Genomic DNA, 56987 nt, shown 5'->3' with positions numbered 1-56987 from the left:
CGCGACGACGATCATCGCCGCGAGCGAGGTCCACAGCGTGACCCGGGCCGGCCGCGAGGTCAGCACCTTCCAGCTGCGCACCGGGTCTTCGACGAAACGCTTGGTGAGCCACGCCAACACGAAGCAGAGCGCGAGCAGTGCGAGGCGGTGGTAGATCGTGAGACCCCAGAACGGCACCGACGGGGCGATGATGATGAGCGGCCAGTGCCACAGGTACAGCGAGTACGAGATGTCGCCGACGAACTGGGCGGGCCGGATCGAGAGGATCCTCGTCGGGTACCACCACCGGTCGGCGTTGGAGGCCGCGATGATCGCCGCCGCGCCCAGCGTCGGCAGGATCGCGTTGTACCCGGGGAACGGCGTCTGGCCGTCGTAGGTGAAGGTCACAAAGACGAGCACCAGGATGCCGCCCCAGCCGAGCACGAAGCTGCCGACCGCGTTGCGCACCCGCAGCAGCGGGATGAGGGCGACCATGGCGCCGACGCCGAACTGCCACATGCGTCCGAAGGTGACGAAGTACGCCGGGGCGGGGTCGGTGATCGTGAACACGATGCAGAACGCCAGCGATGCCGCCGACACGACGGCGAGGGTGACGATGACCGCGCGGCGGCGGTTGCCACGCAGCCACTTCACCGCGACCCATGCCGCCAGCAGCATGATGAGCGGCCACATCACGTAGAACTGCTCTTCGAGCGACAGCGACCAGTAGTGCTGCACGGTCGTCGGATCGCCCGCGTGGTTCAGGTAGTCGGCCGAGTTCAAGGCCAGGTACCAGTTCTCGACGTAGAACGTCGACGCGAGGATCTCGCGGATCTCGTTGGGCAGAGCCGAGGTCGGCATGAGGTACGGCGACATCACCACGACCGCGCAGAACAGCAGTACGAGCAGGGATGCCGGCAGCAGACGCCGCGCGCGCCTCGCCCAGAACTGGCCGAGGCGTACCGTACCGGTGGCGGTCAGCTCGCGCATCAGGTGCGACGTGATCAGGAAGCCCGAGATGACGAAGAAGACGTCGACGCCGATGTAGCCTCCGGTCACCCGGCCGGGCCAGAAGTGGTACAGCACGACGCAGAGCACCGCGATGGCGCGCAGGCCTTGCACGTGCGGGAGGAACCGCGACGGCTCGGCGTGCTCGGGCGACTGATCGGTCGGCTCGCGGGTCACGGTCTGGGCGGGCGAACGCAGATTCTGCGGTCCGAGGTCGTGGTCGGCGGAAGGCACGAATCGACGTTAGCCGGTGTTGCCCGACTCCCCCGCACCCGCCACCGGAAAGCCCTGTTTAGCCCAGCCTTCACTTGCTTGCGGAATGGCCCGTGCTGAGTAGCGTTGCACGGTATGGAGGGCGAACGCCGATCGGAGCGAACCCTCCCATGATGGAGGCGAGAGACATGACGAAGACCAACACCACCCCCGCGACCGCAGCCAACCCCGACGTGGCCGCTGCCAGCGCGCAGTTCCTCACCCCCGTGGTCCTGGGTCTGCAGGCCCTGGCAGTCAACGGCAAGCAGGCGCACTGGAACGTGCGCGGCGCCAACTTCATCGCGATCCACGAGCTGCTCGACACGGTCGTGGCCAACGCGCAGGCCGGCGCCGACCAGGCCGCCGAGCGGATCGTCGCCCTGGGCCTGCCGATCGACGCCCGCGTGGGCACGGTGGCGGGCAAGACCCCGGCCACCGCGGTCCCCGCCGGCTTCACGCAGTGGGACGCCCTGATCCGCAACGTGATCACCGACATGGACGCGGTCATCGCCGACGTCCAGGCCGCGATCGACGGCCTCGACGAGTTCGACCTCACCAGCCAGGACATCGCGATCGGCATCAAGGAGTCGCTCGAGAAGGACCGCTGGTTCCTCTTCGCGCACCTCGCGGAGTGACGTCACCCGCTCGTTGAGCGAGCGAAGCGAGACGAAACGCCCCGGACTTCTCGTCAAGCCCGGGGCGTTTCGTCTCGCTCGCGTTCGTTGAGCCTGCCGAAACACGCTCGCTCAACGACCGAGGAGGCTCAGGGGTGCTGCAGGAACGCCAGCACGGCGAGCACGCGCCGGTGCTCGGTGCCGGACTCCTCCAGTCCCAGCTTCGAGAAGATCGCGCTGATGTTCTTCTCCACCGCACCGACGCCGATGAAGAGCCGCTCGGCGATGCTGGCGTTGCTGCGCCCCTCGGCCATCAACGTCAGCACGTCCTTCTCGCGGGGCGTCAGCGTCGAGAGCGGGTCCGGACGCGACGACAGCAGGCCCTGCACGACCAGCGGATCGAGCACAGTGCCCCGCTCGCGCACCCGGCGGACGGCATCCGTGAACTCGTCGAGCGACGTGACGCGGTCCTTCAGGAGGTACCCGACGCCACCTTCGCCGCCCGCCAGGAGCTCACGGGCGTAGACCCCCTCGACGTACTGGCTCAGCACGAGGATGCCGACGTCCGGGAGCGCGCCGCGCAGCGCGAGGGCCGCGCGGATGCCCTCGTCGCGGAACGCCGGCGGGAGGCGCACATCGAGGATGGCGACGTCGGCCTCGGCCGCGCGGACGCGCTCGACGACGTCGTCCGCATCGCCCCACGCCCCTGCGGTGACGTATCCGGCCTCATCGAACAACCGGATCAGTCCCTCGCGCAGCAGTACCGAGTCTTCGAAGAGGACGACGCGGAGGGGTTCGGAATCGCTTGCCGCAGCCACCCCTTCAGGATACGGAGCGCTCATGCCGCACCCGCCATCAACGGGATGTGCGCGCCGACCGAGGTGGGACCGCCGGCCGGGCTCGTGATGACGAGCGTGCCGCGCAGCCCGGCGACGCGCTCGCGCAGCCCTTCGAGCCCGTGCCCGACGGTGATCGCCGCGCCCCCGCGCCCGTTGTCGACCACCCACACGTCCAGATGGGTCGGCGCACCGTTCGGGGCGCGTCGCAACGATGCCTTGAGGGTGGCGCCGCTCGCGCCCGAGTGCTTGACCGCGTTGGTCACGAGTTCGGCGACGACGAAGTACACCGTTCGCGCGATCTCCTGGCTCACCGCCCGGTCGATCGAAGAGTCGACGTCGACCTCCACCGTCAGCGGCGAGGTCGCCGCCAGGGCGTCCAGCGCCGCGGCGAGGCCGCGGTCCTGCAGCAGCGGCGGCGCGACGCCGCTCGACAGCGCCCGCAGTTCGTCGAGCGCGGCCTTGGCATGCCCCCGAGCCTCGCGGGCGAGTTCGGCTGCGGCATCGGCGTCGCCCGACTCGGCCCGGCGTTCCAGCGCGGCCAGGTCCATCTGCAGCCGCACGAGGCGCTGCTGCGGGCCGTCGTGGATGTCTCGCTCGAGCCGTCGCAGCGCCACGTCCTCGGCGTGCACGGCGGCGCCGCGCGCGGCCGCCTCGGCCCGCACCTCGGCGGCCAGCCGGTCGGAGTCCCAGCGGCCGAGCATGCCCTGCGCGATCGCGTGGTGGGCGCGGGCGAGTCCGCCGAGCACCCACGGCATCGTGAAGGTGAACAAGATGCCGGCCACGAGGTAGAGCACGACCTCGACCGCCCAGCTCGACCACCCGCCGAACAGCCACGGCACCGCATCCGCGACGTAGTGTCCCCATTCGCCGCCGGAGCCGTCGACCTCCCGGTTGCGCGGGAGGAAGAGCCCCCAGAACCAGTAGGTGAGTCCGCCGAGGCCGACGCTCAGCCACACGGTGGTCAGCACGAACGAGATGGTGCTGACGATCGGCGTGACGATCATGCCGTGCACGAGGTATACCCAGTAGTGGGCGTTGCGCACGGGTCGCGTGAGAGACATCCAGAAGCCGTTGGCGTCGGGCTTGTCGCGGTTCCACTCCGGCTCGGAGATCTCGGGCAGGCCGGTAACGCGAAGGAGGAACCGGTCCGCGACCCCGAATCCGCGGGCGACGAACAGGGTCCCCACCAGCACCGGAAGCCCGATCACCAGGACGAGCAGTCCCAGGCTCGTCCAGAACAGCGATGCCAGGACGCTGACCGACACCATCGCGAGGACGAAGACGACGATCAGGTACAGCGCACTGCCGGGGGTGTGCAGCCACCACCGCCTGTACGAGGCCCAGAAGCCTTCTGTCGCCGGCCGCGGGGCGAGTGCCGCGCGCTGGGCGGTGTCAGTGGTCGTGGCGGTCATCGGAGTCTCCCTCGGGACGCTTCAGTTCGGGCCGCTGGCCCGGTTCGACGACCAGGAACTGTCCCATCATGCCCTGGTCTTCGTGCCACAGCAGGTGGCAGTGGTACATGTACGGCGTGGCCGGGTCTGCGTAGTCCTCGAATCGCACGAGGATGCGGTACTCGCGGTTCCACTCGAGCGCGAGCGTGTCTTTGAGCCCCGCCAGGCGCGCCGGCGGCGGCGATCCGTCGACCGAGAGCACGCGGAACTGCGTGTCGTGCACGTGGAACGAGTGCGGCAGCGGGTTCGCGTTGCGCACGGTCCACACCTCGCTGGTGTCGACGGTGGCGGTGAAGTCGGCGCGGCCGAGGTCCATCTGCCGGTCGTTGATGTTGTGCCCCGACATGACGAACGAACGCTCGACGACGGCGTCCGCGGCATCCGGAGCCGGCAGCGCCGCGAGCTGTCCCGGCACCTCCGGCGACGGGACCACGGATGCCGCGGCACGCAGTTCGAGCACGTCGAAGCTCGACGAGCCGGCGTGCAGCGCCGGGTCGGGTGCGTTCGAGCGCAGCGCGACCCGCTCACCGGGCTCGACCGTCACGACGATCTCGGCGCGCTCGCCGGGCGAAAGGGGGACGCTCGTCGAGGCGACCGGCGCCTCGAGCAGTCCGCCGTCGCTGGCGACGAGGTCGAACTCCCGGCCGTCGGCGAACGCGAAGTCGTACATGCGCGCGCTCGACCCGTTGAGCAACCGGAGGCGGACTCGTTCGGTGGTGACGTCGAGGTAGGGCGCCGCGGTCCCGTTCACGAGGATCGTGTCGCCGAGCACGCCGTCGAACTGCATGCCGATGCTCCCCGCGAACGAGCCGTCGGCGTTGAACGAGCGATCCTGGACGATCACCGGGATGTCGTCGACACCGTAATCCCGCGGCAGCGCCAGGGAGGCCTCCTCGTCGTCGCGCAGCAGGAACATGCCGGCGAGTCCCGCGTCGACCTGCTCGCGCGTGAGGCCGTGCAGGTGCGGGTGGTACCAGAGCGTCGCCGCGGGCTGGTCGATCTGCCACTCGGGGTGCCAGGTCGCTCCGGGAGCGATCGGCGTGTGCGGCCCGCCGTCCATCGCCGCCGGCAGGTGCATGCCATGCCAGTGGACCGTCGTCGACCGATCGAGGTGGTTCGCGACATCGACGCGCACGCGCTCACCTCGTGCGGCGACGAGGGTCGGACCGAGGTACGAGCCGTTGTAGCCGAGGGTCGGCGTGGAGCGTCCGTCCCGGAACGTCGTCGCCGACTCGTCGGCGGAGAGCTCGAACACGCGCACGCCGTCCTCGACCCGGGACGGAGCGAGCGCAGGGATCGCGAGGGGGGTGCGGAACTCGACCGCCCCCGGAGCCGGAGGCGTCGCACGAGCGGAGTTGCTCGCGAACCAGATTCCGCCGGCGGCCACGACGGCCACGACGAGCACCAGCGGGATCACGATCAAGGTCACGAGCAGACCGCGCCGTCGTCGACGCGGACGCGCGGCGCCGGCCGTCGGCGGGGCGGGCGGGAGGGGCACAGCGGAAGTCATGCCTCCAGCCTCGCGACGGACGCGTCACCGCGGCATCCGACGCCCTCCCGAACCGGTACGGGGGCAGACCCCCCCGGCGCGGGTACGGTCTACGCCAGGTGCGTCAGGCGGCCGCCGAGGAGCGTGGCCGAGACCCGCATCGCGCGCAGCTGCGCCGCATCGGCCGTCAGCGGGTCCCGTTCGCACACCGCCAGATCGGCCGGGTCGCCCGGCTCGACGCGCGCCGGCGTCGTCGATCCGCCGCGCGTGGAGGCGGCGAGCGCCGTGGCGGCCTCGACGCGCTCGTGCGGCTGCCACGCCTCACGACCGTCGCGGACGCGGAAGACTGCCGCGGCCATCGCCGCCCACGGGTCGAGCGCCGACACCGGCGCGTCGGAGCCGAAGAACAGCGTCGCGCCCGAGTCGGCCAGCGCCCGCAGCGGATAGGGCTGCGCGGTCTGGTCTCGCCACAGCGCGTCGGTGACGTCGCGGTCATCGATCGCGTGCTCCGGCTGCACGCTCGCCCCGACGCCCAGGCGTGCGAAGCGCGGGATGTCGGCGTGGGCGACCAGCTGCGCGTGCTCGATCGTGCCCCAGGCCCCCGTCGCGGCGAAGGCCTCCAGCGCGTGCGAGTTCGCGACGTCGCCGATCGCGTGGATCGCCGAGGCGATGCCGGCTCCGGTCGCGCGCGTCATGAGGTCCACGAGGTTCGCGAGGTCCACCGTGAGCAGCCCGTGGTTGTGCGGGTCGCCCGCGTACGGGTGGGAGCACGCGGCCGTGCGCGTGCCCAGCGAGCCGTCGGTGATCACCTTGAGGGGTCCGACCCTCACGAGGTCGGAATCGGCTCCTCGGGCCCGGTCACCGGTCTGCAGCCCCTCGGCGATCGCGCGGTCGAGGAACTCGGGGTAGATCCCGAACGACACCCGCAGCGCATCGAACCCTGCGGCCAGGCGTCGCGCCCACGCCTCCTCGTTCCAGGCCATGTCGAGGTCGACGAGGCCCACCACGCCGCGGGTCGCGGCATCCTCCGCCATACGGGCGACGAGCGGGTCGGCCGTGCCGGGTTCGACGGCGTTGAGGCGCCGCGACACCTCGAACGCGGGCTCCTCGCGAAGGACGCCGGCGCCGTCCGGCTGGAACCCCTCGCGTCGCAGCGCGGCGGAGTTCAGCCACACGCTGTGCACGTCGGCGTTGATGAGATACGTCGGGACGAGCCCGGTGGCCGCGTCGAGCAGCTCGAGCGAGGGTTCGTCCGGCCAGAGCGCGTCCCGGAAGCCCGTCCCGACGCTCCGTCCATCCGGAAGCACCGGCGCGTCCGCCATGATCGCCGCAGCGTGAGCCGCGGACGTCGCCTCGCCGAGCGGCACACGCTGAGCTGCGAGCGCCCACTGCACGACGTGGACGTGGTGATCCCAGAGCCCCGGGATCACCCACCCGCCGTCGGCATCGAGCACGGCGCCGTGCCGCGGGAGTGCGCCCGCCGGCGCGATGTCGACGACGAGGCCGTCGGCGAGGTGGACGTCCACGGGCTCGGAGCCGAAAGGATCCGTCCGTTCGGACCCGGTGAGCCGGGCGTTCGCGATGATCGCCGGCTCCTCGCCGCGGGCCGTCGTCATCGTGCCGCCCGGCGGGTGTCGAGGTCGCGCTGCATCTCGCCCGCCAGGCGAGGGTCGGCGTACGGGCCGGCGCCCGACTCGAGCTCGGCGATCACCGTCTCGACGACCTCGTCGGGACGGTTCTGGCTCAGCTTGCGCTTGGCGACGACACGCGTCGGCGTGAGACGGAACCCCGCGGTGCCGCGCTCGAGGCGCCGCACGTAGTCGGGATCGTTCGGCGGTTCCCACATCAGCCGCGGCTGCGGCATCCCGCTCTCGAACCGCGCCACGAGCCGCTCGAGAACTTCGAGGTTCTCTTCGGCGGTGAGGATCTCGGGGATGCCGGAGAGGTGCGCCGAGACGAAGTTCCAGGTCGGCACGCTCGCCGTGTCGCCGTACCAGCCGGGCGAAATGTACCCGTGCGGCCCTTGGATGACCACGAGGAGCTCCCGTTCACCGAGTCCGTGGATCAGGTCGTCGGGCTTGCCGACATGGCCGACGATCGTGAGGTCGTCGCGATCGGCGTCCAGCAGCACGGCATAGTGCGACGCGACGAGGCCCTGGTCGGTCGAGCTCACGATCGTGACCCACGGGTTCTGCTCGATGAGGCGGCGGATCTCGCCGACGTCGGTCATCGCGAAGCTCGGGTTCTGACGCATGCCTCCAGCCTAGGGATCCGACGCCGGGCGACGGTTCACGCCTGGCACGACGGGCACCAGTAGAGCTTGCGCGCCGCGACCTCCTCGACCACGATCGCGGTGCCGCACACCCGGCACGGCAGGCCGGCCCGGTGATACACCCAGTGCCGGTCGTCGCGGCTCGCCATCGCCTTGCGGTACGCCTCCGGGTCGAGGTCGTCCATCGTCATCATCTGGCCGGTCTCGACGCCGATCGAGAGCAGTCGCACCCAGTCGCGCCAGATGCCCCGCACGACCTCCTCGGGCACGTCCCGCCCCGGGGTGTGCGGGTTCTGCCGTGCCCGGTAGAGCAGCTCGGCGCGGTACACGTTGCCGATCCCGCTGACGACGCCCTGGTCCATCAGGAGCAGCCCGATCGGTGTGGGCTTGCGCCGGACCACCGCGGTGAACCGCTCCTCGCCCTCGGCGACGTCGTCGACGAGCGGGTCGGGGCCGAGCTTCGCAATCGTCGCGACGACCTCGTCCGGCGTCTGCAGCTCGCACGCGGTCGGACCCCGCAGATCCGCGCACGTCATCGGGCCCACGCGCCCCGAGGCTCCGCTCGACGCGCCAGCGGCGAGTGGAGAGGGCGTGGGGACCGTCATCAGGCGCAGGCGGACCTGCCCGACGACCGGTGGCGGCCACTCGTCGCCTTCGTCGGCGAGGCCTGTCGTCTGCTCCGACATCCGCACGTGCACGCGGGCACGGCGGGGAGCCCCGATCGATGTCAGTGAGTTCTCGCCCGCCGCGTCGAGGATCGGCTCTCCGAGATCCGTCCCCCGCTGGTTGGTCTGCCCCATGCGCCCGTTCGCCGACGCGATCGTGGGGTCGACGAGGATCTCGCCGGCGAAGTCCCACGCGCCGTACATCCCGAGGTGCACGCGCAGCCACAGGGCGTCGTCGAACTCGAGGAACATCTGCTTGCCGACAGCCCGCACCGACGTCACGGCGCGACCGTCCAGCAGTGCGGCGCCCTCGACGAAACGCCCCTGCGGGCTCGACGCCGCCACGGCGCGCCCGACGAAGTTGCGGTCGAACTGGCGCGCGATGCGGTGGACGGAGTGTCCCTCGGGCACCGCTCAGCCGGCTTCGGGGTCGAACGAGCTGCTATCGTCCGCGAGCACGTCGGGCGCGCCCGCGCCCGTCGCGCGGGGGTCCGGCTCGAGCGCGCCGTCCTGCTCGTACGCGGCGAGCTGCGCGATGCGCCGCGCGTGGCGCTCCTCGCCCGAGAACGGGGTCTCGATGAACCGGTCGATGAAGGCCGCAGCCTCATCGAAGGTGTGCTGGCGCGCTCCGATCGCGATCACGTTGGCGTCGTTGTGCTCCCGTGCGAGCTCGGCCGTCGCGATACTCCACACCAGGGCGGCGCGCACCCCGAGCACCTTGTTCGCGGCGATCTGCTCGCCGTTGCCCGACCCGCCGAACACGACGCCGAGCGTCTCGATGCCGGCTTCCTGGTCGCGCACGACCGCCTGGGCGGCGCGGATGCAGAAGGCTGGGTAATCGTCGAGCGGATCGTACTCGATCGGGCCGTGGTCGACGACCTCGTGACCGGCCGCGGTCAAGTGATGCTGCAGCTGCGTCGAGAACTCGAGGCCGGCGTGGTCGGTCGCGATGTGGATGCGCATGGCTCAATCCTAGGGAAGCGGGCACCGGCGATGACGACGCGGCCCGGTGGTCGGACTCCGCTCAGGGCGCGAGGCCGGCGGCGGCCGGCTTGAACCCCGCGCGCACGTTCTCGCAGCACGCGGGCCGGCACACGTCGAACCACGGTCCGAGGGCGGTCGCGTGCGGCCGCTCCCCCGCCGGAGTGCCGCGCAGGCGCTCTTCCACGAGGTCGACCAGACCGGCCACGAAGACGGAGTCCACGCCCGGGGTGGGCGTGCGCACGGCGCGCAGCCCCGCCTCGGCGGCGGCATCCAACGCCTCGGTGTCGAGGTCCCACAGCACCTCCATGTGGTCGCTCATGAACCCGAGCGGCACGATCGCCACCGCCTCCGCCCCGGCTGCCGGGAGCTGCGCGATGACGTCGTTGACGTCCGGCTCGAGCCACGGCTGGCTGGGCGGGCCCGACCGCGACTGGTACACGAGCTCCCACTCCACGCGCTCCGCGCCCGGCACCTCGGCCGCGACCGCCGCCATGACGACCTCCGCCACGGCGAGGTGCTGCGCGGCGTACGCGCCGCCGTCACCGAACTCGCGGTGCCGCTCGTCGCCCTCGCGCGGCCCGGAGCGCTGCGCGTCGGCCGTGGGGATGCTGTGGGTCGAGAAGAGCACACGGACCGCCTCGGGCGCGACGCCGTCGGCGAACAGGCCCGCCAGCGCATCGCGCACCCCGTCGACGAACGGCTGCACGAAGCCCGGGTGATCGAAGAACTGACGCACCTTGTCGATCGTGACGGTCCCGGAGAGCCCGGTGTCGGCGAGCACCCGTGCGAAGTCCTCGCGGTACTGCCGGCAGCTCGAGAACGACGAGTACGCGCTGGTGGCGAGGGCCAGCAGGTTCGTGTCGCCGGCGGCGGCGGCATCCGTCACCGCCTCTTCGAGGAACGGCGACCAGTTGCGGTTGCCCCAGTAGACCGGCAGGTCGATGCCGCGCCTGGCGAGCTCGGCCTCGAGCGCGGCCTTGAGCGCACGGTTCTGCGCGTTGATCGGGCTCACGCCGCCGAAGTGGCGATAGTGGTGAGCGACCTCCTCGAGGCGCTCGTCGGGGATGCCACGTCCTCGGGTGACGTTGCGCAGGAACGGGATGACGTCGTCCTGGCCTTCGGGCCCCCCGAAGCCCGCGAGGAGGATGGCGTCGTAGGCGACGGGCTCCTCGACGAACGCGGCGCCGGAGGCGGCTGCGGGCGAGGCGAACGGAACGGCGTGCTGCTCGGGAGAACTCACGCCTCCATCCTGACACCGCGCCGGAGGGCGTCCCGGCGATATGATGACTTCATCATGCCACTAACACGTGAGCAACAGCCGCTGTACGAAGTCAAGGCGGGCCTGTTCAAAGGCCTCTCGCACCCCTTCCGCATCCGCATCCTCGAGCTGCTCTCGGCCGCCGACGAAGTCAGCGTCGCCGCACTGCAGACCGAGACCGGGCTCGAGGCATCCCACCTCTCCCAGCACCTCGCCGTGCTGCGCCGGCATCGACTCGTCGAGTCCGAGCGCCGGGCGAGCCACGTCTACTACCGGCTGGCCGACGACAAGGTGGCCGAGCTGCTGGCCGTCGCCCGCGCGCTGCTGCTCGACGTCCTCACCTCGGACCGCGACCTCCTCGCGGACGCCCGCACCCTCCCCGCACTCCCCGAGCGATGAAGAGGAGGGATGCCGCGGCCCGCCCGCGTCGCGGGCACCGGGCAGCGGCGTACGCGCGCGGGCTGCTCCCCTCGCGCGAGGACTACCGGGCCGTGAAGCACACGTGGCGCCGGGATCTTCTCGCCGGCGTGACGGTCGGCATCGTGGCGCTGCCCCTCGCACTCGGATTCGGAGTGAGCTCCGGCCTCACCGCCGAAGCCGGCCTCGTGACCGCGATCGTGGCGGGGCTTCTCGCCGCGGTGTTCGGCGGATCGAACGTGCAGGTGTCGGGTCCGACGGGTGCGATGGTCGTGGTACTCGTGCCGATCGTCGCCTTGCACGGGGCAGGGACGGTCGCCGCCGTGAGCATCCTGGCGGGACTCGTCGTCCTCCTCGCCGGGCTGCTCCGGTTGGGGCGCGCGGTGTCGTTCATCCCCTGGCCGGTCATCGAAGGCTTCACCCTCGGCATCGCGGTCATCATCTTCCTGCAGCAGGTTCCACTCCTCGTCTCGCCGACGCTCAGCGGCGCGGGCGAGCACAGCGCCAACGCGGTCGTCGCGGTGGTGCAGGCGCTCGCCGGTGCGGACTGGAGCTACGTGCCCTGGGCGCTCGGCGCGGCCGCGGGCGTGATCGGCTGCATGACGCTCGCGCCCCGCCTTCATGCGGCGCTCCCGGGATCGCTCATCGGCATCGCACTGGTGACGATCCTGACCGCGGTGCTGCCCACGCCGCTCGCCGTCATCGGTGTGCTTCCGGCGTCACTGCCAGCCCCTGCGCTGCCCTCGTTCGACGTCACGGCGTTCGGCGACCTCGTCGCCCCCGCCGTCACGGTGGCGGCGCTCGCGGCGATCGAGTCGCTGCTCTCGGCACGGGTGGCCGCATCGCTCGCCGACACGGGGCCGTACGACCCCGATCGCGAACTGGTCGGGCAGGGAATCGCGTCCGTGGGCTCCGGGCTCTTCGGCGGGATGCCGGCGACCGGTGCGATCGCCCGCACCGCCGTCAACGTGCGCTCCGGCGGCCGTACGCGGCTCGCCTCGATCACGCACGCGCTCGTGCTGCTCACCGTCGTGCTCTTCGCAGCGGGGCCGATCGGCGCGATCCCGCTCGCCGCGCTGGCCGGGGTCCTCATGCTCACCGCGGTGCGCATGGTGCACGGTGCGACCGTCCGCGCGATCCTGCACTCGACGCGCTCCGACGCGGCCGCGTTCGTGGTCACTGCGTTGATCACCATCTCGCTCGACCTGATCGTCGCCGTCGGCATCGGCGTCGTGTGCGCCGGCTTCTTCGCGATCCGCAATCTGTCACGGGCGACCGCGGTGCAGCGCGAAGAGGCTCCCGGAGATCCCGCGCCCGGAGACGAGCACATCGCGATCGTGCGCATCGACGGGCCGCTGATCTTCGCCGCCGCCGACCGCGTCTTCGACACCGTGATCGGGCTCACCGGCATCTCGGTCGTGATCATCCGCATGTCACGCCTCGAGCTCGTCGATGCAACGGGTGCGCGCGTGCTGAGCGAGATCGTGCAGACGCTCGAGCGCCGCGGGGTCACGGTCCTCATCAAAGGCATCCAACCCGGACACGAAGAGCTGTTCCGCACCGTGGGCGTCCTCGCCGCCCTGCGGCATCAGAACCACCTGTTCACCGACCTGCCGGCGGCCCTCGAGCACGCGCGCACTCACATCCGACGGCGATCCGGCGACCGCAGCACGTAGGCTGGGACGGTTGTCATCGGTGCCAGCAGCGCCGGTGGCGGCCGCCGGACGGAGTCCGCGCAAAGGCTTGAGACCATCCACACCTCACCCCACGGGAGCCAAGCAGTGCCTGGAGAGAACCTCACCCGCATCGAGGCGCAGGAGCGCCGCGCGATCGTCGACACCGAGTCGTACGAGGTCGCGCTCGACCTGACGAAGGGCGCCGAGGTCTTCGGATCCCGCACCGTCGTGCGCTTCACCGCCGCCCCCGGCGCCTCGACGTTCATCGATCTCATCGCACGCGAGGTGCGCGAGATCACCCTCAACGGCCGCTCGCTCGACCCCGCGTCGGTGTTCGCGGACTCCCGCATCGCGCTCGACGGGCTCGACGCCGAGAACGAGCTCGTCGTCGACGCCGACTGCCTGTACACCAACACCGGCGAGGGCCTCCACCGCTTCGTCGATCCGGTCGACGGCGAGGTGTACCTGTACTCGCAGTTCGAGGTGCCCGACTCCCGCCGCGTGTTCGCGGTGTTCGAGCAGCCCGACCTGAAGGCGACGTTCGCCTTCGGCGTCACCGCCCCGGAGGCCTGGAAGGTCGTCTCCAACTCGCCGACACCCGAGCCCGAGAAGCACGGCGACGGCACCGCGACCTGGCGCTTCGAGCCGACGCCGCGCATCTCGTCGTACATCACCGCCCTCATCGCGGGCCCCTACGAGGCCACGTTCTCGGAACTCACGAGCGCCTCGGGCCGCGTCATCCCGCTCGGCGTCTACGGTCGCAAGAGCCTGTGGCAGCACCTCGACGCCGACTACATCTTCGACAAGACCCGGCAGGGCTTCGCGTACTTCGAGGAGAAGTTCGACTACCCCTACCCCTTCGCCAAGTACGACCAGCTGTTCGTTCCCGAGTTCAACGCGGGCGCCATGGAGAACGCCGGCGCGGTCACCTTCACCGAGACGTACGTCTTCCGCTCGAAGGTGACGGATGCCGTCAAGGAGCGCCGCGTCGTCACGATCCTGCACGAACTGGCCCACATGTGGTTCGGCGACCTCGTCACGATGAAGTGGTGGAACGACCTGTGGCTGAACGAGTCGTTCGCCGAGTGGGCGTCGACGATCGCCACGGCCGAGGCCACCGAATGGACCGAGGCGTGGACGACGTTCAACGCGATGGAGAAGACCTGGGCGTACCGCCAGGACCAGCTTCCCTCCACCCACCCCGTCGTGGCCACGATCAACGACCTCGAGGACGTCCAGGTCAACTTCGACGGCATCACCTACGCCAAGGGCGGCTCGGTGCTCAAGCAGCTCGCCGCGTGGGTGGGAGTCGAGGCGTTCTTCGCCGGCGTCGCCGCGTACTTCAAGAAGCACGAGTGGTCGAACACCGAACTGAGCGACCTTCTCGCCGAGCTCGAGACCACGAGCGGCCGCGAGCTGTCGACCTGGTCGAAGAAGTGGCTCGAGACCGCAGGCGTGAACACCCTCTCGCCCGAGATCGTGACCGATTCCGAGGGCACGATCACGCGCTTCGCGATCGTCCAGACGGCGCCCGCCGACTACCCGACGATCCGCCCCCACCGCCTCGGCGTCGGCTTCTACGAGCTGGACGGCGACGCGCTCGTGCGCGTGCACCACCTCGAGCTCGACGTCGACGGCGACCTGACCGAGGTGCCCGGGCTCAAGGGCCGCACGCGTCCCGCGCTGGTGCTCCTCAACGACGACGACCTCGCATACGCGAAGATCCGCCTGGACAACCGCTCCCTGCAGACCGCGATCGACCACCTCGGCAAGATCAGCGACCCCCTCGCACGCTCCCTCGTGTGGGGCGCGGCGTGGGACCAGACGCGCGACGCCGAGGCCTCGGCATCCGACTACGTCGACCTCGTGCTGCGCAACATCGGCGCCGAGACCGAATCGACGACCGTTCGCACGACGCTCGCGCAGCTGCAGCTCGCCGCGAACTCGTACGTCGCCCCCGACAGGCGCGACGTGACGCGCGAGAAGGTCGCCGACGCGATGTGGGAGCTCGCCGGCTCCGCCGAGGCGGGCAGCGACAGCCAGCTGCAGTTCGTGACGGCGTTCGCGAGCGCGGCGTCCACCCCGTCGCAGTGGGAGCGGGTGCGCCGGCTCCGCGACGGCGAGGCGACGTTCGAGGGCCTCGAGATCGACACCGACCTGTCGTGGCAGCTTCTGGTGTCGCTCGCCGCCGGCGGCGTCGTCGGCACTGCCGAGATCGATGAGGCGCTCGCCGCCGACAACACCGCCAAGGGCGGCGAGTTCGCCGCTCAGGCGAAGGCGGCACTGCCGACGGCCGAGACCAAGGCCGCCGCATGGTCGTCGCTCATCGACAGCGACGACCTGCCGAACACCATCGTCCGCGCCGCAGCGGCCGGCTTCGTGCACCCGGCGGGCCGCGACCTGCTGGGCGACTACGTGCCGCGCTACTTCGACGCGCTGGTGCCGCTGTGGGAGTCGCGCACGTACCAGATCGCGCAGTACCTCATCGTGGGCCTCTACCCGTCGCCGCTCGCCGACGTCGCGCTCCGCGACGCCACGCGCGCGTGGCTCGAGTCCCACGCCGACGCTCCCCCGGCGCTGCGCCGCCTCGTCGCCGAGAACCTCGCCGGCGTCGAGCGGGCGCTGGCCGTGCAGGACCGCGACGCGCAGTGACGTGCGACGGATGCCTCGACCCCGCTTTCAGCTGGGGTCGAGGCATCCGTCATTAGGATCGTGACGATGATCACCGTCCCCCTCGATTCCGAGAACCCTCCCGCGATCGCCGACCCGACGGTCTGGCAGAGAGTGGGCCAGTTCTTCATCGACGCCGGGTGGGACCTCGTGGCGATCGTCGGCATCATCGCCGGCGCGGTGCTGCTGGCGTGGATCCTCGGGTTCGTCATCCGCCGCGTCGTCAACCGGATCGTGTCCGGTGCGAAGTCGAAGGCCAAGGTCGACGACACGCAGGCGCTCGAGCGGTCGCCGCTCGCGTCGGTGCGCCTCGTGCAGCGCACGCGCACGCTCGGGTCGATCCTGCACAACGTCGTCAACGTGACGATCGTCGTCATCGCGATCCTGCTCATCATCAACGTGATCGCCCCGACAGCGCTGGGCTCGCTCACGCTGCTGACCGCCGCCGTCGGCGCCGGCCTCGGCTTCGGCGCACAGAACATCGTCAAGGACGTGCTCAACGGCATCTTCATCGTCGCCGAGGACCAGATCGGGATCGGCGACGTCGTCGACCTCGGCCTCGCGACCGGCATCGTCGAGTACGTCAGCGTCCGGGTGACGCACGTGCGCGACGTCAACGGCACCCTGTGGTACGTGCGCAACGGCGAGATCACGCGCATCGGCAACCTCTCGCAGGGATGGTCGCGCGTCATCGTCGACCTCTCCGTGGCCGCCGACTCCGACATCGACGAGGTGGAGCGCGCGATGCTCGACACCGCGAAGGCGCTCGCCAAGGACCCCAAGTGGCGTACGCGCATCCTCGAGCAGCCCGAGGTGTGGGGCCTCGAGTCGATCTCGGGCGACGCGCTCGTCATCCGTCTCGTCATGAAGACGCGGGCCAACGCGAAGGACGACGTCGCGCGCGAGCTGCGGGTGCGCCTCAAGCGCACCGTCGACGACCTGGGCATCAAGCTCCCCGCCCTGAGCACGATCATGCCGTCCGGCATCGAGGGCGCTCTCCGCGTCCGTGGCGCCAATCCGCCCAAGACCAAGCCGAATCCCGTCGCGCCGCCGGTCGTCGAGCGCCCCGTCTGGAAGCCCAAGCGCACCGGCAAGAAGTCGCAGCCGCCGGGCGACGCGGCCGGCTCCGGACCCACCTCGGAAGGCACCCCATGAGCGACAACGCCACGCCCTCCGGCACCCCGGCGGGTGCCGAGCCGATGAGCTTCTACGACGAGGTCGGCGGCTACGCGACGTTCGAGCGGCTCGTCGACGCGTTCTACCGGGGCGTCGCCGACGACGAGGTGCTGCGGCCGATGTACCCCGAGGAGGACCTCGGCCCGGCCAAAGAGCGCCTCACCCTCTTCCTCGTGCAGTACTGGGGCGGTCCGACGACGTACAGCGAGCAGCGGGGCCATCCCCGGCTGCGCATGCGCCACGCGCCGTTCCACGTCAATCCCGACGCACGGGACCGCTGGCTCGCTCACATGCGCGTCGCCGTGGACGAGCTCGATCTGCCTCCCCTGCACGAGACCACACTGTGGGACTATCTCCAGCGGGCCGCGTTCGCGATGGTGAACACGTTCGAGCCGAGCGGAATCGGCCCGGCCGCCGCCGGGCGGGACGCGACCGCAGGTAGTGCGCAGCCGGGAGCTCCGCGCTCGTCCCTGCCCGTGACCGCCGCATCGCCCGCCGATCCCGAACAGCCCCGCTGACCACACCGCCCGCCGACGAAGGAGTCGACATGCCGCCCGCCCCGCACACCACCGACGTCCTCGTCATCGGCTGGGGCCTGGCCGGCCTCGTCGCCGCGAGCGAGGCCATCGCCTCCGGCAAGCGCGTCACGATCATCGACCAGGAGCCGCGATCGAACCTCGGCGGCCAGGCCTGGTGGTCGTTCGGCGGTCTGTTCTTCATCGACTCCCCCGAGCAGCGACGCCTCGGCGTGCGCGACTCGCTCGAACTCGCGCGGCAGGACTGGTTCGGCAACGCGGGGTTCGACCGTGAGGAAGACCTCTGGCCGCGCCGGTGGGCCGAGGCGTACCTGCAGTTCGCCCACGGCGAGAAGCGCTCGTGGCTGCGGCAGAAGGGCGTCGGGTTCTTCCCGATCGTCGGGTGGGCAGAGCGCGGCGGCTACACCGCCACCGGCCCGGGCAACTCCGTGCCCCGCTTCCACATCACGTGGGGCACCGGACCGGGCCTCGTCGCGCCGTTCCAGGCCGCCGTCGAGGCGGGCGAAGCCGCGGGCCGAGTCACGATCCTCCCCCGTCACCGCGTGACCACGCTGACGATGTCGGGCGGCGCGGTGACCGGCGCGGAGGGCGACGTGCTCGCACCTTCGGGCGCTGCGCGCGGCGTCGCGACCTCGCGCGAGGTCGTCGACACGTTCGCCATCACGGCCGGCGCCACGATCGTCGCGTCGGGCGGCATCGGCGGCAACCACGACATGGTGCGGCAGTGGTGGCCCGAGCGGCTCGGCCCGGCGCCTGCGACGATGGTCGCCGGCGTTCCCGCCTACGTCGACGGATCCATGCAGAAGGTGAGCGAGACGGCCGGCGCCCGGCTCATCAACGGCGATCGCATGTGGCACTACGTCGAGGGCATCCAGAACTGGGATCCGGTGTGGCCGAATCACGGCATCCGGATCCTGCCCGGTCCCTCCTCGGTGTGGCTCGACGCGACGGGCACGCGACTGCCGGTGCCGCTGTTCCCCGGGTTCGACACGCTCGGCACGCTGGCGCACCTGCGCGCGACCGGGCACGACCACTCGTGGTTCGTGCTGTCGCAGAAGATCATCGAGAAGGAGTTCACCCTCTCGGGCAGCGAGCAGAACCCCGATCTGACAGGCAAGGACGTGCGGCTGCTCGCGAAGTCGCGGCTCGGCAAGGGGGCGGCCGGGCCGGTGCAGGCGTTCATGGACCGGGGCGCAGACTTCGTCGTCCGCGACGACCTCGACGACCTGATCGCGGGCATGCGGGCGCTGCCCGGAGGCGAGGCCCTGGACGCGGAGCGCGTGCGGTTCGAGATCGAGGCCCGCGATCGGGAGATCGACAACGACTTCACCAAGGATGCCCAGATCGCGATGCTGCGATCGGCGCGCGCGTTCCGCGGCGACAAGCTGATCCGCACCGCGACGCCGCACCGCATCCTCGACCCCGCCGCCGGGCCGCTCATCGCCGTGAAGCTCCACGTGCTGACGCGCAAATCCCTCGGCGGCATCGAGACCGACCTCTCGGCGCGCGCCCTCGCAGCGACGGGCGAGCCGGTGCCCGGCCTCTACGCCGCCGGCGAGGCGAGCGGCTTCGGGGGCGGTGGCGTGCATGGCTACCGCGCCCTGGAGGGCACGTTCGTCGGCGGCTGTCTGTTCTCGGGTCGCGCGGCGGGCCGCGCGGCCGCGGCCGCGGTGTGATCCGGTCCTGGTGTGAGCCTCCCGAGGGCACTCGGCCGCCGCGCCGGTCTGACGGTGCCGCTCAGCGTCCGGTGGAGCCGGTGCGACGCACCGGCGTGAGCCCGACGGCCACCGGGCCCCGCACGAGGACGTGACCGCGCTGCAGGCTGACGCGCGTCCACGGTCCGCTGACGAAGACGCGCGCCGCCTCCCCGCCGCTGATGAACCCCATGCTGAGCGCCGCGAACGCGGCTCCGAGCGGGAGGCCCCCCAGCTCGTCGTCGGGGGCTCCCCACACGGCCGCGCGCACCGCGCGCACCACGTCTTCTCCGGCATCCGTCGGCACACTGTCGGCCACGCGGGCGATGCCGCCCTGCGCCTTGGCCGCGAGCGCAGACGCCTCGAGGTCGTCTCGCTGCACCCACCCCGATCGGGGCGGGGAGATGCCCGCCCACGGGGGTGAGAGCGCGGTCTCGGGGAGCACCACGGCGGCGGGGTCGTCGGCGGCGGCCGCGAGCGCGGATGCCTCGACCACCAGGTCGCACACCAGTTCGGGGTCAGCTGCGAGCGTGCGCAGCGCGAGAACCGTCGGGGTCGCGTCACCGATTCCGCGCGGTGCGAGAGGCGCCGCCGTCATGGCCAGCACTCCGCCCGTGGCCTGCAGCCGCACCCCCTCGTCGGTGAAGCGGGCGGCGCGTCCGGCGAAGGTGACGGCGTCGGCGGCGGAGGCGGGATCGGCGAGCAGGAGGCGCGGGGACATCGCCCCTAAGCTACCAAGCGGAGCAACGGGCGGCCGCCGCCCGGAGAGGAGCACCCGTGGACGATGCCCGGCCGGACCTCGAGCACGATCCCGTCGCCTCGATGCTGTCGGTGCTGGACCTGAACGGGTCGGACGCGCGGACCACCGAAGACATCTTCACCGGCGTCTCGCAGTCGATGCCGCTCGGACGCGTCTACGGCGGCCAGGTGCTCGCACAATCCATCGTGGCCGCCGAGCGCACCCTGCCCGAGGAGCGCGTCGTGCACTCGATGCACGGCTATTTCCTGCGCCCCGGCGACTCGACCAAGGGCATCACATTCGCGGTCGACCGGATCCACGACGGCCGGTCCTTCTCGACGCGCCGGACGCAGGCCTTCCAGGAAGGCGTCCCGATCTTCTCGATGATCGCGTCCTTCCAGGACGAGGACCCCGGGCTGGATCACCAGGAGCCGATGCCCGAGGGGGTTCCGGGCCCCGAAGAGCTGCCCGACGTGGAGTCGCACCTGAGCGGCGTGCATCCGATGTCGAAGCGGTTCTTCACCGATCGTCCCGTGGACGTGCGTCACATCCCGTCGCCGATCTACACAGGGGTGGAGGGCGCCCAGGAGCCGCGTCAGGCGGTCTGGATGCGGGTGCGGCGAGCCATTCCGGACGACCCGGGCACGCATCGGGCCGCGCTGGCGTACCTCAGCGACCTCACCATCCAGGAGTCCATCCTCCGTGCGCACGGGGTGTCGTGGGCGACTCCCGGCCTCAAGGTCGCCAGCCTCGACCACGCGATGTGGTGGCACCGCTTCGGTCGGGTGGACGAGTGGATGCTCTACGTGCAGGAGTCGCCGAGCGCGCGCGGTGGTCGTGGTCTGGCGACCGGACGCGTGTATTCCTCTGACGGCGTGCTGCTGGCGACCGTCGCGCAGGAGATCATGGTGCGCGTGCCGGATGCCGCGGCCCGACCGGACGCCTCGCGCTGACGGCTCAGCGGCGGTGCGCGTAGCCGAGCGGCTCGCCGAGGTAGGGCGACCAGGCGGCGCGCTCCTGCGGCGTGAGACGCATCGGGCGGCCGGTCGCGGCATCCACCTTCACGACCACCGTGGTGGCGCGGGCATAGAGAGTCTGCGTCGGTGACGCCGTCTCGGCCGGGCTGAACACCTCGTAGCAGACCTCGATGCTCGATCCGCCGAGCTTGCCGAACCACATCTGCACGTCGAGCGGATGCCGCTGGTACGGCACCGGCGCGAAGTACTCGATCTCTTGCCGTGCGATCAGCGTCAGGACGCCGCTGTAGATACTCGAGTCGAGGACAGCGGTGCCGGGCGCGTCCTCGCCGGTCGCCGGCGCCCAGAAGGCGCGCACGCGTGCCTCTTCGAGGAGCTTCAGCATCGCCGTGTTGTTGACGTGGTTGAACGCGTCGAGGTCTCCCCACCGGAGGTGGATGGGCAGGTGCAGCCGACGGCCGCGCGCGCTCGGCGCGGCCGTCGGCGAAGGCGTGTCAGTCACGCGTCAGCTTGCGGTACGCGGTGCGGTGCGGGCGTGCCGCGTCGGGTCCGAGGCGCTCGATCTTGTTCGCCTCGTACGCTTCGAAGTTGCCCTCGAACCAGTACCAGGAGTCGGGCGCGTCGTCGGTCCCCTCGTAGGCCAGGATGTGCGTCGCGATGCGGTCCAGGAACCACCGGTCGTGCGTGATGACGACGGCGCAGCCGGGGAACTCGAGCAGCGCGTTCTCGAGCGACTGCAGCGTCTCGACGTCGAGGTCGTTCGTGGGCTCGTCGAGGAGCAGCAGGTTGCCGCCCTCCTTGAGCGTCAGCGCGAGGTTGAGGCGGTTGCGCTCGCCACCGGAGAGGACACCCGCCTTCTTCTGCTGATCAGGGCCCTTGAACCCGAACTTCGACACGTAGGCGCGAGACGGGATCTCGGTCTTGCCGACGGTGATGATGTCGAGTCCGTCGGACACGACCTCCCACAGCGTCTTGTTCGGGTCGATGTTCGCGCGCGACTGGTCGACGTAGCTGATCTTCACGGTCTCGCCGATCTTCAGCTGGCCGCCGTCGAGCGGCTCGAGGCCGACGATCGTCTTGAACAGCGTGGTCTTGCCGACGCCGTTGGGACCGATCACGCCGACGATGCCGTTGGGCGGCAGGGTGAAGCTCAGGCCGTTGATGAGCGAGCGGTCGTCGAAGCCCTTCTGGAGGTTCTTGGCCTCGATGACGACGCTTCCCAGGCGCGGCCCGGGCGGAATCTGGATCTCTTCGAAGTCGAGCTTGCGAGTGCGGTCGGCCTCCGCCGCCATCTCTTCGTAACGGGCGAGACGGGCCTTCGACTTCGCCTGGCGTCCCTTCGCGTTCGAGCGGACCCACTCGAGCTCCTCGGCGAGGCGCTTGGCGAGCTTCGCGTCCTTCTTGCCCTGGATCGCGAGGCGCTCGGCCTTCTTCTCGAGGTAGGTGGAGTAGTTGCCCTCGTACCCGATGAGCCGGCCGCGGTCGACCTCGGCGATCCATTCGGCCACGTTGTCGAGGAAGTACCGGTCGTGGGTGATCGCGATCACGGCGCCGGGGTACTTCTGCAGGTGCTGCTCGAGCCAGAGCACGCTCTCGGCGTCGAGGTGGTTGGTGGGCTCGTCCAGGAGCAGCAGGTCGGGCTTCTGCAGCAGGAGCTTCGTGAGGGCGACACGCCGCTTCTCACCGCCCGAGAGCGGGCCGATCTGCGCATCGCCGGGCGGCGTGCGCAGGGCGTCCATCGCCTGCTCGAGCTGGGAATCGAGGTCCCACGCGTCGGCCGCGTCGATCTCCTCCTGCAGCACCCCCATCTCGGCGAGCAGTGCGTCGAAGTCGGCGTCGGGGTCGGCCATCAGGCCCGAGATCTCGTTGAAGCGATCCACCTTCGCCTTGATCGCGATGCCGTCCTGGATGTTCTCGAGCACCGTCTTGGTCTCGTCGAGTTCGGGCTCCTGCATCAGGATGCCCACCGAGAAGCCGGGGCTCAGCTTGGCCTCGCCGTTCGACGGGTGGTCGAGACCGGCCATGATCTTCAGGATCGTCGACTTGCCGGCGCCGTTCGGGCCGACCATGCCGATCTTCGCACCCGGCAGGAACGCCATCGTGACGTCGTCGAGGATCAGCTTCTCGCCGACCGCCTTGCGCGCTCGGACCATCTGGTAGATGTACTCAGCCATGCGGGTGTCAGTTCTCCTTGGGACAACAGAGGTCAGCGTCCCAGCCTACCGGCCGCCGGCGAGGGCACGACCGGTCCAGCGGATGCCGGCGGCCGCATGCCGACGCCGCGTCACCAGTCGATCGGCCGGGTCTGTCCGACCAGGCACGTCCCCTCGGCGAGCACAGGCACCACGACGGTGACCGGATCACCGGTGGCGGGACCGACCTGGCCGATCAGGCATTCCTCGCCCCAGCGCACCGAGAATTGGATGCTCTCGGCTGGATTTCCGACGGTCGAGTGGTCGCGCGTGACCTGCATGGCGGCCTTGTCGAAGCCGGCCGCGACCAGCGCGTCCACGTACGCACGACCGGTGGCACGGCCCTCCGATGCCCAGACCGACGCTGTGATGGCCGCGAAGAAGGGCAGGTTGTCGGCAGCGGTGCCGTCGGGCACCAGCGTCGGCTCGGGAGCCGCGGTGCCCGTCGGGCTCGTGCTCGGCCCGTTCGTCGGTGATCCGGAACCGGTCGGATCCGCGGACGGATCAGGCACGGGCGTCGCCATGCAGCCGGCCAGCGCAAGGCCGAGGATCACCGCGGCCAGAGCGGCGCCGGCACGGGAGCGTGCCGAGATACGCGAGCGCCCGGGGCGGGCCGAATGTCGGGACACGGGGAGAGTCTAGAGCCCGCCACCTCGGAACCGCCCCGCAACCCGGTCAGAACGGCACGTCCGCGTCGCTTCCGCTCTCGGGCCCCGGACCGGCCGCGCCGGCGAGGACGGGCTGCGCAGCGGCGCCCTCCTCCGCCGCCTGCGCGGTCGCCGGGGCATCCGCGGACGACGCCACGCCGGGAGCGGCCCAGGCGTCCTCCGGCGCCGGGGGCGCCCACGACGAGTCCCGCTCGGCACGCGCCGACCGTTCGTCCTTCGTGAACGTCGTCGTGCCCCACAGCAGGTCGTGTCCGAGCGCTTCGGCGTCGATCTCGACCGAGATGCCCTTCCGCGTGCCGTTGTCCCATTCGCGCAGGCGCAGCCGGCCGGTCAGGATGACGCGATCGCCCTTGCTGAGGGAGTGGAACGCGTGATCGGCGAGCCCGCGGAACGCCGACACGGTGTACCAGTTGGTCCCCGCGTCGCTCCACGCGCCCGTGGCCGGGTCGTGGCGTCGCTGAGTGCTGGCCACGCGGAACGTCGTGATCGCGACACCTGTCGGCGTCCTCTTGAACTCCGGGGGCGTCGCGACGTTCCCCGTGATCGTGATGCTGTCGCCCATGGCGCTTCCTCTCGTTGCGTGACCGAGGACGGTCCCCGGTCCCGCCGGCGTCCCGTGCCCGAGGACGCCGGCGGTGCACCTACGATCGCGCCGCCGCGCCGCGGCATCCGACGCGCCGACGCGATCTGGGGAAAGTCGGTTGCGGACGGCCGCTGTGGAGGAGCCGGCAGCGGGCGCGGCGATGTCGGACCTCGAAGCTATCTTCGACTCAGAAGGAGAGAGCATGATGACGACGATCGAAGCAGCACTGCACAGCACACCCGTCCTGGCGCGCGGCGCCGATGTGCGGCTCGCGTCCGCCGCGCCCTCGCTCTGGCGCGTGCTCGACAGGTCGGGCCGCGTGCTCGGGCACGTCCAGGCCGTGCCCGACGGCAGCGGCATGAGATTCCGCGCACGACGATTCCATGCGGCGTCCCGCGCGTTCCGCGATCTCGGCGACTTCTGGAGCCCCGACGACGCGGTCGACTGCCTGCGGTTCGCGCGCTGAGCACTTCTCAGACCAGTGCACCCACGCGATCGATCAGACCGCTCGGCGCCTCCGCCGTGACTCTGTCCCACACGTCGGCGAGCACGCGCACCGCACGGGTGAGCTCCTCCGGCGGAGCCGTGAACGGCAATCGCAGATGGCGGTCGTGGCCTCCCTCGATCGAGAAGCGCGGACCAGCGCTGAGCAGCACGCCGTGAGACCGTGCCGCCAGCACGAGACCCGAGCTGAGCGGTGCGTCCAGCTCGACCCACAGCGAGACTCCGCCGTGGACCTCCGGCACACTCCAGGCCGGCAGTTCCTCGCGGACGGCGCGCACCAGCGCGTCGCGGCCCTCCCGGAGCAGGCTCGATCGCTGCTCGAGGATCTCGGGAAAGCCGGCCAGGAGCCGCGTGGCGACCGCCTGCTCGAACTCGGGCGTCCCGAGGTCGTGGGTGGGTCTGGCGGCAACGAGCCGGCGGATCAGATCACCGTCGGCGCGCACCCACCCCACCCGAAGACCGCCCCACACCGTCTTGCCGAGCGACCCGATCCGCACCACGGTGCCGGGCTCGGAGCCGTCGAACCCGGAGGCGATCGGCGCGCGGTCGATGTCGAGATCGGCGGTGGTCTCGTCGAGCACGATCACCGCGCCGGCCCGCTCCCCCGCGAGCAGCATGGCCTCCCGCTCCCGCGTGGTCATGCTCCGGCCCGTCGGGTTCTGGAAGTCGGGCATGAGGTAGGCCATCACCGGCAGCGTGCGGCCGAATGCCTGCTCGGCCCGGTCCAGGTCCCACCCGCCGCCGGTGGTCACCGGCACGCCGACGAGGCGGGCGCCGGCGCCTCGCAGCGCGTCCACGGCGTGCGGGTACGTCGGCGTCTCGACAAGCACGCGGTCCCCTCGGCCGATCAGCACGGAGGCGATGAGGTGGATCGCGCTTTGCGCTCCCGTCGTCACCAGCACCTCGCCCGGCTCGGTCGGGATGCCTCGCTGCGTGTATCGCTCGGCGATCGCGCTGCGCAGTTCGATGCGGCCCAGCACGTCGTACCCCACCCGGGCGACCAGCGCCGGCGCGGTGCTCGCGACCTCGCCGATGACGCCGGCGAGGCCCGGCCACGCCGGCGGACTGGCCTGCTGCAGGTCCAACATGCCCTCGAGCGCCGTGACGCGACCGGGCTCCCGCCGGCCCAGCGGCAGCGTGACGCTCCCGGATCCCCGCAGGCTCGAGATGTGGCCGGTGTCGCGCAGGCTGCGGTACGCCGCCGCGACCGTGCTCCGGCTCAGCTGCAGCGCCGCGGCCAGTTCGCGCTCGGCAGGCAGAGCCGTACGTGGGGCGAGCCGGTTGTCGAGGCACAGCAGACGGATGCCGTCGGCCAGCGCCTCGTACGCCGGCTCGCGCGTGCGCCACCCACCGAGCGCGACGGCGAGTGCGCGGGCCGAGATGCGGGAGTCCATGAGGCCAGCGTAGTCATATTGGACCGGTCAGCACGAGCCAATTCTGCGATTGGATGGCTGACATGCCACGTCGCGTGATCCAACTGCTGGTGGGACTGTTCCTCTACGGCGCCGGCTGCGCCCTGACGGTCGAGGCCGGCCTCGGCGTCGACCCGTGGACGGTGTTCGCGCAGGGCCTCTCGGTGCGCACCGGCGTCGGCATCGGCTGGATCACGAACATCGTCGGATTCTTCGTGCTCCTGCTGTGGATCCCCCTGCGGCAGAAGCCCGGAGTCGGCACGGTCGCGAACATCCTGCTCGTCGGGACCAGCATGCAACTCGTGCTCGCCGTCGTCCCACCCGTCAGCGGACTTCTCGCCCAGGTGGCGGTGCTCCTGGCCGGCATCGTCGTCGTGGCCGTGGCATCCGGTCTCTACATCGGAGCGCACTTCGGCCCCGGACCGCGCGACGGCCTCATGACGGGCATGCACGCGAGGCTCGGCTGGCCGATCTGGCTGTGCCGCGCGATCGTCGAGCTCTCGGTGCTGGCCGTGGGGTGGCTCCTGGGCGGCACCGTCGGCATCGGCACCGTGCTGTTCGCCGTGCTCATCGGCCCGCTCGTGCACCTCGCCCTGCCGCTCCTCGACACGCGGCGCACTCCGCGGACCGCCGCCGTGGCCGAGCCCGCGTCGGGCTCGGCGCAGCCGGCGGCCTGATCGCGCGCGGCGCGGCGGCGCCAGGAGCGCACGTGCGCCGCGGCGGAGGTCAGTGCTCGCGGAACTGCGGCCAGTCGCTCCCCGGCGCCATGCGGGCGTGCAGCGCGCTCTTGGCGATCTCCATCGACGGATACGTGCCCGCGGCACCGTCCGCGCCCGCCATCGTCACGGTGTATCCGCCATCGTCCTTTCGGATGCTTCCGGCGACGCCCGATGTGCCATAGGCGACCCAGAGGGCGTGGTGCGTCTGCGTGGTGCTCATCGCGATCTCCTTTCGGTGCTTCCGCGACCGACGCTACGCCGGGGCGCGCCCGGATACCAGGGTCCGCGGCGCTCGCGCCCGACCCGGTAACCTGGGAGACCACCCTTCCCTCCGTAGCTCAGGGGACAGAGCGAGCGGCTTCTACCCGCAAGGTCGGGGGTTCGAATCCTCCCGGAGGGGCGACGGGCTCGGCGTCACGGCCGAGCCCGCTGTCTGGGGCGTCAATAGGATGGAGCACATGGTGGGGGCATCCGACAACGACCGACTCGTCTGGATCGACTGCGAGATGACAGGGCTCGACCTCGCGGTCGACGAACTGGTCGAGATCGCGGTCGTGGTGACCGACTTCGAACTGCGCCCTCTCGACCCCGGATTCCACATCGTGATCAGACCCGACGCGTCGGCGCTCGAGAACATGAGCGAGTTCGTGACCAACATGCACCGTCACTCCGGGCTCCTCGACGAGATCCCCGGCGGCGTGAGCGTGGCCGACGCCGAGTTCCAGGTCCTGGAGTACATCCAGCGGTTCGTGCCGCAGGAAGGCAAGGCGCCGCTCGCCGGCAACACGATCGGCACCGACCGCATGTTCCTCGCGAAGTACATGCCCCGGGTCGACCGCTGGCTGCACTACCGCAACGTGGACGTGTCGAGCATCAAGGAGCTCTCGCGGCGCTGGTACCCCCGCGCGTACATCCACGCGCCGGCCAAGGACGGCGGCCACCGGGCCCTCGCCGACATCCTCGAGTCCATCCGCGAACTGGCGTACTACCGTCAGGCGGTCTTCGTGCCCGAGCCGGGTCCGACCAGCGATGGTGCGCGGGCGGTCGCGGCCTCCATCGTGTCGTCGTTCGCCCCCGAGATGTGAGAGAATCTTCTGGTTGCCCGCGCAGGCGGGAGACATGGTGGGTATAGCTCAGTTGGTAGAGCACCTGGTTGTGGTCCAGGGGGCCGCGGGTTCAAGTCCCGTTACTCACCCCAGTTCCGACGATCGGGGCGCACGGCGTGCGCCCCGATCGCATTCACGCGAGGCATCATGATGGAGATGGATGCCGCGACCTTCGAGCAGCTCGTGATCGACGAGCTCGACGCCCTCCCCGACGACATGGTCGGAGGGCTCGACAACGTCGTCTTCGTGGTCGAGGATCGCCCAGAGGACGGCAGCCTCGACCTGCTGGGGCTGTACGACGGGTGGGCCCTGACCGAGCGGGAGCGGTACGGCATCGGCGAGCTGCCGGATCGCATCATCGTCTACCGCGAGTCGCATCTGGCGGCCTGCGACGACGAGAACGCGCTGCGTGACGAGGTCCACACCACGCTGGTGCATGAGATCGCCCACTTCTACGGCATCGACGACGACCGGCTTCACGAGCTGGGGTGGGCGTGATGACGCCGATCACGACCCCGGCCGTCGACGAGCGGACCGATCTCGACGGAAGGACCGACCCCGCGCGCCCCTGGCAGACCGTCGTATGGGACGACCCGGTGAACCTCATGAGCTATGTGACGCACGTATTCCGCGAGTACTTCGGGTTCCCCCGCGCCGAAGCGGAGCGCCTGATGCTCGCCGTCCACAACGAGGGCCACGCCGTCGTCGCCGAAGGACCCCGCGAGAAGATGGAGATGCACGCGCAGGCCATGCACGACTACGGCTTGTGGGCCACGGTTCGGCAGGCTCCCCGATGAGCGCGCGCATCGTGGTGCTCGAACTCTCGCGCATCGAGGCCGCGCACCTGGCGCGCCTCGTCGTCCAGTTCGGCGAGCTCCTGCAGGACTCGATCGGCGACGACGGCGATCCGGCCATCGCGCGGCTCGTGCCCGCCGCCTACGACGACGAGGAGGCGGCACGCGAGTTCCGACGGCTCACCGAGGCGGATCTCCTCGACCGGCGGCGCGACGACGCCGAGCGCGTGCTCGAAACGCTCGGCGACTCAGCGTCCCTTCCCGAGGATCTCGACGACCCCGCGCTGCTGGAACAGGTGCACATCCGGCTCGATCCGCTGAGTGCGCAAGCCTGGCTGCGGACGCTCGCCGCGATCCGCCTGGTCCTCGCGAGCCGCCTCGGCATCGAGGTCGCCGAGGATCACGACCCCGACGATCCCCACTTCGGCATCTACGACTGGCTCGGATACCGGCTCGACGGTCTCGTCGCCGCCGTCGACGTCGACTGAATCGCCCGGACCGCGCCCGCAGGCGGATGGGCGCGTGCCGGTCACGGCACCGCGAACACGTGCGTGGCGAGCCGCGTGGGCTCGTCGCGCCGGAGGTGGCGCTCCTCCTGCCGGGCCCATCGCTCCCAGTGGGGTCGGTACGCCTCGCCGTCACGGGTGAGGGCGCGATGTCGCCGGGATGCCGTCGGCGATTCGAGCCACACCCGCACGTCGCCGAGACCCGCCGTCGCGGGGGTCAGGATCCCGACGCCCTCCACGATCAGCGGCAGTGCCGGATCCACCGCATGAGCCTCGGCCGGAACGCCCGCCTGCCAGTCCCATCTCTGCCATACCCCGATGAGCCCGCGGGCGTGCGGCACGAGGATCTGCTCCCGCGCAAGCCCCACCCCCTCGTCCAGACCGTCCCATCCCGGGTAGAGGGAGTCGAGTGCGACCGACTGCACGCGCCCCGCCAGCGGCCACCGTGCGACGAGAGCACGTGCGAGGGATGACTTGCCCGCACCGCTGCGGCCGTCGATGAGGACGACGGGGTTGGATGCCGCGACAGCCGTCACCGCGCGGACCAGGTGGCCCACCGCGGCATCGAGTGCCGTCGCGACCGGGTCCGCGCTACTTCTTGAGGGCGCGGATGACACGGCTGAGCGCGCGACCGGCGAAGAATACGAACGGCACGGCCACGGTGAGCAGCGCCACGATGTTCGGCTCGAACCGCAGATCGTCGCCGCGGCGGATGTACGCGCCGATCGGGATCGCGTAGCCTCCCCCGCCCCCGCCGCCGTTGCCGGCCTCGTCCGAGCCGCCGCCGAATCCTGACCACGTCAGCGCGACGGGGATGAGACGGATGCCGTCGACATCCTGCTGGTCGCCGTACGCGCTCCTGACGCCGAGCTCCGCCGATTGCTTGCCGAGTTCCAGTGCGATGTTGGGCATGCGTCAACGGTAGCGGGCGCAGGCTCGGCTGCACACCCGTGCCGTCACTCCGAGTCCAGACGCGGCGCCGGCCGGCTGGACGGCAATCCGGCGCCGCCACGGGTCCTGCCGAGGAGCGTCGCCCGTGTGATGACGCCGCGGCCGAACTTCTCGGCGGCGCCGTCGAGGGCGTCCTCGACGCGGCGCCACTCCTCGTCGTCGTCCCACAGCGCCGGCATCGCGGCTCCGGCCGGGCGCAGCCGCTCGCCGCGCACGCCGATCAGGCGCACCGGCATCGTCCGCTCCAGGGACGAGAAGAGCTCGTACGCGGCATCGCCGATGCGCTGGCCCACCGCGGTCGGCTCCGGCAGCGTCTGCGAGCGCGAGATCGTCGTGAAGTCCGCGAAGCGCACCTTGATCGCGATCGTGGAGGCTTCCCAGCCGCCGCTGCGCAGTCGTGCCCCCACGCGGTCGGCGAGCCGCCGCAACTCGGCGCGGAGGATCGCCTCGTCGGCGATGTCGTGGTGAAAGGTCTCTTCGTGCCCGACGCTCTTCTCGACCCGGCGCGTGTCGACCTCGCGCGCGTCGATGCCGCGGGCGAGATGCCAGACGCGGTCGCCCATGGCGTTGCCGAGCGCGCGGTCGAGGACTCCGCGCGGCGTCTCGAGCACGTCGGCGATGGTGCGGATGCCGCAGGCCTCGAGCGCCTCGGCGGCCTTCGGCCCGACGCCCCACAGCGCGCGCACCGGCCGCGGCGCGAGGAAGGCCGCCGTGTCGGCTTCGGGCACGATCAGCATCCCGTCGGGCTTGCTGATGGTCGAGGCCATCTTCGCCACGTGCTTGGTGGCCGCGGCGCCGACGCTGCACGTGATGCCCGTCTCGTCGCGGACCCGCTGGCGGAGCATCCGTGCGATCACGCCCGGGCTCCCCCACAGCCGCCGCGCCCCCCGTACGTCGAGGAAGGCCTCATCGATCGAGAGCGGCTCGACCAGCGGGGTGATGTCGCGGAAGATCCGCATGACCTGAGTCGACACCTCGAGGTAGCGGTCGAAGTGCGGCAGCACCACGATCGCCGTAGGGCACAGGCGCAGTGCCTGACCGACCGGCATCGCAGACCGGACGCCGAACCGCCGTGCCTCGTACGAGGCGCTCGAGACCACCGAGCGACCGTCGGGCGCTCCGATGATGATCGGCTTGCCGCGCAGCGACGGGTCGTCGAGCTGCTCCACGGACGCGTAGAACGCGTCCATGTCGACATGGAGGATGCCGGCTCCGCTGTCGTCGGCACCTTCGGGTGAGACGATCCGGCCCGTTCCGTCGCCGCGTCCCATGGTCCTATTCTCGCGCCACCCGCCGACACGGCGGGACGCGCTCGATTCCGGTCAGGACCCGGCGCGCTCCAGGATCAGCTCGCGCACCCGCGCGGCGTCGGCCTGCCCCTTCATCGCCTTCATGACGGCGCCGATGATCGCGCCGGCGGCCTGGACCTTGCCGTCGCGGATCTTCTCGAGCACGTCCGGCTGCGAGGCGAGGGCGTCGTCGATGGCGGCGATGAGCGGACCGTCGTCAGAGACGACGGCGAGTCCGCGCGCATCGACCACCTCCTGCGGCGATCCCTCGCCGGCGATGACCCCCTCCAGCACCTGGCGCGCGAGCTTGTCGGTCAAGGTGCCCGAATCCACCAGTGCCTGCAGCGCTGCGACGTGGGCAGGCGCGACGAGGTCGGAGGCCTCACGGCCCTCGGCGTTGGCGACTCGGGCGATCTCGCCCGTCCACCACTTGCGCGCGGCGGCCGGCGACGCCCCCGCGGCGATCGTCGCCTCGACCTCGGCGAGCACGCCGCCGTTCGCGACGTCCTGGAACTCCAGGTCGGTGAAGCCCCAGTCCGCCTTCAGCCGGCGACGCCGGGCCGCGGGCGGCTCCGGGAGCGCCGCACGCAGCTGCTCGATCAGCTCGGGCGCCGGGACGACGGGCAGCAGGTCGGGCTCGGGGAAGTACCGGTAGTCGTCGGCGTCCGACTTGGGGCGACCCGGCGACGTCGTGCCGGTGTCCTCATGCCAGTGACGGGTCTCCTGAGTGATCGTGCCGCCGGCCGCGAGGATCGCGGCCTGGCGCTGGATCTCGTAGCGCACCGCGCGCTCGACCGACCGCATCGAGTTGACGTTCTTCGTCTCGGTGCGGGTGCCGAGCGGCGCCGGGGGCTCACCCGCCGCGGCGCGAGGACGCAGCGACACGTTCGCGTCGCAGCGGAGGTTGCCGCGCTCCATGCGTGCATCCGAGATGCCGAGAGCGAGCACGATGTCACGGATCGTCTGCACGTACGCCTTCGCCACCTCGGGTGCGCGATGCTCGGTGTCGAAGATCGGCTTGGTGACGATCTCGACGAGCGGCACGCCGGCGCGGTTGTAGTCGACGAGCGAGTACTCGGCGCCCTGGATGCGGCCGGTCGAGCCGCCGACGTGCGTCAGCTTTCCGGCATCCTCCTCCATGTGCGCACGCTCGATCGGCACCACCACGACGGTGCCGTCGGCGAGCTCCACCTCGACCTCGCCCTCGAACGCGATGGGCTCGTCGTACTGCGAGATCTGGTAGTTCTTGCCGAGGTCCGGGTAGAAGTAGTTCTTGCGGGCGAACCGGCTCGACGGCGCGATGGAGCAGCCGAGGGCAAGGCCCAGGCTGATCGACGAGCGCACGGCGGTCTCGTTGACGACGGGCAGCGACCCCGGCAGGCCCATGTCGACCGGCGCGACGAGCGTGTTCGGGAGGGCGCCGTGGTTCGCGGAGTTCGCGGGATTCGCCGCGCCCGAGAACATCTTGGTCTCGGTGTTGAGCTCGACGTGCACCTCGAACCCGAGGACCGGCTCGAACAGCTCGAGCGCCTTGTCGAAGTCCATCAACTTGTCCTTCGCCATCAGCGGGCGCCTCCGTTCGAGCCGAGCATCGAGTGGGTGAGCTGCGGCGCCCGGTCGAGCAGCGGCGCGCCCCACGAGTCGACGAGGATCGCCTCGAGGGCAGCACCGACGCGGTACAGGCGCACGTCTTCGCGCGCCGGTGCCAGGAACTGGATGCCGACCGGAAGGCCGTCCTCGGCCGCGATGCCTGACGGGATCGAGATGCCGGGCACGCCGGCGAGGTTCGCGGGGATCGTCGTCACGTCGTTCAGATACATCTGAAGCGGGTCGTCGATCTTCTCGCCGAGCTTGAACGCCGTGGTCGGCGCCGACGGCGTCGCGATGACGTCGACCCGCGCGAACGCCTCGTCGAAGTCGCGCTGGATGAGCGTGCGCACCTTCTGCGCGGAGCCGTAGTAGGCGTCGTAGTAGCCGGCCGACAGCGCATACGTGCCGAGGATGATGCGGCGCTTGACCTCGTCGCCGAACCCGGCGTCGCGGGTGGCGGCCATGACGTCCTCGACGGTCCCGCCCGGCACGTCGACGCGCAGCCCGAAGCGCACCGAATCGAACTTCGCCAGGTTGCTGGATGCCTCGGCCGGGAGGATCAGGTAGTACGCGGCGACGCCGTACTCGAAGTGCGGCGCACTGATCTCGACGAGCTCGGCACCGGCCGCCTCCATCGCGGCGAGAGCCGCGCGGAACGACTCCGACACGCCGCGCTGGAAGCCGCTGTCGGGCAGCTCGGTGATGACGCCCACCTTGAGGCCCTTGAGCACGTCGCCGGTGGCCCCCTCGCGGGCGGCCGCCGCGAACGACGGCCATTCGTGCACGAGCGAGGTCGAGTCGTGCGGGTCGTGGCCCGCGATCACGTCGTGCAGCAGGCCCGAGTCGAGGACCGTGCGCGTCACCGGCCCCACCTGGTCCAGCGACGACGCGAGCGCGATCGCGCCGTAGCGGCTCACGCCGCCGTAGGTCGGCTTGACCCCCACGGTCCCCGTGACGTGCGCGGGCTGGCGGATCGAGCCGCCGGTGTCGGATCCGAGCGCGAGCGGCGCCTCGAACGCCGCCACGGCGGCGGCCGAACCGCCTCCCGAGCCACCGGGGATCCGCTCCAGATCCCACGGGTTGCGGGTGGGGCCGAACGCGGAGTGCTCGGTCGACGAGCCCATCGCGAACTCGTCCATGTTCGTCTTGCCGAGCGGCACGAGGCCGGCGGCGCGGCTGCGGGCGACCACGGTCGCGTCGTACGGCGACAGGTAGCCCTCGAGGATCCGCGAGCCGCTCGTCGACGGCATGTCGGTGGTCACGAGCACGTCCTTGATCGCGAGCGGCACGCCGGCGACCGGACCCAGCTCCTCGCCTGCGGCGCGACGGCGGTCGATGTCGGCCGCGACCTCCAGGGCGTGGTCGCTCACGTGGAGGAACGCGTGGATGTCGCCGTCGACGGCTTCGATGCGGTCGAGGTGGGCCTGGGTGGCTTCCACGCTCGAGACCTCGCCGGCGGCGAGCTTGCCGGCGAGCGCGGCGGCGCTCAGCCTCGTCAGATCGGTCACGTCGGTCCCTTACTGCTCTTCGCCGAGGATGGCGGTGACGCGGAAACGGCCGTCGGCGGCATCCGGTGCGTTCTGAAGCACCTGCGCCGGAGTGAGCTGGTCTCCCACGACGTCCGAGCGGTACACGTTCTGCAGGGCGATGGGGTGGCTCGTGGCCGGCACGTCGGGCGTAGCCACCTCCGACACCTTCGCGATGTTGTCGACGATCACGTCGAGCTGCCCCGTGAGGCGCTCGACCTCCTCGTCGCTCAGCTGGATCCTGGCGAGCACACCGAGATGGCGCACGAGATCGGGGGTGATTTCAGACACCCGGACAGTCTAGTTGGGAGCGGGGCCGGCCCCGACTGGCCCCGGCCCGGTTGGGAGCGGGGCCGGCCCCGACTGGCCCCGGCCCGGTTGGGAGCGGGGCCGGCCCCGACTGGCCCCGGCCCGGTTGGGAGCGGGGCCGGCCCCGACTGGCCCCGGCCCACCCCGGCGTAGGCTGATCGCGTGACGACCTACGACCCGCCGCGCCCCTGGATCGCCAGCTACGCCGAAGGGGTTCCGCGCGACCTCGCACCCGTCACCGGCTCTCTCGTCGACATCGTGGCGGCATCCGCGCGCGACTATCCGGATGCCCCGGCCCTGCAGTTCTTCGGACGCACGACGTCGTACCGCTCGCTGCACGAACAGATCGAGCGCGCGGCTGCGGGGCTCCGCGACCTGGGTGTCAAGGCGGGCGACCCGGTCGCGATCGTGCTGCCGAACTGCCCGCAGCACATCGTCGCCTTCTACGCGATCCTGCGCCTCGGGGCGGTGGTGATCGAGCACAACCCCCTCTACACGCCGCGCGAGCTGCGCAAGCAGTTCGAGGATCACGGCGCGAAGCACGCGATCGTGTGGACCAAGGTGGTGAAGACCATCCAGGAGTTCCCCGCAGACCTCGCCGTCTCCGCACTGGTGTCGGTCGACATCACCCGGGCGATGCCGCTCGGCACGCGCCTGGCGCTGAAGCTCCCGGTCGCGAAGGCCCGCGAGGCGCGCGACGCGCTGCACGCACGGGTGAGCGGCACCGTGCCGTGGGAGGACGTGGTCGGCACCGCGCCGCTTCCGTCGACGCACCCCTCGCCGGCCACCGACGACCTCGCGCTGATCCAGTACACCAGCGGCACCACGGGCACCCCCAAGGGCGCGTCGCTGACGCATCGCAACCTGCTCTCCAACGCCGCGCAGGCGCGGGCGTGGGTGCCGTCGATCGTGCGCGGCGACGGATGCGTCGTCTACGCGGTGCTGCCGATGTTCCACGCCTACGGACTCACGCTGTGCCTGACGTTCGCGATGTCGATGGGCGCCCGCCTCGTGCTGTTCCCGCGATTCGATCCCGACATGGTGCTCGAGGTGACCGAGAAGCACCCCGCGACGTTCCTCCCGCTCGTTCCGCCCATCGCGGACCGGCTGCTGAAGGTGGCGCAGGAGAAGGGTGTATCCCTGGCGGGAACCCAGGTCGCGATCTCGGGCGCGATGGCGCTTCCGCACGAGCTCGTGGTGCCGTTCGAGGCCGCCTCGGGCGGCTACCTCGTCGAGGGCTACGGCCTGAGCGAGTGCTCCCCCGTGCTCATGGCGAACCCCGTCGCCGACAACCGCGTGCCCGGGACGGTCGGGTTGCCGCTTCCCGGCACCGAATGCCGCGTCGTCGACCCCGACGACCCCACGACCGACGTGCCGCCGGGTGAACGCGGCGAGCTGGTGGTGCGCGGGCCGCAGGTGTTCAGCGGCTACTACGGCAAGCCCGAAGAGACCGAGGCGGTCTTCGTCGACGGCTGGTACCGCACCGGCGACATCGTCACGATCGACGACGCCGGCTTCGTGCGGATCGTCGACCGCATCAAGGAGCTCATCATCACGGGCGGGTTCAACGTCGCGCCGACCGAGGTCGAGAGCGTGCTCCGGCAGCACCCGCGGGTCGAGGACGCCGCCGTCGTGGGGCTGCCGGACGAGCACTCGGGCGAAGAGGTCGTCGCCGCCATCGTCGCCTCACCGGGCGAAGAGATCGACGTCGAGGCCGTCCGCGAGTTCGCGCGCGGCATCCTGACGCCGTACAAAGTGCCGCGGCGCGTGTTCGTCGTGGACGAGCTGCCGAAGTCGCTGATCGGCAAGGTGCTGCGCCGTCAGGTGCGAGAGCGCCTGCTGACGCTCACGACCGGACGATAGCGCGGCTCAGCCCGCCAGCCCGTCGCGAGCCACCGCGACCGCATAGGGGTGCAGTGTCGCCGCGAAGACTCCGCCCGACACGCCGGGATCGGCATCCATCACCGCGCGCGCCGCGCGCTCGTCGTCGGCTTCGAAGATCGTGATCCCGAAAGTGCCGCCCTCCTCCTGCGTGCGCCCGGCGAGGATCAGGATGCCGCGATCGCGCAGGCCGACCAGATACTCGAAATGCGCGGCGACGACATCCTGTTCCGCCGCGGTAGGTGCGGTCACCATCTCGGGTCGCGTCGGCACGAGGCGGTAGAGCCACTCGCTCATAGGTCGCTCACCCCTCGTCCGGGACGAGTGCGTCGAGGGCTTCGGGTCCCTGCGTGACCAGGATGTGGAACTGCGCGGCGTCCAGGATGCGGATGCCGAGGTCCTCGGCCTTCGCGAGCTTCGAGCCGGCACCCGGTCCGGCGGCGACGAAATCGGTCTTCTTCGACACGCTCGAGGCGGCCTTGCCGCCCGCGTTGATGATCGCCTCCTGCGCCCCCTCACGCGTATAGCCGTCCAGTGAGCCGGTCGCGACCACGGTGAGCCCGTCGAGCACACCGCCGCCGGCGGCGGCGGCACCGGGGCCGGGGTGCCCGGGCGTCGCCAGCTGGGCGCCCGCGGTCTGCCACCGCGCGACGATGTCGCGGTGCCAGTCGACCTCGAACCAGTCGCCGAGCGAGTCGGCGATGATCCCGCCCACCCCCTCGACGCCGGCGAGCTCGTCGCGGCTCGCTGCCCGAATCGCCTCGACGGATCCGAACCACTGGGCGAGAGCCCGCGCGGCCACCGGGCCGACGTGGCGGATGTTGAGGGCCACCAGGAACCGCCACAGCTCCTTCGTCTTGGCGCGCTCGAGCTGGTCGAGCAGTGTGAGCGCCTGAGCCGAGGGCTGCGGTGCCGTCAGTCCCGCCTTCTTCTCGGCGGCACTCGGGTGGCGGCGGAACGGCGCGCGGCGCACCGGCTCACCGGTCTTCTCGTCGACTCGCGGTTCGCCGGTCTCGGCATCCCGCACGACGACCTCGATCGGCACGAGCTGCTCGATCGTGAGGTCGAACAGTGCCGCCTCGGTCTCGAGCGGCGGCGTCTCGGGAACCGACGGCTGCGTCAGTGCGGCCGCCGTCACCTCGCCGAGCGCCTCGATGTCGAGCGCGCCGCGCGAGCCGATGTGCTCGACGCGCCCCCGCACCTGAGCCGGGCAGGCGCGCGTGTTGGGGCAGCGCAGATCGATGTCGCCCTCCTTGGCGGGCGCCAGCGGGGACCCGCACTCGGGGCATTCGGACGGCATCACGAACTCGCGCTCGCTGCCGTCGCGCAGCTCGACGACGGGGCCGAGGATCTCGGGGATGACGTCGCCCGCCTTGCGGAGCACGACGGTGTCGCCGATCAGCACGCCCTTTGCGCGGACGACGTCCTGGTTGTGGAGGGTCGCCTGCCTCACGACGGATCCCGCGACGCGCGCCGGGGCCATCACCGCGAACGGCGTCGCACGCCCGGTGCGCCCGACCGACACGACGATGTCGAGGAGCTTCGTGTTGACCTGCTCGGGCGGGTACTTGTACGCGATCGCCCACCGCGGCGCACGGCTGGTGGCGCCGAGCTCGCCGTGGAGATCGAGCTCGTCGACCTTGACCACGACGCCGTCGATCTCGTGCTCGACCGCGTGACGGTGCTCGCGGTAGTGCTCCACGAACTCGAGCACGCCCTCGATGTCGTCGGCGGTGCGGAAGTACGGGCTCGTCGGCAGACCCCACTCGGCCAGCAGCGCATAGATCTCGCTCTGCGACGACACCGGCGGACGACTCCACGCGCCGATCCCGTGGACGAACAGCCGCAGCGAGTCCAGCCGCGCGCGACCGGCCTCCAGCTCGAGCCCGTCCTTCTTGTCGAGCTGCTGACGCAGCCCGCCCGACGCGGCGTTGCGCGGGTTCGCGAACGCGGGGAAGCGCCGTTCGGCGCTCAAGCGCGCCTTCGCCTCGTCGAACGCGCGGCTGCGGGCGCGTGCCTCGTCGACCGCACGTTCGCGCATGTCGGCCTGCAGCGCGTTGAGCCCTTCGAACGCCTTGACCGGGATGAAGACCTCGCCCCGGATCTCGACGAGGTCGGGGTGTCCGGTGCCGGTGAGGCGCTGAGGGATGCCGGGCACGCGGACCGCGTTCATGGTGACGTCTTCGCCGACCCGGCCGTCGCCGCGCGTGGCCGCCGAGGTGAGGACGCCGCGCTCGTAGCGCAGGCTGATCGCGAGGCCGTCGATCTTGAGCTCGGTGAGCCAGCGCACGTCGCGCCCGGCGGCGGCCTTCGTCTTGACGCACCAGTCCCGCAGCTCGTCGGCGCTGAACACGTTGTCGAGGCTCAGCATGCGCTCGGCGTGCTCCACCGGCGCGAACATCGAGCTCTCGGCCGCGCCCACCGTCTGCGTGGGCGAGTCCTGCCCCTGCAGCTCGGGGTGCAGGCGCTCGAGCTCTTCGAGCCGGTGCATCCAGGCGTCGTACGTCGCGTCGTCGACGATCTCGGCGTTGCGCCCGTAGTAGGCGTCCCGGGCGTCGAGGATGCGCTCGGTCAGCTGCGCGGCCTCCGTGCGCGCGGACCCCAGGCCGGGATCGTCTGGCAGGGCCACGTCTGCGTCATCGGTCACCCCGCCAGTCTAGGAGCGGCCTCCGACGCCGGCGGGAGCGATGAGGCGCCGACGGGCACCGCCGACACGGTGCGGTCGATGGTGAACTGCCCGACCACCCGCGTGCCGTCGTAGAGCACCGCCGTCTGCCCGGGCGCGACGCCGTCGAACGGCGTCGCGGGCACGACGGTGAGCAGACCGTCCGCGAGCGTCGCGCGAGCCGGCACCGGATCGGCGTGCGCGCGGATCTGCACGTCGCACGCGAACTCCGCCGACTCCGGCGCGCGCCCCGCCCACGAGTACCGCTCCCCCGCGATCTCGGCGGTCGCGAGTGCCTCCTTGGGGCCGACCACGACGGTGTTCGAGACCGGCCGCACCTCGAGCACGAATCGCGGCTTGCCGTCGGAGGCGGGCACCCCCAGCTGCAGGCCGCGGCGCTGTCCGACCGTGAAGGCGTGGGCTCCCTCGTGCGAGCCGATGACGGCGCCCGTGCGGTCGACGATCTCGCCGCGCTCGGCACCGACCCGCTCGGCCAGCCAGCCGCGGGTGTCGCCGTCGGGGATGAAGCAGATGTCGTGGCTGTCGGGCTTGTGCGCGACGGTGAGCCCGCGGGCCTCCGCCTCGGCGCGGACCACGGCCTTGGACGGGGTCGAGCCGAGCGGGAAGTACGTGTGCGCGAGCTGCTCGGCGTTCAGCACGCCCAGCACGTACGACTGGTCCTTCGCGGCGTCGGACGCGCGGTGGAGCTCCCGTCCGTCCGGGCCGTCGACCAGGGTCGCGTAGTGGCCCGTGCACACGGCGTCGAAGCCCAGCTCGATCGCGCGCTCGAGGAGCGCGGCGAACTTGATCTTCTCGTTGCAGCGCATGCACGGATTCGGCGTGCGCCCGGCGCGGTACTCGGCGACGAAGTCGTCGATCACGTCGTCGCGGAAGCGCTCCGAGAAGTCCCACACGTAGAACGGGATGCCGAGGCGGTCGGCCGCTCGGCGCGCGTCCATGGCGTCCTCGATCGTGCAGCACCCGCGGCTGCCGGTCCGCAGCGTGCCGCCCGCGCGCGAGAGCGCGAGGTGCACGCCGACGACGTCGTGCCCGGCCTCGACGGCCCGCGCCGCAGCCACGGCCGAGTCGACGCCGCCGCTCATGGCCGCAAGGATCCTCATGGGTCCAGTCTACGAACCGGCGCCTGTACGGGCCCCGGACGCGGCTCGCGCCCGCTCGACGACCCCGGGCAGCACCACGAGCACCGCATCCACGTCGGCCTCATCGGTGGTGCGGCCCAGCGTGAAGCGCAGCACCTGGCGGGCTTCGGCATCCGTCCGCCCCATCGCGAGCACGACATGGGACGGCTCGGGCACGCCCGCCTGGCAGGCCGAGCCCGTCGAGACCGCGGCGCCCTCGCGGTCGAGCAGGAACAGCAGCGTCTCGCCCCACGCGCCGGGGAAGAGCATGTGCGCGTTGCCCGGCACGCGCTCGATCGGATCGCCGAGCAGCTCGGCATCCGGGATCGCCACGAGGATGCCGTGTACGAGGCGCTGTCGCAGTGCGGCGAGCCGGGCCGCCTCCGTCTCACGCTCGGCCGCCGCCAGCTCGGCCGCGACAGCGAAAGCCGCGGCCCCGGCGACGTCCTGCGTTCCGGCCCGCAGGCGCCGCTGCTGGCCGCCGCCGTGGAGCAGCGCCGACAGCTCGGCCTCGCGGGCCACCACCAGTGCGCCCACTCCCGCGGGCCCGCCGATCTTGTGCGCCGAGACGCTCAGGGCGACCAGTCCCGAACGGCCGCGCGCGCCGCCTCGCCAGTCGCGGAACGACACCGGCACATGTCCGAACGCGGCCACGGCGTCCAGGTGCAGCGGCACCGAGGCATCCGTCGCCGCGGCCGCCAGCGCGCCCGCGTCGTTGACCGTGCCGACCTCGTTGTTCGCGACCAGCGCCGTCGCCAGCGCGGCGCCCGGAAGCGACGAGGCGAAGGCCTCCGCGTCGATGCGGCCGGCATCGTCGAGCCCGACCGCGCGAACGTGCGCGCCGTGCTCGGCGAGCCAGGCGACGGCGTCCAGGGTCGCATGGTGCTCGCCGTCGGGCAGGACCACCGTGTCGGCATCCGCCGCCCGCCCCCACCACAGCCCCTTGACGGCGAGGTTGACCGCCTCGGTCCCGCCCGAGGTGAGGACGACCTCGATGGGTTCGCAGTCCAGCGTTGCGGCGAGGCGCTCGCGCGCTTCCTCGAGCACGCGGCGCGCCTGCTGACCCGGCCCGTGGATCGACGACGCGTTCCCGACGCGCTGAGCGGCCTCCAGCCACGCGTCCCGCGCCTCGGGGCGCAGCGGCGTGGTCGCCGCGTGATCGAGGTACACCGTCATCCCCACCTCCCTCACGCGCGCTCCCGGCGGGTGCCTCCGTGTTCCGGTGTCCGGGGAACCGGGTCCCGTAACGCCTGCGACTCACGCCATGGTTATGGTAGTCCGCATGTCCCGTCCGGAGTCCGCCGCTGCGACCCTCCCCGCCCTCGGTCTGCTCAGCCCCGAACTCGACCGGCTCGGCGTCGAACTCGGACCCCACGGCGCCACGCTGCGGGTGTGGTCCTCCGCCGCGGACTCGGTGGAGCTCGTGGTGTTCGACGACACCGATCTGGATTGGATCACCGACACGGTGCCGCTGTCGGACGTCGGCGGCGGGGTCTGGGAGGTCGAGACGCCCCTGCTGCGACCCGGCACCCGGTACGCCGTGCGCGTCGACGGGCCGCACAGTCCCGGCAACACGTTCAACCGCGGCACGCTCCTCGTGGAGCCGTACACGCGCGGACTCGTGCGCAGCGGATACGACGGGTGGCGGTCTGTCGTCGTCGACGGCTCGTTCGACTGGGGCGGCGTCGCCAAACCCGCCGTCCCGATGGATCGGACGGTGCTCTACGAAGGTCACCTCAAGGGCCTGTCCAAGCGGCACCCCGACGTTCCCGGCGCTCTGCGCGGCACGTACGCGGGGCTCGCCCATCCGGCGATGGTGCAGCACTTCCTCGACCTCGGCATCACGAGCATCGAACTGCTGCCGATCCACGCGTTCACGACCGAGCCGCGACTGCTGCAGCACGGGCTCGCCAACTACTGGGGCTACAACAGCGTCAACTTCTTCACGCCCCACGCCGCCTACGCGACCGAGGCGGCGCAGCGCCAGGGTCCGGAGGCGGTGCTGCGCGAGTTCAAGGGCATGGTGCGGCTGCTGCACGAGGCGGGGCTCGAGGTGATCCTCGACGTGGTGTACAACCACACCTCCGAAGAGGGCATCGGCGGCCCGCGGTCGAGTCTGCGGGGCCTCGACAACCGCGCGTACTACCGCCAGGACGACGACGGCGCCTACATCGACGTCACCGGCTGCGGCAACTCGGTGAACACCGCGACGGATGCCGCGGCCCGCCTCGTGCTGGACTCGCTGCGCTACTGGGCCGAGGAGGTGCAGATCGACGGCTTCCGCTTCGACCTCGCCGCCACGCTCGGCCGCGACGCGCACCACGACTTCACGCCCGACCATCCGCTGCTGCGCGCGATCATCGAGGATCCGGCGCTGGCCGGCGTGAAGAAGATCGCCGAGCCGTGGGACGTCGGGATGGGCGGATGGCAGACCGGCAACTTCGGCGAAGGCTGGACCGAGTGGAACGACCGCTACCGCGACCGCGTCCGCAATTTCTGGCTCAGCGACGTCGACTACGCGCGCCGCGCCTCGACGTCGCCGGTGGGGATCGGCGGCTTCGCGACGCGCCTCGCCGGATCGGCGAACACCTTCAGCGCGCAGCGCGGCCCGCTCGCCGGCGTCAACTTCGTCACCGCGCACGACGGGTTCACGCTGCGCGACCTGGTGAGCTACGACGTCAAGCACAACCTCGGCAACGGCGAGCAGAACCGCGACGGCGCCGACACCAACCGCTCGTTCAATCACGGTGCGGAGGGTCCGACCGACGACGCGGGCATCCTCGCGACGCGCCGGAAGGCGATGCGCAACCTCCTCGGCACGCTCCTGCTGTCGGCAGGCGTCCCGATGCTCACGGCCGGCGACGAGTTCGCGCGGTCGCAGCGCGGCAACAACAACGCCTACTGCCACGACACGCCGCTGACCTGGCTGTCGTGGCAGCACGCGCCGTGGCAGCGCGATCTGTACGCGCACGTACGTCACCTGCTGCGGCTGCGCCGCGACAACCCGGCGCTGCGCCCCATCCGCTTCGCACGCCTGGGCGAGCACACGCCCTCGGCATCCGTCATGGAGTGGTACGACGAGAACGGCGAGACCATGTCGATCGAGCGCTGGACGGATCCCGCGCATCGAACGCTCCAGTACGTCGCAGCGTCGACGCCGGAGGTGGAGGACTTCAACCGCATCCTCCTCATGGTCCACGGCAACGAGCGGCCCACCGAGGTCACGCTGCCCGAGGTGGAGGACGTCACACGGTTCGTCTCGCTGTGGTCGAGCGAGGACGAGACGCCGAACACCGACGGCCCGGCCCTGCACCCGGGCGAGGTCGTACCGCTCGCCGGCACCTCGATGCGTCTGTTCCGCGCCGAATGAGTCGGCGCCGCCCGTCACGTCGCTGTCGCCCCGCGCGGCGCCGCGATAGGTTCGACACGTGGTGACGACGACGCGCTCGACGCGCTCCCGCCCCTGGCGCAGCGCCTCAGCCATCCCTGTCCGAGCGGCCCGACCCTGGCAGCCCGAACGCGACACGGCCGCGCCCCGCGTGCCGCTCGCGAGGCCCGCGCCGAGCGTCCCGTGGGGCCGCTACCGCCCCAAGGCCTTCGCGGGCGAGGTCGTGCCCTTCCGCGTCACGGCCTTCCGGGAGGGGCACGATCGCATCGGCGTGCAGGTACGGCTGTTCTCACCGTCGGGCGACGAGTCGCTGCACCGCCTCGCCCCGCTCGATGACGGCTACGACCGGTGGGAGGCCCGCGTCGCCCTCCTCGAGCAGGGCGTGTGGCGCTTCCGCTTCGAGTCGTTCGCCGACGACTTCGTCACGTGGGAGCACGCGGCTTCCCTGAAGATCCCCGCGGGGGTGGATGCCGCCCTCATGCGCGAGCTCGGGGCTATCCTGTTCGATCGGGCCGGTGCCGAGAAGTCCCGGCCGGCCGCGCAGCGTCGCACCCTCGCCGAGGCGGCGCGAAGGCTGCGGGACTCCGCCCTCGGCGACGTCGAGGCGCTCGCGACCGTCGAGGACCCCGCGATCGCCGAGTACTTCCGCGAGCGGCCGCTCATGTCGCTCGTCACGCTCGGCGACGACCTCGACCTGCTGGTCGAGCGGGAACGCGCCGGCGTCGGCGCCTGGTACGAGTTCTTCCCGCGGTCCGAGGGTGCGAAGCGCCTGCGGGACGGCACCATCAAGAGCGGCACGTTCCGGACGGCCATGAAGCGCCTGCCGGGCGTCGCGGCGATGGGCTTCGACGTGCTGTACCTGCCGCCGATCCACCCGATCGGCACCGAGAACCGCAAGGGGCGCAACAACACGCTCGACCCGCAGCCGGGCGACCCCGGCTCGCCGTGGGCGATCGGTTCCGCCGCGGGCGGGCACGACACCGTGCACCCGGATCTGGGCACCCTGGCGGATTTCCGCGCCTTCGTCCGCGCCGCCCGAGCCGAGGGCATCGAAGTCGCGCTCGACCTCGCCCTGCAGGCGGCCCCGGATCATCCCTGGGTGACCGCGCATCCGGAGTGGTTCACGACACTCCCCGACGGCTCGATCGCCTACGCCGAGAATCCGCCCAAGAAGTACCAGGACATCTACCCGGTCAACTTCGACGACGATCCCGAGGGGATCCGCGCCGAAGTGCTGCGCGTCGTACGGCACTGGATCGCCCAGGGCGTGAAGGTGTTCCGCGTCGACAACCCGCACACCAAGCCCCTCCAGTTCTGGGAGTGGCTGATCCGCGAGGTCAACGCCGCCGACCCCGACGTCGTGTTCCTCGCCGAGGCGTTCACCCGGCCGGCTCCGCTGCAGTCGCTCGCCGCGGCCGGGTTCCAGCAGAGCTACACGTACTTCACGTGGCGCAACACCAAGGCCGAGCTCGAGGAGTTCCTCTCGGGCCTCGCGCACGACACGGCCGACTTCCTGCGACCGAATCTGTTCGTCAACACCCCCGACATCCTCACCGAGTACCTGCAGTTCGGCGGGCGTCCGGCGTACCGCATCCGCGCCGCGATCGCGGCGACCGCGGCACCCACGTACGGCGTGTACGCCGGCTACGAGCTCTACGAGAACGTCGCGCGCCCGGGCTCGGAAGAGAACATCGACAACGAGAAGTACGAGTACAAGCTGCGCGACTGGGCGGGCGCCGTCGAGCACGGCGATTCGCTCGCCCCGTACCTGACGAAGCTCAACGAGATCCGCCGCGCGCACCCTGCGCTGCGCCAGCTGCGCAACCTCTCGATCCACTGGAGCGACGACGACGCCATCCTCGTGTACGCCAAGCACCTCGACGCCTCGGTGTCGCCGGACGGGCGCGCCGACACCGTGATCGTCGTGGTCAACACCGACCCGCACTCGGTGCGCCAGACCATGGTGCACCTCGACACGCGCGTCTGGGGCGTCGCCCCCGGCGAGCCGTACGAGGTCGAGGACCTCGTCACCGGCGCGCAGTGGACGTGGTCCGATCACAACTACGTGATGCTCGACGCGTTCACCGAGCCGGTGCACATCCTCCACGTGAAGGAGCAGCGGTGACGCCCACCGACCAGGTCCTCGACGCCGTCGCGGCGGGCGCGCACCACGATCCGCACGCCGTGCTCGGCATCCACCCCGGCGACGACGGGGAAGGCGGCTCGTTGTGGACGATCCGCGCGCGGCGACCGCTCGCGCACAGCGTGACGGCAGTGTTCGACGACGGCACCCGGGCTCCGCTCGAGCATGTGCGCGCCGGGATCTGGGAGGGTACCCGCGCGGGCGCGCCGCGTCCGTACCAGGTGGTCACGACGTACCCGCAAGGACCCGACCACGTCGCAGACGACCCGTACCGGCACTCCCCCACGCTGGGCGAGCTCGACCTCCACCTCATCGCCGAAGGGCGCCACGAGGAGCTGTGGCGCGTGCTGGGCGCCCACGTGCGCGAGCACGGCGGGTCGGCGGGGACGGCGTTCGCGGTGTGGGCGCCGAACGCACGCGCGGTGCGCGTCGTGGGCGACTTCAACGACTGGGACGGTCAGGGTCACGCCATGCGCTCCATGGGCGGCAGCGGCGTCTGGGAGCTCTTCGTGCCCGGCGTCGGCGCAGGCTCGACGTACAAGTTCGAGCTGCTGAGCCGACGCGGCGACTGGGTGCTGAAGGCCGACCCGATGGCACGGTTCGCCGAGGTGCCGCCGGCCACGGCATCCGTCGTCGTCGAGTCGTCCTACTCGTGGCAGGACAGGGCGTGGATGGCCGAGCGGGCGCGCTCGACCCCGGTCTCGCGTCCGATGTCGGTGTACGAGCTTCACCTCGGGTCGTGGCGCCAAGGCCTCGGATACCGCGAGGTCGCGGATCCGCTCATCGAGTACGTCACCGCCCAGGGCTTCACGCATGTCGAGTTCCTCCCGCTCGCCGAGCATCCCTTCGGCGGCTCGTGGGGATACCAGGTCACCGGCTACTACGCGCCCACCAGCCGCTTCGGGCACCCCGACGATCTGCGCCACCTCATCGACCGCCTCCATCAGGCCGGCATCGGCGTGATCATGGACTGGGTGCCGGGACACTTCCCCAAGGACGCCTTCGCCCTCGCGCGCTTCGACGGCGAGCCGCTCTACGAGCACGGGGATCCCCGGCGCGGCGAGCACCGCGACTGGGGGACGTACATCTTCGACTACGGTCGCCGCGAGGTGCGCAACTTCCTCGTCGCCAACGCGCTGTACTGGTTCGAGGAGTTCCACGTCGACGGCCTGCGCGTGGACGCCGTCGCCTCGATGCTCTACCTCGACTACTCGCGCGAGGACGGCGAGTGGGTGCCGAACGTCCATGGCGGACGCGAGAACCTCGAGGCCATCCACTTCCTGCAGGAGGTCAACGCGACCGCGTACAAGCGCTACCCCGGCATCGCGATGATCGCCGAGGAGTCCACCAGCTTCCCCGGCGTCACCGCCCCCACGAACCAGGCGGGCCTCGGCTTCGGGTTCAAGTGGAACATGGGGTGGATGAACGACTCGCTGCAGTACATCAAGCGCGACCCGCTGTACCGCTCCCACCACGAGGGCGAGCTGTCGTTCTCGTTCGTCTACGCCTTCAGCGAGAACTACGTGCTGCCGATCAGCCACGACGAGGTCGTGCACGGCAAGGGCAGCCTCTTCTCACGGATGCCGGGCGATCACTGGCAGAAGCTCGCCAACATGCGGGCGTTCCTCGCGTACATGTGGGGGCACCCGGGCAAGCAGCTGCTGTTCATGGGCCAGGAGTTCGGCCAGCTCTCGGAGTGGTCCGAAGCCCGCTCGCTGGAGTGGTGGCTGCTCGACCAGCCGGCCCACGCGCAGCTCCACGGCTTCGTCGCATCGCTCAACCGGGCCTACCGCGACCACTCGGCGCTGTGGGCGCGCGACAGCGACGGCGGCGCCTTCACGCGCCTGGGCGCACCGGGGTGGAACCCCAATGTGGTCGCCTTCGCCCGGCGGGACTGGCACGGCAACTCCGTCGTCGTGGCCGCCAACTTCTCGGGATCGCCGATCACCGCCTACGAACTGGACCTGCCCGAACGCGGCGTGTGGCACGAGATCCTCAACACCGACGCCCGTGAGTTCGGCGGATCGGGAGTGGGCAACATGGGCGTCGTCCACGCCGGCGACGGCGGTCGCGCGTCGCTGATCCTGCCGCCGCTGGGCGTGCTGTGGCTGCGTCACGACCCGGAGGCCCACATCCCGTCGCCCACGCGGGGCTGAGCGGGGCGCCCAGCGTCGGTCTCGCGATGCGCGTCGCCCGGACGCGCGTCAGAACAGCAGGGACGCCAGGCGGCCTCGCGCCGCGATCACGCGCGGGTCGGTGTCGCCCACGAGCGCGAACAGGTCGAGCAGGCGCTCGCGCACCGGCGCGCGCTCCTCGGCGGGGAGCTGGGCGAACAGGTCGAGCAGGCGACCGAAGGCGTCTTCGACGTGACCGCCGGCGAGATCCAGGTCGGCCACGGCGAACTGCGCGTCGACGTCGGTGGGAGCCGCCGCGGCGGCGGCGCGAGCAGCCTGCAGGTCGAGGCCCTGCACGCGGTCGAGCAGGCGCACCTGGCCGAGGCCGGCGCGCGCCTCGGCGTCGCGGGGGTTCTCGGCGAGAGCCTTCTCGTACGCCGCGATCGCACGCGGGTAGTCGCCGGACTCGATCGCCTCGAAGGCCTCGGCATGAAGCGGAGGAAGCGGGGGTTCGGCGGGCGCCTCTTCGGGCTCCGGCTCGCCGTCGACGGTCGCCGAGCCGGTCACGCCGTTCTGCGCCGCCAGCTGCAGCAGCTGCGCGAACACCTCGCGCACCTGCTGCTCGGGGACGGCGCCGGTGAACAGCGGCACCGGCTGGCCGCCGACGAGGGCGACGACCATCGGGATCGACTGCGCGCGGAACGCCTGCGAGAGCTGGGGGTTGGCGTCGACATCCACCTTCGCCAGCACGAGGCGTCCGCCCAGTTCCGTCACCACGCGCTCCAGCACGGGGCTGAGCTGCTTGCACGGGGCGCACCACTCGGCCCACAGGTCGATCACCACGGGAACCGTGCGCGACAGCTCGAGCACCTGCGCGAACGTCTCGTCGGTGACGTCCATCACCAGGGACGGCACGGCGACGCCGGAACCGGTACCGGCGGCATCCGTTCCCGCCGGCGGGTCGGCCGGGCGGTTGCGCAGCGTGGACAGATCCACCGCGCCACGCAGGGCGGCGCCGAGGGTCGGATCGCTCACTTGATCACCTTCGCGTCGAGGATGTCGGAGGAGTACGCCAGGAGCCGGATCTTCTCATCCGATCCCGGGCCGGGCACGTAGAAGAACACCTGGTCGCTGAACGTGGTCACGAACCCGGTGGCCGACTGCTCCGCCCCGGACAGCGTCTTGACGGTCGGGCTCTTGTCGAGCTTGATGACGGCGTCGGGGTTCGTCGGCTTGACGGTGTCGAGCTCGTGGATGTTGACGGCCACGATCGCACCACTCTCGACGGTCGCCAGGGCGAACGGCGACTGCGCACCGGGGGTCGCCGAGAACTCGAGGCTTCCGGTCGACGCGGCCGTGGTGTTGAAGTCGTCGAGGCGTCGCTGCCGGTCGGCGATGATGCTCACCCGCAGCTGGTCGCTCTCGGCATCGAACAGGTTGTGGAACTCGCTGTCCTCACCCTTGTTGATGACGTCCGCGTAAGCCGCGGCGACCTGGTCGGGGGGCAAGAGGAGGAACGGCGAGTCCGGCTCGACCTGAGGCGCCCCGATGTACCAGGGCGCGAGCGCCGGAAGCGACGTGGACGCCTCGAGGCTCCCGATGTACGACAGCCGGTAGTCCGACCAGGCGTCCTGCTGGGTCATCACCATGATGCTCGAGGTCTTCGACTCGTCGTCGTCGGCGACCGCGATGACCGATCGGGGCCAGCCGTCGCGCGCCTCGGGCAGGATGATCTCGAGCGGCTTGGCGACGATGGGCGCCGGCACCTGGTAGTCGGCGATCGCGGAACGCAGCTTGTAGTTCGTGTCGCGGGCTGCCAGCGCGGCACCCTCCAGGCGCGTCTCGGCCAGATCGCCGTCGAGGGCGGCGTCCGCATCGGCGACGGTGTCGGCGATGCGCGAGAGGATGCGCTCGGCCTGCGCCTTCGTCACCGCAGGCGCGTGCTGGCCTTCGGGTGCGATGACCGTCTCGGTCGGCGTCGGGGTCGGCGTGGGCGCGAGCTGCGGCCAGGCATCCGCCGAGCAGCCTGCGAACAGCAGAGCGGAGACGGCGACGGCGGGGATCACGGCGAACGCCCGGCGACCGGTCACCGAACGGCGGGTGGGCGGGCTGGAGCTGATGACGCCCTTGTCGGGGTCGTCGATCGCAATGTCGATGGGCTCGGTCACGGGCACCGGCAGACCCTTGCGCCGCGGCCCGCGCGAGCGCCGGGCGTGTCGGATGCCGAGGATGTACAGGAGCACGCCGACGGCCATCAGGATGCCGCCGCCGACGACCAGCGGACCGGCCCACGGTGTCGACGTCTGCAGCGGCCAGGTCACGCTGACCGTGGCGGGCGCGGGGGCCGTCCCGTCAGCGGCGATCAGCACGCTCATCTCGTCGGGAAGCTGGAGCGGCGCGATGAGGATGTCGCTCTGCCGGTACTCGTCGAGCCACAGGTCGGAGCCCATGGGGCTGCGGCCGGGCTCGGCGCCGGCCTCGGGGTCGGCATCCGTCGATCCCTCGGCGGGGGCAGGACTCGCCTCGGACGTCTCCGCGTCGTCGGCGGGCTCGACGACCTCGGGCTCGACGAGGTCCGTCTCGACCGTGCCCTCGCCGTCCACGGTGACATGGTTGTACTCGGAGTCCGAGAGCCAGGCCTGCATGTCGGCGGTACGGCCGTACGACGCGAAGATCTCACCCTCGCCCTGCGCGCGCAGGGTCTGAGTGCCGGGGAGCTGGTTGAGCACCGCGCCGTCGATGAGGAGGAACGGGGCCTCGTCTTCGACCGAGATCGCGGTGGTCTCGGTCCTGGGTCCCTGGAAGACCGTGCGCTGAGCCAGGCCCGCACCGATCATCACGGTGGCGAGCACGAATGCCGCCACGGCCCACACGAAACGCACGAAGTTCACCTTTCCCGGGACGCGCAGGCAGCGCGCACCCTTCGATTCGACATTTCAGACTAGCGAACACGACCTGAAAGGGGCCCGGGAGGCACCATTCCCCGGGCTGAACGCCGACCACCACTATTCTGACGGAGCACGCACACGTCGGCGGTGGGCCGACAGGAGAGGGATGCCGTGAAGCTGCACAATCCGTTCCGGACGGCTCTACTGGCAACCCTCGGGGTCGGGCTGGGCCTGCTGCTGATCGGGAGCATCCAGAATCTGCAGACGATCCTGCTCTACGTCGGCACGGCGCTCTTCCTGTCGCTGGGCCTGGACCCGATCGTGGCGTGGCTCGAGCGCCGCAAGCTCCCTCGCTGGGCCGCGGTGCTGGTGACGATCCTCGCCGTGCTGGCGGCGTTCGCCGGCATCGTGCTGATGATCGTGCCGATCATCGTGCAGCAGATCGGGCAGCTCGTCTCGGCCATCCAGGAGCTTTACGACGACGGGACGTTCGACGACCCGGTCGGCGACATCCAGTCCTGGCTGCACTCGGTCTTCCCCGCCCTCGACATCGACCAGGCATGGACATACATCGAGGACTGGTACAACACGCTGGACGTGGGTGAGATCGGCGGCGAGATCGGCGGCAGCATCATCGCGATCATCGGCGCGATCGTCGCGGGATTCGCGGGCGCCTTCATCGTGCTGATCCTGACGATCTACTTCACCGCCTCGACGCCGAGCCTCAAGCGGGCCGTGTACCAGCTCGTGCCCGCTTCCAAGCGCGCCCGGTTCATGGACCTCGGCGAGCAGATCACCGACTCCGTCGGCTACTACGTCATCGGGCAGGTGACCCTCGGCGTCATCAACGGCGTGCTCAGCGCGATCTTCCTCTCGATCATCGACGCGCCGTTCCCCGCCGTGCTCGCCGTCATCGCGTTCTTCTTCTCGCTCATCCCCCTCGTGGGCACGCTCACCGGCTCGACGATCATCGTGCTGACCTGCCTCATCCCGGGGCTCGGCTCCCCCACCACCGCGCTCATCGCGGCGATCTACTACCTGATCTACATGCAGATCGAGGCGTACATCATCTCGCCGCGCATCATGGGGCGCGCGGTCTCGGTGCCCGGTGCGGTCGTGGTGATCGCGGCCCTCGCGGGCGGCTCGCTGCTGGGGCTGCTCGGGGCGCTGGTGGCCATCCCGGTGGCTGCGAGCATCCTGATCATCTACCGGCAGGTCGTCATCCCGCGGCAGAACGAGAGATGATCACGCCTCCGCCGGGACCGGCCCGTCCCATTCTGTCGCCAGCGGCAGCGCGTCGGGGTTGACCGCCGCGACGATCTCGGTGAGCACTCGGCGGGTCTGGTTCTCGCCCACCCACAGGTGCTTGCCACCCTCGACCGGGACGAGCACGGCTTCCGGCACGCTTGCGAAGCGCTCGACGGCGGCGTCCGGCCGCAGATAGTCGTCGAACTCCGGCACGATCACCACGAGTCGGCGCGGATCCCCCGCCCAGGCCGCGACCTCCGCGTCCGTGGCGCGGTGAAGCGGCGGCGACAGCAGCACGGCGCCCTCGATCGCGTGGTCACGCCCGTACTTCAGGGCCAGCTCGGTGCCGAACGACCAGCCGACGAGCCACGGACGCGGCAGTCCGCGCTCGCGCACGAGGTCCATCGCGGCCGCGACGTCGAACGCCTCCGCCCGACCGCCGTCGAACGTGCCCTCGCTCGTGCCCCGCGGCGAGGAGGTGCCACGGGTGTTGAACCGCAGCACCGCCAGGTCTGCCAGCGCCGGCAGGCGTCCGGCCGCCTTGCGGAAGATGTGCGAGTCCATGAAGCCGCCCGCCGTGGGAAGCGGATGCAGCGTCACCAGCGTCGCCACCGGGTCTGCCGTCTCGGGCATCGCCAATTCGCCCACGAGGGTCAGCCCGTCGAGCGTCGACAGCTCGACGTCCTCCCGGCGTGCCGGCAGCAGCATCGGTCCGCGGATCTCCATGTCAGGCCACCTTCCAGCAATGAGAATGCCAATGCCGGCGAGCGGCCAGGTCGGCGGCATCGCCGAGTACGCCGTCCGCTCGCCACGCGACGAGGTGCGCCACCCCGACCTCGATCGGGTTGCCGCAGCCCGGACAGATGTAGCTCTTCACCGCCTGCGCCGCCGACACCGGCTGCACCGTCCAGGCCACGCCCCGGCGCACCTCGGTGCGCTTCCAGCCCGCCAGCAGGCGCTCGAAGGAGTCGTCACCGCGCGGTTCCGGGCGGCGGCGGTTCGACCGCGGCATCGCTCAATACCAGCCGACCCGCTGCGAGTGGTCCCAGGCCCCGCACGGCGAGCCGTAGCGACCGCCGATGTAGCCGAGGCCCCACGAGATCTGCGTCGCCGGGTTGGTCTCCCAGTCGGCGCCCGCCGTGGCCATCTTGGTTCCCGGGAGCGCCTGCGGAATGCCGTACGCACCGCTGGAGGCGTTGTAGGCGTTCACCCGCCAGCCGGACTCCTTGTTCCACAGCGCGACGAGGCACGCGAACTGATCGTCGCCCCAACCGCGCGCCAGCACCATGTCGTAGGCGATCGCCTGCGCCGTGCCGGGGTCGGGCGTGACGAACGGAGGCCGCCAGCCCCCGCCGGTCGACGTCGCCGCCTTGGGCTCCGCCGTCGGAGTGGGCTTCGGCTTGACATAGACCGAGTAGCTGTCGCGGCCGAGATCGTCGGCCTCGACCGGGCCGGCCTCGGAGTCGCCGGTGATCGACTGCACATCGCCGAGCGAGCTGGCGTAGAGCGAAACCGCCACCGGCTCCTCGGCGCTCGCCTGCGTCATCGCGAGACCCGCCGGGCCGATGTACGCCGCGGCGAAGCCCACCGCCGCGAAGGCGGCGAAGACGCCCATCACGCTGCGACGCCGCGACCAGCGCGGTGCCTGCGGCGCCGGGCGCACCGACGCGGTGGCAGGAACTGCCGGTCGAGTCGACACTGCCTGGCGGCGCGAACGCCGTGTCGGGGTCAGTTCGGTTCCGGAAGTCACAGTGTCCCGATTCTAGCCATGCCCTCGTGCCGGTGCCATCCGGGCGCCGCCGGCGCGCGTCACTTCACGGCCAGCATGATCTCCACGACGGCATCGAGCACGGCATCCACCTGCATCTCGTGGTAGCCCCCGCGCTGCATGCGGAACGCCACCGCGCGCACCTGCTCGACGGTCAGCGCATCGCCCGTCTCGAGGTAGCGCGAGACCTTGTCGGACACCAGGTCCACCTCGTCGATCCGGTAGCCGTACCGCAGCGGCGACACCCGGTCGAAGCGCCGCTTGCGCGGCCGCGAGAGCCGGTCGAGCACCTCCTGCGCGGATTCGCGGGTATGCCCGACCCACGCGTGGACGCCTGCCTGCGCCACGGCGGACGTGCGCTCGCGCGCCGCGAAGGCGTCCTCGATGCGACCGAGCGCGGCATCGACCGAAGCGATCGAGTACCCGTGCTTGACGAGGGGGAACGCGGCCATGCGGATGTCGGCCGAGGTCATCGCCGGATCGCCGTCCTCGAACGCGGCCCTGGCGCGGGCGAGCAGGTCGTCGACGGCAGCCTTGTCGTATCCCCGCTCACGCCCGCGCGTCTCGGGGAAGGACGCGCGAGGTGCGGCTTCGGATGCCGTCATGATGCCACCAGGGGGGTGAAGAGGTAGTAGAGGGCCAGCGCGGCGACCGCCGAGGGCAGGATCGAGTCGAGCCGGTCCAGCACGCCGCCGTGACCGGGCAGCCAGGAGCTCATGTCCTTGATTCCCAGGTCGCGCTTGATCATCGATTCTCCCAGATCGCCGGCGGTGGCCGTGGCGAGGATCGCCGCCCCCAGGACCGCACCCATCCACCAGTCGAGCCCGAGCATGAACAGGCCGACGAGCACACCCGCGACGACCGCCGCGACGGCGGCGCCGGCGAAGCCCTCCCAGGTCTTCTTCGGGCTGATGCGAGGCGCCATCGGGTGGCGACCGAAGCTGATCCCCGCGACGTATGCCCCCGTGTCGACCGCGACCGCGACGATGATGAACGCGAGCACCCACCATTCGCCGCCGTCGCGACTGAGCAGCACGACGCACAGGCTGGCGAGGAACACCACGTAGAGCTGGATGAACGCGGAGATCAGCACGTCGCCGAGCACGAGCCCGTAGGTGCGGCCGTCGCCCGACGCCATCTGCGCCACCAGGCGCCACACCACGACGAGAGCCAGGGCCACGAAGAGGACGACCCACAGCATCCACGCGTCCAGGAAGTAGGCCGACACCAGCACGACCGCGCCCGCGACGAGCTGCGGCGCGACGTCGACGCGGCGCCCGGCGGCCGTGAGCGCGCGGGAGAACTCGAAGACCGCGAGGAGCACGGCGGCGAGGGCGAACACCAGGAACGCCCACTTCACGAAGATGAGGGAGCCCACCAGCACGGCACCGATCGCGAGACCGATCACGGTGGCGAGGATCAGGTCGCGTCCGGTGCGCGCCTTGATGCGCTCGTTCGCCTCATCGAACTCGGCGCGCGCCTGCGCCACCTGATTCTCGAACTCGCTGCGTGCGGCGCGCAGATGCGACTGGAACGCCGGCGAGGGGTCGACGGGCTCCGCGTCGCGACGGTGGGCGCCGCGACGCGACGGTGGGGTGTCGCTGCCCTCGCCGTCGAGCCCCGGTTCGCCGGACGCGTCGTCGGTCATCACGCGACCTCAGACCTCGAGGAGCTCTGCCTCTTTGCGCTTGAGTGCGTCGTCGATGGCATCGACGTGTGCACGCGTGAGCGCATCCAGCTCCTTCTCGGCACGCGACAGCTCGTCGTCGCCGACCTCGCCCTTGAGCGCGTCGATGTCGTCCTTCGACTTGCGACGGATGCCGCGCACGTGCACTTTCGAGTCCTCGGCCTTGGACCGCACGAGCTTGACGTACTCCTTGCGACGTTCCTCGGTGAGCTCGGGCATCGTCACGCGGACGATGCTCCCGTCGTTCGTGGGGTTCGCCCCGAGGTTCGGGAGGTCGCGGATCGCCTGCTCGATCGCCTTCAGCGCGGACTTGTCGTACGGCGTGACGATGAGGGTGCGCGCCTCGGGGTTGTTGATCGACGCGAGCTGCGCGAGCGGCGTCGGCGTGCCGTAGTAGTCGACGAGGATCTTCTGGAACAGCTGCGGGTTCGCGCGCCCGGTGCGCACGGTCGCGAAGTCCTCCTTCGCAGCCTCTACGGCGCGGTCCATGCGCGCTCCGGCATCGGCCAAGACGTCCGCGATCACAGTGTCTCCTTCGCGTAGATGGGGCGTGGCAAGTCTACTGGGGGCGATGCCCTCAGGCCGTGACGAGCGTGCCGATGGATTCGCCGAGGAGCGCCCTGGTCACATTGCCCGCCGGCTCCATGCCGAACACCCGCATGTCCATCTTGTTGTCCATGCAGAGGCTGAAGGCGGTCGAGTCGACGACCTTCAGCCCGCGCTGCAGCGCGTCGAGGTACGTGATGCGGTCGATACGGGTCGCCGAGGCATCCGTCTTCGGATCCGCGGTGTAGACGCCGTCGACGCCGTTCTTGGCGACCAGGACCTCCTGCGCGTCGATCTCGAGCGCCCGCTGGGCGGCGACGGTGTCGGTCGAGAAGTACGGCAGGCCCGCGCCCGCGCCGAAGATGACGACGCGGCCCTTCTCCATGTGGCGCTCCGCGCGGCGCGGGATGTACGGCTCGGCGACCTGGGTCATCGAGATCGCGGACTGCACGCGCGTGGCCGCGCCGGCCTGCTCGAGGAAGTCCTGCAGCGCGAGGGCGTTCATGACCGTGCCGAGCATGCCCATGTAGTCGGCGCGCCCGCGGTCCATGCCGCGCTGGCTCAATTCGGCGCCGCGGAAGAAGTTCCCGCCGCCGACCACCACCGCGATCTCGACCCGGTCTACCGCGGCCGCGATCTCGCGCGCGATCTGGCCGACCACGTCGGGGTTCACCC

The 56987-nt window shown here is 71.1% G+C and carries 54 protein-coding genes and 2 tRNA genes (2 of these 56 cut by a window edge); 21 read left to right on the top strand and 35 right to left on the bottom strand.

The annotated features are described in order from the left end of the window. Positions 1 to 1221 carry the 5' portion of an acyltransferase family protein gene (locus tag IM778_RS07945; RefSeq protein WP_194411470.1) on the bottom strand. 927 nt of this gene lie to the left of the window's left edge, so only the first 1221 of its 2148 coding nucleotides appear in the window; its start codon is at positions 1219 to 1221; the stop codon falls past the left edge of the window. Between the two features lie 167 nt (positions 1222 to 1388). Between IM778_RS07945 and IM778_RS07940 the strand changes: the two genes are divergently transcribed. Then, the gene (locus tag IM778_RS07940; protein ID WP_194411469.1) at positions 1389 to 1874 is read left to right on the top strand and encodes a Dps family protein; all 486 of its coding nucleotides are present in this window, start codon (positions 1389 to 1391) and stop codon (positions 1872 to 1874) included. Positions 1875 to 2002: 128 nt separating this feature from the next. Here the strand turns inward: IM778_RS07940 and IM778_RS07935 are convergent, their stop codons facing one another. The 8 genes from IM778_RS07935 to IM778_RS07900 form a co-directional block, all read right to left on the bottom strand. After that, a complete protein-coding gene (locus tag IM778_RS07935; protein WP_194411468.1) occupies positions 2003 to 2695 on the bottom strand; it encodes a response regulator transcription factor in 693 nt (230 codons plus the stop codon). Next, the gene (locus IM778_RS07930; protein ID WP_194411467.1) at positions 2692 to 4104 is read right to left on the bottom strand and encodes a sensor histidine kinase; all 1413 of its coding nucleotides are present in this window, start codon (positions 4102 to 4104) and stop codon (positions 2692 to 2694) included. Before IM778_RS07930 ends, IM778_RS07935 begins: the two co-directional genes overlap by 4 nt. Then, on the bottom strand, positions 4085 to 5653 hold the full coding sequence (locus IM778_RS07925) for a multicopper oxidase family protein (protein ID WP_194411466.1): 1569 nt from the start codon (positions 5651 to 5653) through the stop codon (positions 4085 to 4087). The genes IM778_RS07930 and IM778_RS07925 overlap by 20 nt, the downstream gene beginning before the upstream one ends. Before the next feature lie 89 nt (positions 5654 to 5742). Next, complete coding sequence (locus tag IM778_RS07920; protein WP_194411465.1) at positions 5743 to 7248, bottom strand: amidohydrolase; 1506 nt, start codon at positions 7246 to 7248, stop codon at positions 5743 to 5745. Continuing rightward, positions 7245 to 7886 (bottom strand): FMN-binding negative transcriptional regulator, encoded by a 642-nt coding sequence (locus IM778_RS07915; RefSeq protein WP_194411464.1) that lies wholly within the window; start codon positions 7884 to 7886, stop codon positions 7245 to 7247. The genes IM778_RS07920 and IM778_RS07915 overlap by 4 nt, the downstream gene beginning before the upstream one ends. A gap of 35 nt (positions 7887 to 7921) precedes the next feature. Further along, positions 7922 to 8980, bottom strand: coding sequence for an Fpg/Nei family DNA glycosylase (locus IM778_RS07910; protein ID WP_194411463.1), 1059 nt, complete (start codon positions 8978 to 8980; stop codon positions 7922 to 7924). Between the two features lie 3 nt (positions 8981 to 8983). Then, the gene (locus IM778_RS07905) at positions 8984 to 9532 is read right to left on the bottom strand and encodes a ribose-5-phosphate isomerase (RefSeq protein WP_194411462.1); all 549 of its coding nucleotides are present in this window, start codon (positions 9530 to 9532) and stop codon (positions 8984 to 8986) included. A gap of 61 nt (positions 9533 to 9593) precedes the next feature. Beyond that, positions 9594 to 10793: a ferrochelatase gene (locus tag IM778_RS07900; RefSeq protein ID WP_194411461.1), complete on the bottom strand. Its 1200-nt coding sequence runs from the start codon at positions 10791 to 10793 to the stop codon at positions 9594 to 9596. A gap of 54 nt (positions 10794 to 10847) precedes the next feature. Between IM778_RS07900 and IM778_RS07895 the strand changes: the two genes are divergently transcribed. The 6 genes from IM778_RS07895 (at position 10848) to IM778_RS07870 (ending at position 18962) form a co-directional block, all read left to right on the top strand. Next, a complete protein-coding gene (locus IM778_RS07895) occupies positions 10848 to 11210 on the top strand; it encodes an ArsR/SmtB family transcription factor (protein ID WP_194411460.1) in 363 nt (120 codons plus the stop codon). After that, entirely contained in the window at positions 11207 to 12904 is a 1698-nt protein-coding gene (locus IM778_RS07890) for a SulP family inorganic anion transporter (protein WP_194411459.1), read from the top strand. Before IM778_RS07895 ends, IM778_RS07890 begins: the two co-directional genes overlap by 4 nt. Positions 12905 to 13009: 105 nt before the next feature. Then, on the top strand, positions 13010 to 15556 hold the full coding sequence (pepN, locus tag IM778_RS07885; protein ID WP_194411458.1) for an aminopeptidase N: 2547 nt from the start codon (positions 13010 to 13012) through the stop codon (positions 15554 to 15556). Positions 15557 to 15622: 66 nt separating this feature from the next. Continuing rightward, a complete protein-coding gene (locus IM778_RS07880; RefSeq protein WP_194411457.1) occupies positions 15623 to 16729 on the top strand; it encodes a mechanosensitive ion channel family protein in 1107 nt (368 codons plus the stop codon). Beyond that, a complete protein-coding gene (locus IM778_RS07875) occupies positions 16726 to 17268 on the top strand; it encodes a globin (RefSeq protein ID WP_273541859.1) in 543 nt (180 codons plus the stop codon). Before IM778_RS07880 ends, IM778_RS07875 begins: the two co-directional genes overlap by 4 nt. Positions 17269 to 17297: 29 nt before the next feature. After that, positions 17298 to 18962 (top strand): FAD-binding dehydrogenase, encoded by a 1665-nt coding sequence (locus IM778_RS07870; RefSeq protein ID WP_194411456.1) that lies wholly within the window; start codon positions 17298 to 17300, stop codon positions 18960 to 18962. A gap of 61 nt (positions 18963 to 19023) precedes the next feature. Here the strand turns inward: IM778_RS07870 and IM778_RS07865 are convergent, their stop codons facing one another. Further along, positions 19024 to 19701 carry a DUF8185 domain-containing protein gene (locus IM778_RS07865; protein ID WP_194411455.1) on the bottom strand — a complete coding sequence of 226 codons (678 nt, stop codon included), beginning with the start codon at positions 19699 to 19701 and terminating at the stop codon, positions 19024 to 19026. Positions 19702 to 19802: 101 nt separating this feature from the next. Between IM778_RS07865 and IM778_RS07860 the strand changes: the two genes are divergently transcribed. Next, positions 19803 to 20672: an acyl-CoA thioesterase gene (locus IM778_RS07860; RefSeq protein ID WP_194411781.1), complete on the top strand. Its 870-nt coding sequence runs from the start codon at positions 19803 to 19805 to the stop codon at positions 20670 to 20672. Positions 20673 to 20676: 4 nt separating this feature from the next. On the opposite strand, the gene IM778_RS07855 is transcribed toward IM778_RS07860, so the two are convergent. The 4 genes from IM778_RS07855 to IM778_RS07840 all read right to left on the bottom strand — a co-directional run bounded on the left by IM778_RS07855 (position 20677) and on the right by IM778_RS07840 (position 24118). Beyond that, a complete protein-coding gene (locus tag IM778_RS07855) occupies positions 20677 to 21198 on the bottom strand; it encodes an acyl-CoA thioesterase (RefSeq protein ID WP_194411454.1) in 522 nt (173 codons plus the stop codon). After that, entirely contained in the window at positions 21191 to 22870 is a 1680-nt protein-coding gene (ettA, locus tag IM778_RS07850) for an energy-dependent translational throttle protein EttA (protein WP_194411453.1), read from the bottom strand. The genes IM778_RS07855 and ettA overlap by 8 nt, the downstream gene beginning before the upstream one ends. 110 nt (positions 22871 to 22980) lie before the next feature. Then, positions 22981 to 23517 carry a DUF6993 domain-containing protein gene (locus IM778_RS07845; protein ID WP_228484805.1) on the bottom strand — a complete coding sequence of 179 codons (537 nt, stop codon included), beginning with the start codon at positions 23515 to 23517 and terminating at the stop codon, positions 22981 to 22983. Positions 23518 to 23563: 46 nt separating this feature from the next. Continuing rightward, positions 23564 to 24118, bottom strand: coding sequence for a single-stranded DNA-binding protein (locus IM778_RS07840; RefSeq protein ID WP_194411452.1), 555 nt, complete (start codon positions 24116 to 24118; stop codon positions 23564 to 23566). Positions 24119 to 24341: 223 nt separating this feature from the next. On the opposite strand from IM778_RS07840, the gene IM778_RS07835 reads away from it, so the two are divergent. Further along, positions 24342 to 24605, top strand: a complete 264-nt coding sequence (locus tag IM778_RS07835) for a hypothetical protein (RefSeq protein WP_228484804.1) — start codon at positions 24342 to 24344, stop codon at positions 24603 to 24605. Between the two features lie 7 nt (positions 24606 to 24612). Here the strand turns inward: IM778_RS07835 and yczR are convergent, their stop codons facing one another. Then, positions 24613 to 26037 (bottom strand): MocR-like transcription factor YczR, encoded by a 1425-nt coding sequence (gene yczR, locus IM778_RS07830; RefSeq protein ID WP_194411451.1) that lies wholly within the window; start codon positions 26035 to 26037, stop codon positions 24613 to 24615. 62 nt (positions 26038 to 26099) lie between these two features. On the opposite strand from yczR, the gene yczE reads away from it, so the two are divergent. Next, positions 26100 to 26732, top strand: coding sequence for a membrane protein YczE (gene yczE, locus IM778_RS07825; protein ID WP_194411778.1), 633 nt, complete (start codon positions 26100 to 26102; stop codon positions 26730 to 26732). A gap of 49 nt (positions 26733 to 26781) precedes the next feature. Here the strand turns inward: yczE and IM778_RS07820 are convergent, their stop codons facing one another. Then, entirely contained in the window at positions 26782 to 26994 is a 213-nt protein-coding gene (locus tag IM778_RS07820; RefSeq protein WP_194411450.1) for a methyltransferase, read from the bottom strand. Positions 26995 to 27101: 107 nt separating this feature from the next. On the opposite strand from IM778_RS07820, the gene IM778_RS07815 reads away from it, so the two are divergent. The 6 genes from IM778_RS07815 (at position 27102) to IM778_RS07790 (ending at position 29162) form a co-directional block, all read left to right on the top strand. After that, positions 27102 to 27174, top strand: a tRNA-Arg gene (locus IM778_RS07815). A 58-nt stretch (positions 27175 to 27232) separates the two neighbouring features. After that, positions 27233 to 27859, top strand: coding sequence for an oligoribonuclease (gene orn / locus IM778_RS07810; protein ID WP_194411449.1), 627 nt, complete (start codon positions 27233 to 27235; stop codon positions 27857 to 27859). A 37-nt stretch (positions 27860 to 27896) separates the two neighbouring features. After that, positions 27897 to 27972, top strand: a tRNA-His gene (locus tag IM778_RS07805). A 64-nt stretch (positions 27973 to 28036) separates the two neighbouring features. Continuing rightward, positions 28037 to 28378: a metallopeptidase family protein gene (locus IM778_RS07800; RefSeq protein WP_194411448.1), complete on the top strand. Its 342-nt coding sequence runs from the start codon at positions 28037 to 28039 to the stop codon at positions 28376 to 28378. Continuing rightward, a complete protein-coding gene (clpS, locus tag IM778_RS07795) occupies positions 28378 to 28677 on the top strand; it encodes an ATP-dependent Clp protease adapter ClpS (RefSeq protein WP_194411447.1) in 300 nt (99 codons plus the stop codon). The genes IM778_RS07800 and clpS overlap by 1 nt, the downstream gene beginning before the upstream one ends. Next, positions 28674 to 29162: a DUF2017 family protein gene (locus IM778_RS07790; protein WP_194411446.1), complete on the top strand. Its 489-nt coding sequence runs from the start codon at positions 28674 to 28676 to the stop codon at positions 29160 to 29162. The genes clpS and IM778_RS07790 overlap by 4 nt, the downstream gene beginning before the upstream one ends. A gap of 41 nt (positions 29163 to 29203) precedes the next feature. Here IM778_RS07790 and IM778_RS07785 read toward each other — a convergent pair whose 3' ends face one another. From IM778_RS07785 to gatC, 6 genes are read right to left on the bottom strand one after another with little or no spacing between them, the layout of a single operon-like run. Next, entirely contained in the window at positions 29204 to 29728 is a 525-nt protein-coding gene (locus IM778_RS07785) for a nucleoside/nucleotide kinase family protein (protein WP_194411777.1), read from the bottom strand. A 43-nt stretch (positions 29729 to 29771) separates the two neighbouring features. Then, a complete protein-coding gene (locus tag IM778_RS07780) occupies positions 29772 to 30092 on the bottom strand; it encodes a hypothetical protein (protein ID WP_194411445.1) in 321 nt (106 codons plus the stop codon). Positions 30093 to 30136: 44 nt separating this feature from the next. Beyond that, on the bottom strand, positions 30137 to 31402 hold the full coding sequence (locus IM778_RS07775; protein ID WP_194411444.1) for a DNA polymerase IV: 1266 nt from the start codon (positions 31400 to 31402) through the stop codon (positions 30137 to 30139). Between the two features lie 51 nt (positions 31403 to 31453). Further along, a complete protein-coding gene (gatB, locus tag IM778_RS07770) occupies positions 31454 to 32983 on the bottom strand; it encodes an Asp-tRNA(Asn)/Glu-tRNA(Gln) amidotransferase subunit GatB (RefSeq protein ID WP_194411443.1) in 1530 nt (509 codons plus the stop codon). After that, positions 32983 to 34518: an Asp-tRNA(Asn)/Glu-tRNA(Gln) amidotransferase subunit GatA gene (gene gatA / locus IM778_RS07765; protein WP_194411442.1), complete on the bottom strand. Its 1536-nt coding sequence runs from the start codon at positions 34516 to 34518 to the stop codon at positions 32983 to 32985. Before gatA ends, gatB begins: the two co-directional genes overlap by 1 nt. Before the next feature lie 9 nt (positions 34519 to 34527). Continuing rightward, on the bottom strand, positions 34528 to 34827 hold the full coding sequence (gene gatC, locus IM778_RS07760; RefSeq protein ID WP_194411441.1) for an Asp-tRNA(Asn)/Glu-tRNA(Gln) amidotransferase subunit GatC: 300 nt from the start codon (positions 34825 to 34827) through the stop codon (positions 34528 to 34530). 180 nt (positions 34828 to 35007) lie between these two features. Here gatC and IM778_RS07755 point away from each other — a divergent pair, with 180 nt between their 5' ends. Further along, positions 35008 to 36708 (top strand): long-chain-fatty-acid--CoA ligase, encoded by a 1701-nt coding sequence (locus IM778_RS07755; RefSeq protein WP_194411440.1) that lies wholly within the window; start codon positions 35008 to 35010, stop codon positions 36706 to 36708. A gap of 6 nt (positions 36709 to 36714) precedes the next feature. Here the strand turns inward: IM778_RS07755 and IM778_RS07750 are convergent, their stop codons facing one another. Genes IM778_RS07750 through IM778_RS07735 form a run of 4 tightly spaced genes read right to left on the bottom strand, consistent with a single transcriptional unit; the run spans position 36715 to position 41706 of the window. Then, positions 36715 to 37023, bottom strand: a complete 309-nt coding sequence (locus tag IM778_RS07750) for a YciI family protein (protein WP_194411439.1) — start codon at positions 37021 to 37023, stop codon at positions 36715 to 36717. Positions 37024 to 37030: 7 nt separating this feature from the next. After that, positions 37031 to 39373, bottom strand: coding sequence for an NAD-dependent DNA ligase LigA (ligA, locus tag IM778_RS07745; protein WP_228484803.1), 2343 nt, complete (start codon positions 39371 to 39373; stop codon positions 37031 to 37033). Next, on the bottom strand, positions 39370 to 40512 hold the full coding sequence (mnmA, locus tag IM778_RS07740; protein ID WP_194411438.1) for a tRNA 2-thiouridine(34) synthase MnmA: 1143 nt from the start codon (positions 40510 to 40512) through the stop codon (positions 39370 to 39372). The genes ligA and mnmA overlap by 4 nt, the downstream gene beginning before the upstream one ends. A gap of 9 nt (positions 40513 to 40521) precedes the next feature. After that, a complete protein-coding gene (locus tag IM778_RS07735; RefSeq protein WP_194411437.1) occupies positions 40522 to 41706 on the bottom strand; it encodes a cysteine desulfurase family protein in 1185 nt (394 codons plus the stop codon). Between the two features lie 106 nt (positions 41707 to 41812). Here IM778_RS07735 and glgX point away from each other — a divergent pair, with 106 nt between their 5' ends. The 3 genes from glgX to glgB are packed head-to-tail and all read left to right on the top strand — an operon-like array spanning position 41813 to position 48217. Beyond that, positions 41813 to 43900, top strand: coding sequence for a glycogen debranching protein GlgX (gene glgX, locus IM778_RS07730; protein ID WP_228484802.1), 2088 nt, complete (start codon positions 41813 to 41815; stop codon positions 43898 to 43900). Between the two features lie 58 nt (positions 43901 to 43958). Further along, positions 43959 to 46043, top strand: a complete 2085-nt coding sequence (locus IM778_RS07725) for a maltotransferase domain-containing protein (RefSeq protein ID WP_194411436.1) — start codon at positions 43959 to 43961, stop codon at positions 46041 to 46043. After that, complete coding sequence (glgB, locus tag IM778_RS07720; RefSeq protein WP_194411435.1) at positions 46040 to 48217, top strand: 1,4-alpha-glucan branching protein GlgB; 2178 nt, start codon at positions 46040 to 46042, stop codon at positions 48215 to 48217. Before IM778_RS07725 ends, glgB begins: the two co-directional genes overlap by 4 nt. A 48-nt stretch (positions 48218 to 48265) precedes the next feature. Here the strand turns inward: glgB and IM778_RS07715 are convergent, their stop codons facing one another. After that, the gene (locus tag IM778_RS07715; RefSeq protein WP_194411434.1) at positions 48266 to 49210 is read right to left on the bottom strand and encodes a tetratricopeptide repeat protein; all 945 of its coding nucleotides are present in this window, start codon (positions 49208 to 49210) and stop codon (positions 48266 to 48268) included. Continuing rightward, positions 49207 to 51057 carry a DUF8094 domain-containing protein gene (locus tag IM778_RS07710; RefSeq protein WP_194411433.1) on the bottom strand — a complete coding sequence of 617 codons (1851 nt, stop codon included), beginning with the start codon at positions 51055 to 51057 and terminating at the stop codon, positions 49207 to 49209. The genes IM778_RS07715 and IM778_RS07710 overlap by 4 nt, the downstream gene beginning before the upstream one ends. Positions 51058 to 51234: 177 nt before the next feature. On the opposite strand from IM778_RS07710, the gene IM778_RS07705 reads away from it, so the two are divergent. Further along, positions 51235 to 52308 carry an AI-2E family transporter gene (locus IM778_RS07705; protein WP_194411432.1) on the top strand — a complete coding sequence of 358 codons (1074 nt, stop codon included), beginning with the start codon at positions 51235 to 51237 and terminating at the stop codon, positions 52306 to 52308. Here IM778_RS07705 and IM778_RS07700 read toward each other — a convergent pair whose 3' ends face one another. From IM778_RS07700 to pyrH, 7 genes are all read right to left on the bottom strand, one after another. Next, positions 52309 to 53037, bottom strand: a complete 729-nt coding sequence (locus IM778_RS07700; protein WP_194411431.1) for an alpha/beta hydrolase — start codon at positions 53035 to 53037, stop codon at positions 52309 to 52311. It abuts the gene before it with no gap. 1 nt (position 53038) lies between these two features. After that, positions 53039 to 53323, bottom strand: coding sequence for a hypothetical protein (locus IM778_RS07695; RefSeq protein ID WP_194411430.1), 285 nt, complete (start codon positions 53321 to 53323; stop codon positions 53039 to 53041). A 3-nt stretch (positions 53324 to 53326) separates the two neighbouring features. Continuing rightward, the gene (locus IM778_RS07690; protein ID WP_194411774.1) at positions 53327 to 53926 is read right to left on the bottom strand and encodes an aggregation-promoting factor C-terminal-like domain-containing protein; all 600 of its coding nucleotides are present in this window, start codon (positions 53924 to 53926) and stop codon (positions 53327 to 53329) included. A gap of 194 nt (positions 53927 to 54120) precedes the next feature. Continuing rightward, on the bottom strand, positions 54121 to 54684 hold the full coding sequence (locus tag IM778_RS07685; RefSeq protein WP_194411429.1) for a DivIVA domain-containing protein: 564 nt from the start codon (positions 54682 to 54684) through the stop codon (positions 54121 to 54123). Further along, positions 54681 to 55727: a phosphatidate cytidylyltransferase gene (locus IM778_RS07680; RefSeq protein WP_194411428.1), complete on the bottom strand. Its 1047-nt coding sequence runs from the start codon at positions 55725 to 55727 to the stop codon at positions 54681 to 54683. The genes IM778_RS07685 and IM778_RS07680 overlap by 4 nt, the downstream gene beginning before the upstream one ends. Positions 55728 to 55736: 9 nt before the next feature. Next, complete coding sequence (gene frr, locus IM778_RS07675; RefSeq protein WP_194411427.1) at positions 55737 to 56291, bottom strand: ribosome recycling factor; 555 nt, start codon at positions 56289 to 56291, stop codon at positions 55737 to 55739. A 52-nt stretch (positions 56292 to 56343) separates the two neighbouring features. Then, positions 56344 to 56987, bottom strand: partial view of a UMP kinase gene (gene pyrH, locus IM778_RS07670; RefSeq protein ID WP_194411426.1) — the 3' portion only. The gene runs 76 nt beyond the window's last position; only the last 644 of its 720 coding nucleotides appear in the window; its start codon lies off the right edge, out of view — the gene reads right to left on this strand; the stop codon is at positions 56344 to 56346.

Source organism: Microbacterium cremeum (genome assembly GCF_015277855.1).
In the GTDB taxonomy this organism is placed as follows: Bacteria; Actinomycetota; Actinomycetes; order Actinomycetales; family Microbacteriaceae; genus Microbacterium; species Microbacterium cremeum.
The sequence above is the reverse complement of the archived record's forward strand: the minus strand, read 5'-3'. Positions and strand labels throughout refer to the sequence as shown.

Coding starts and splice junctions, on each gene's coding strand:
- orn (WP_194411449.1), top strand. CDS start 27,233: ATGGTGGGGGCATCCGACAACGACCGACTCGTCTGGATCGACTGCGAG.
- IM778_RS07875 (WP_273541859.1), top strand. CDS start 16,726: ATGAGCGACAACGCCACGCCCTCCGGCACCCCGGCGGGTGCCGAGCCG.
- IM778_RS07905 (WP_194411462.1), bottom strand. CDS start 9,532: ATGCGCATCCACATCGCGACCGACCACGCCGGCCTCGAGTTCTCGACG.
- glgX (WP_228484802.1), top strand. CDS start 41,813: ATGTCCCGTCCGGAGTCCGCCGCTGCGACCCTCCCCGCCCTCGGTCTG.
- yczR (WP_194411451.1), bottom strand. CDS start 26,037: ATGGACTCCCGCATCTCGGCCCGCGCACTCGCCGTCGCGCTCGGTGGG.
- IM778_RS07935 (WP_194411468.1), bottom strand. CDS start 2,695: ATGAGCGCTCCGTATCCTGAAGGGGTGGCTGCGGCAAGCGATTCCGAA.
- IM778_RS07880 (WP_194411457.1), top strand. CDS start 15,623: ATGATCACCGTCCCCCTCGATTCCGAGAACCCTCCCGCGATCGCCGAC.
- IM778_RS07800 (WP_194411448.1), top strand. CDS start 28,037: ATGGATGCCGCGACCTTCGAGCAGCTCGTGATCGACGAGCTCGACGCC.
- IM778_RS07690 (WP_194411774.1), bottom strand. CDS start 53,926: ATGGGCGTCTTCGCCGCCTTCGCGGCGGTGGGCTTCGCCGCGGCGTAC.
- ettA (WP_194411453.1), bottom strand. CDS start 22,870: ATGGCTGAGTACATCTACCAGATGGTCCGAGCGCGCAAGGCGGTCGGC.
- IM778_RS07865 (WP_194411455.1), bottom strand. CDS start 19,701: ATGTCCCCGCGCCTCCTGCTCGCCGATCCCGCCTCCGCCGCCGACGCC.
- IM778_RS07890 (WP_194411459.1), top strand. CDS start 11,207: ATGAAGAGGAGGGATGCCGCGGCCCGCCCGCGTCGCGGGCACCGGGCA.
- IM778_RS07940 (WP_194411469.1), top strand. CDS start 1,389: ATGACGAAGACCAACACCACCCCCGCGACCGCAGCCAACCCCGACGTG.
- IM778_RS07925 (WP_194411466.1), bottom strand. CDS start 5,653: ATGACTTCCGCTGTGCCCCTCCCGCCCGCCCCGCCGACGGCCGGCGCC.
- yczE (WP_194411778.1), top strand. CDS start 26,100: ATGCCACGTCGCGTGATCCAACTGCTGGTGGGACTGTTCCTCTACGGC.
- mnmA (WP_194411438.1), bottom strand. CDS start 40,512: ATGAGGATCCTTGCGGCCATGAGCGGCGGCGTCGACTCGGCCGTGGCT.
- IM778_RS07680 (WP_194411428.1), bottom strand. CDS start 55,727: ATGACCGACGACGCGTCCGGCGAACCGGGGCTCGACGGCGAGGGCAGC.
- IM778_RS07870 (WP_194411456.1), top strand. CDS start 17,298: ATGCCGCCCGCCCCGCACACCACCGACGTCCTCGTCATCGGCTGGGGC.
- IM778_RS07860 (WP_194411781.1), top strand. CDS start 19,803: ATGCTGTCGGTGCTGGACCTGAACGGGTCGGACGCGCGGACCACCGAA.
- IM778_RS07820 (WP_194411450.1), bottom strand. CDS start 26,994: ATGAGCACCACGCAGACGCACCACGCCCTCTGGGTCGCCTATGGCACA.
- IM778_RS07915 (WP_194411464.1), bottom strand. CDS start 7,886: ATGCGTCAGAACCCGAGCTTCGCGATGACCGACGTCGGCGAGATCCGC.
- IM778_RS07695 (WP_194411430.1), bottom strand. CDS start 53,323: ATGCCGCGGTCGAACCGCCGCCGCCCGGAACCGCGCGGTGACGACTCC.
- IM778_RS07750 (WP_194411439.1), bottom strand. CDS start 37,023: ATGAGCGAGTGGCTCTACCGCCTCGTGCCGACGCGACCCGAGATGGTG.
- IM778_RS07895 (WP_194411460.1), top strand. CDS start 10,848: ATGCCACTAACACGTGAGCAACAGCCGCTGTACGAAGTCAAGGCGGGC.
- IM778_RS07930 (WP_194411467.1), bottom strand. CDS start 4,104: ATGACCGCCACGACCACTGACACCGCCCAGCGCGCGGCACTCGCCCCG.
- IM778_RS07685 (WP_194411429.1), bottom strand. CDS start 54,684: ATGACGGCATCCGAAGCCGCACCTCGCGCGTCCTTCCCCGAGACGCGC.
- IM778_RS07775 (WP_194411444.1), bottom strand. CDS start 31,402: ATGGGACGCGGCGACGGAACGGGCCGGATCGTCTCACCCGAAGGTGCC.
- IM778_RS07790 (WP_194411446.1), top strand. CDS start 28,674: ATGAGCGCGCGCATCGTGGTGCTCGAACTCTCGCGCATCGAGGCCGCG.
- IM778_RS07840 (WP_194411452.1), bottom strand. CDS start 24,118: ATGGGCGACAGCATCACGATCACGGGGAACGTCGCGACGCCCCCGGAG.
- IM778_RS07920 (WP_194411465.1), bottom strand. CDS start 7,248: ATGACGACGGCCCGCGGCGAGGAGCCGGCGATCATCGCGAACGCCCGG.
- IM778_RS07780 (WP_194411445.1), bottom strand. CDS start 30,092: ATGCCCAACATCGCACTGGAACTCGGCAAGCAATCGGCGGAGCTCGGC.
- IM778_RS07735 (WP_194411437.1), bottom strand. CDS start 41,706: ATGACGGTGTACCTCGATCACGCGGCGACCACGCCGCTGCGCCCCGAG.
- IM778_RS07835 (WP_228484804.1), top strand. CDS start 24,342: ATGATGACGACGATCGAAGCAGCACTGCACAGCACACCCGTCCTGGCG.
- clpS (WP_194411447.1), top strand. CDS start 28,378: ATGACGCCGATCACGACCCCGGCCGTCGACGAGCGGACCGATCTCGAC.
- IM778_RS07700 (WP_194411431.1), bottom strand. CDS start 53,037: ATGGAGATCCGCGGACCGATGCTGCTGCCGGCACGCCGGGAGGACGTC.
- gatB (WP_194411443.1), bottom strand. CDS start 32,983: ATGGCGAAGGACAAGTTGATGGACTTCGACAAGGCGCTCGAGCTGTTC.